The organism is Cupriavidus sp. 05L310, from assembly GCF_056398185.1.
Window position 1 is genome coordinate 57,458 of sequence record NZ_JBFTOX010000020.1, and the last position, 57,671, is coordinate 115,128.

A 57,671-nucleotide genomic window follows, 5' to 3' on the forward strand; every position below is an offset into this window, starting at 1 on the left:
AAATCGCGTTGATACGGATGTTATCGCGCCCAAGACCGTCCGCCAGCGACCGGATCAGTGACAACATGCCGCCTTTCGCTGCGCTGTAGATGGGGTTGATATGATTGCCCAGGGTAGCGTTGATTGACGCAATGCCGACCACCGCAGAGCCCGGATTGGCGCGGAGATCCGGCAACAGCGCCTGCACCAGGAGTGCGAATGAGCGGAGGTGGACATTGATGCCAGCATCCCATTTTTCCGGAGTGATGCCCTCGAGCGACTCGGTATCGACCGTACCCGCAGCATGGAGCAAGCCACCAATTCTGGGCAATGCCGCGCGGGTTGCGCTCAGCGCAGTCCGCAGCGCGCCGGGATCGCACAGGTCGACGCCAACGCCGAGTGCCGCAACGCCAAATTCCTTGGCAATCTCCGCTGCCCGGCTTTGCGCCTTCTCAGCCTGGATGTCCCACAGCGCGACATCGCGACCTACGGCGGCTAGTGCGCGCGCCGAGGCAAGCCCGAGCCCGGAAGCCCCACCAGTGACGATCACGGCTGTATTGGGCGACGCGAGTAACGATTTCATTTGAGGTCTCCTGTCAAGATGGTTTGAGTGATCGAATGAACCTGGCAACGAGGACGCCTGTGCGCAAGGCTACGACAGGCTCCGGGCAGCGTGCAACCGATAGCGGTCGCCGGTGAAATATTGTCTTGACGACGATCCATGGCGCTTGCTACATTCCATTCGAACATTTGATTCAATCGAATGCTTAGACATTCTGGCACACGCCCACGCGAAAGCGCAATAAGCATCGGTCAGAACGAAAACAACAGGAGACGCGAGAGACCATCATGAACAGACTACGCAAGCGTTTGGCCACGGCGTTGTGCCTGGCCCTGAGTTGCGCCGCGACCGGCTTCGGCTGGGCCGCCAGCAACGAGGTGCAGCCTGGCGATACACCGCCGGTAGTGCAGCTGCTGCGCGCGCCGGTCGGTGCGCCAAATGTGGTAGTGGTCTTGCTGGACGATGTAGGTTTCGGTGCGGCCGGCACCTTCGGCGGACCGGTCACGACACCTGCGATGGATGGCCTGGCCAGTGCGGGCTTGCGGTATAACCGGTTTCATACCACTGCAGTGTGTTCGCCGACACGCGCCTCGCTACTCACAGGCCGCAATCCACACGCAGCAGGTGTCGGCGCAGTGCTGAACTCGCCAAGCAGTTATCCGGGTTACCGGGGGATGCTGCAAAAGGACTCCGCCACAATTGCCGAACTGTTGCGTCAACAGGGCTATAGCACTGCGGCCTTTGGCAAGTGGCATCTGACACCGGATTGGGAAGCGTCGCAGATCGGTCCTTTTGACCGCTGGCCGACCGGCCAGGGCTTTGAAAAATTCTATGGGTTTATCGGCGCCGAAACCGATCAGTTCAATCCTTCGCTATACGATGGCACCACGCCAGTGCTAAAGACGGCCTCGAAGGACTACACCCTGAACGAAGATCTGTCGACACGCGCCGTCAACTGGATGCGCGCGCAACACTCGATCGCACCTGACAAGCCGTTCTTCGTGTACTTCGCCCCGGGCGGCACCCACGCTCCGCTCCAGGCACCCAAGGCATGGATCGAGAAGTACCGTGGCAGGTTTGACAAGGGCTGGGACGATATGCGGCTAGAAATCCTGGCCCGACAAAAATCCCTTGGCGTCGTGCCTCAGGATACAAAGCTGACACCGCGGCCGGATGAACTCCCCGCCTGGGACAGCCTTAGTACAGACCAGAAACGGGTTGCCGCACGGTTAATGGAAATCTACGCGGGGTTCCTCGCGCATACCGACGCGCAAATTGGCCGCCTGGTGCAATCATTGAAGGAGAGCGGCCAATTTGACAACACACTGTTTATCTACGTGATGGGCGACAACGGGGGCAGCCTTGAAGGCGGCATCCACGGCGCGGATAGCTACATGGGCAATTTGCAAGGCATGCCTGAGACACCGGCTGCCGATCTGGTGAAACGCCTGGACAGCCTGGGCGGCCCGAACAGCTATGTGCAGTATCCAGCCGGCTGGGCCTGGGCCATGAGTTCTCCCCTGCCATGGGCCAAGACGGTTGCTTCGCACCTGGGCGGAATTCGCAACGGCATGGTGGTTTCCTGGCCTGCACGAATCCGGGATCATGGTGGTCTGCGCAGGCAGTTCTCTCATGTGAACGATCTGGCGCCAACCATCCTAGAGGCGGCGGGACTGAAAGCCCCCGCAGATGTCAACGGCGTAAAGCAACGTCCGATGGACGGGACAAGCCTGATCTATAGCTTCGCTGACAAGGACGCACCGGAGAAGCACACCACGCAGTACTTCGAAGTTTTCGGCAACCGTTCGATCTATCACGAAGGCTGGTTGGCCTCGGCCCGGCACAAGGACCGAGACCCCTGGGCAAGCATATGCCAGGGAAAACGGCTCGCCGACGACACCTGGGCCCTCTTCAACCTGAATGAGGATTTCAGCCAGTCCACCGATCTGGCAGCCAAATTGCCGGAGAAACTCAAGGAGATGCAGGCGCTGTTCCTGGCGGAGGCGGCAAAGAATCAAGTATTGCCAATGCAGGACACGGCCTGCTCCCGCACGCCTCTCCCCAACCTGACTGGCAAGCGCACAGAGTTCAGCTACTTCGCGGGAGCGGTGGCCATCCCCGAGGCTGAAGCGCCAGCGATCAAGAACCGCTCGTACAGCATCGTGGCTACGGTGGATATTCCCAAGGGCGGCGCCCATGGTGTCATTGCCACCATGGGTGGCACTACCGCGGGCTGGTCCCTTTACCTTGACGATGAGGGCAAGCCGGTCTACGTGCAGAAAGTGTTCAATGCGGCGCGCATGGAGATTACGGGCAGCAAGCCGCTACAACCGGGCAGGAACGTGTTGCAGTTTGACTTCGCCTACGAGGGAACAGGTTATGCCAAGGGCGGCACCGGCACGCTTCAGGTGAACGGCAAGGCGATAGGCAGTGGCCATCTGCCGGTCACCACGCCAGGCTTCTTCTCCGCTGACGAGACCTTTGACGTTGGCATGGATACCGGCTCACCGGCCGGACATTACACCGCGGGTTATCCGTTTAGCGGCGTCATCGAGCGAGTGGATATCCGTCTGCGCTGAGCATCCCCGCCACCCCGGTCTCGCCGACCCCGTCATGGGTAAGGCGAGGCCCGCCACCGTTCCGTGGACGCATGCGAAGACGCCTGCCCTCCTGGACGGGCAATGGCGGAGGCGAACCACGCAACGACGCGCAAGCCATTGTCGAGGCAGCGTCTTGCGCCCCACGAGCGTCCGCATTGCCCCACCCGCTATACCAGTAGTTATTCTCCTTTCTTCCTAATGCCTCGACGGCAGGAGAGTTGCCCATGCGATCCCCACTACAGATACCATTCATTATCCGCGGTGAACTGATTGACAACTGCACACTGGAATTTGGCGGGCGCGGCGGAAATATCGCATTCTCCACGCCGAATCTAAAGAATTATCTGGACAGGCTCACACTAAACGCGCCATCGAAGATGGCGGACCTCTATGCGTTGACCTTCGACGATATCGTGGACTTCCTGGCGCAAGTGGGAAAGAAACTGGTCCTTTCGGAAAACCCTCACCTGCAGGCCGCCTACGATCTCTCCTGCCAGACATCGGGAATTTCCGATTCCATTCTGCGGCATCTCTATGAAGCAATACCGGAGATGTTCTCGCCCGCCGTTGTGCGCGAAACGGCGGAACGCCTGGTAGGCATTGACTATCTTGAAAAATGGGTCGAGCAGCCCTCCCGTGTGCATACGGGAAAACCCAGCCGCATTCGCGCCTTCGGTGCTCGCTGCGTCCATGTCATTGCAGGAAATGTGCCGATGGTGGGCGTTGGTACGGTTATCCGCAACGCCTTTACACGCTCGGATGCCATCATCAAGACGCCCTCGAATGACCCGCTTACCGCTACAGCCATCGCCCGCACCATGCTCGAACTGGACCCTGACCACCCTCTGACAAGGCACCTGAGCGTGGTGTATTGGAAAGGTGGCGACGAGTCCATCGAAAGACATATCTATGACCCGCGCCTGGTGGAAAAGGTCGTCGCCTGGGGTGGCTTCGCCAGCATCCGGCACATCACCCAATACTTGCAGCCAGGCTTGGATCTGATCACCCTTGACCCGAAACACAGCACCACCATCATTGGCCCGGAAGCCTTTGCAGATGCAGATACCATGCGCTCGGTCGCACGCAGGCTCGCACTCGACATCGGCGTGATGAACCAGGAAGGCTGCGTAAACGCGAGGGTTGTCTATGTGGCGTGCGGCACTGACGAGGCCGGTCTTGAACATGCCAATCAATTGGGCAAGCTGACCTTCGATGCCTTGCAGAAGCTGCCGACCACATTGAGTACACCTCACAAATCCTTCAGTCGCGAGCTCAAGGATGAAATCGACGGGCTGCGGCTTGCCGGTGACGAATACCGGGTGTACGGGGGTAGATCCAATGAGGGCGCAATCCTTGTTTCGCAAAACGACACCCCTGTGGATTTCGCCCGGCAGCTCGCCTGCCGGGTCGCCAATATCGTGCCGATCGATTCCATGGATACCGCAGTGATGTCCGTCAGCGCCTATACCCAGACGATCGGCCTCTACCCGGAATCGCTTAAGGATAGCCTGCGCGACCGGCTCGCGTACCAAGGTGGACAACGTCTCGTTTCGCTCGGCGCCGCGGCGCTTTTCGAGGATGCGGCAATTCCACAGGACGGCATCGAGCCGGTACGGCGGATGTGCAAGTGGATTGTGGAGCAAACCTCGGATGGCAACGCCCTGGAAGCGCTGGCCGCAGGCGCGTCGCATTGATCGTGATCTTCAAGGAGCAGTTCGATGTCCCGTATCCATGAACAGTTACTCGATGACGCATCGAGCTATGTCAACGCTCGCTACGACGAAGGATTTCGCCTGTCGCGAGAACAACTCGAACAGGTTCACCTGCGTGGCGTGCAGCGGAGGTTTGACACCATGCGCGATGAGATACCAGTGCTCAGAAGGCTGGCGGACGAACAGGGCATAGAGAAGATCGAACGGTTGAATGATGTAGTGCCCCTGCTCTTTCCCCACACAACCTACAAATCCTACCCGCTGTCGCTACTGGAGCGGGGTCAGTTCGATCGCCTGACGCGTTGGCTGAACGGATTGACAAGACAGGATCTCAGCAAACTGGATACCCAAGACATCAATACCATTGATGCATGGGTGAAACGGCTTGATGACGCCAGCGAATTGCGGATACTGCATACGTTTGGCACGAGCGGCAAGCTATCGTTCATGCCGCGCACTGCGAGAGAGTGGGCAATATCGAATACGCTCACCGCGCACTGCGTGCGTGACTGGCACGGCGCCGGCAGCGGGCCAGACCTGCTGCGCGCACGAATGCCAATGGTGCAACCGGGCTACCGCTTCGGCGCCGGCGCAACGTACCGGGGCGTGGAAGAGATGGTCAGGCGGTGGGCTGGAGGCGATGAGAATGCGCTGTTTCTCTATCCGGATGATTATTTCAGTGCTGATATCGCCTCCCTGGCAGGTCGCTTGCGTGCCGCCGAAGCGCGGGGCGAACAGGGTACGCTGGAGATATCGCCAGCGCTGCTGTCCCGCCGTGAGGAGTTCGCCGCACGGGAACGGCAGCGCCCGGAACAGATGAAGCGGTTCCTGGAAACGGCAGTCCAGCGATTCGGGAAGCAGGATATTTGCCTGTTCGCGGTATGGCCAATCCTGTACGAATGGGCCGAGGAAGCTCTGGCCAATGGTACGCGCAACGCCTTTGGCGCCGGCAGCGTGCTGATGAGTGGCGGCGGCAACAAAGGGCGCGCGCTGGCGGACAACTATCGCGAGAGAATATTCGAATTTCTGGGCTTCGACCGGGTATTCGAGTTCTACGGCATGAGCGAGCTGATGGTAAGCCTTCCTCGCTGCAGCCAAGGGCACTTTCATGTGCCACCGGTGTTGGTACCTTTTGTCCTCGACCCCGAGAACGGCCATCCGTTTCCGCGAGAAGGTACTCACACGGGCCGATTCGCCTTTGTGGATCTGCTGCCCGATTCCTACTGGGGAGGCTTGATCACCGGCGACGAAGTTACCTTGAGCGGCTGGGATGCCCCTTGCGAATGCGGGCGCAGCGGGCCCTACCTGCACGCTACCATTCAGCGCTACAGTGAAAAGCAAGGCGGGGATGACAAGATAAATTGTGCCGGCGCGCCGGAGGCCCATGACAAGGCGGTGGAATTTTTGTTGTCTGCAGTGCGATGATTGACTTCGGCTTGCCGAGTGCGCCGTCATCACGCCGCGGATAAGCTGTGCCACCCGCCAACTCGACTGACTTTTCCGAAATCCGGCCGGGCCGCCCCCCACAATTTGGATGCCGGCCCGGCGCGACCGTGCGGATCAGAACGCCAGCGGCCTTTGCGCAGCGTCGACGCCACCGTCGATGAACACGACATTGCCGTGCAGATATGCTGCCTCGGGGCGGCACAGGAACGCGATCAGCGCGGCTACCTCATCGGGCTGCGCGCGCCGCCCAAGGGGAGGCAGAAAGTCGCGGATGGCATCGCCATAGCGCGGATCCCGCAGGCCAGCCTGCAGCATAGGCGTTTCCACCGCGCCGGGCGCCACCACATTCAGGCGCACCCCGGCCCGCCCCCAGCTGGCGGCACGTTGCCGTGCCGCTGCCGCGACGGCGTTCTTCGCGCTCGCATACGCCAGATAGCCCGCCTGGGCGGCCTGCTCACCACCCGCCTCCTGCGCCGCGCGCACCAGGGCGTGCACGCCGTCCTCATCGCCCGCCAGGTAGGCGTCGCGCAGCGGGCTGCCTGCCCAGGACTGCAGCGTGGCCGAATTGGACGACACCACCACGGCGCACGGCGCCTTGCCTTGCCGCAATGCCTCGAACAAGCCGTCCAGCAGGGTTACCACGCCGAAGTAGTTGACCGAAGCAACCAGCGTCGCAGGATCGACATGCGGGCCCAAACCAGCGCAACAGATCAGCTTGTCGATCCTGCCGCCGGACTGCGACAGCGCGCCATCGATAGCGGCCTCCCGGCCGTGCCGGGTGGAGAGGTCGGCGTGGATCTCGGCATCGCGCAGGTCGATGCCGATGACCCTTTCGCCGTCGGCCAGCAGGCGCCGGCGTACGGCCGCGCCCATGCCGGAGGCCGAGCCGGTGATGATAGTAGTAGTCATGGTGTTCGTTCTGTGTGTGAAAAGAGGAAAAAGAAGAAGCGCTTCGGACGTTCGCGTGGGTACTGCATGTGGGTGCGAGTGGCCAGAAGTAAAACGCTGGGTTGCTCCCCTCTCCCATGAAATGGGAGAGCAAGCCCGGGGAGATGGCGAGCGCTCGCTCAACGCGATGCGCCTCACTCTTGCGCAGGCCTGCCCACTCCCCCAACCTCACCCGCCATGCGCGGGTGAGGGGGAGCTACGGCAGTGCTGGAATTAGCCCAGCAATGAATCGACCCACACGAAAGTCGGATGAACCAAAGAAAAAGGCGAAGGCGGAAAGGAGAGAATCGAGACAAACCAGACGGCGTCAGCGTAACGGCCGCTGGCTGAGCTCCATCAGCACCGCCGCGCCGCGGCTACGCAGGCAATCATCGTCGCAGACAGGCCACTCTCGCGCCGCGTTGGCGGAAACGACGATGCCGGTGCCGGCATCGTCGTCGCCACCGTGGCCGGCAAGCGCGGTGGCGGCGCCCGTTGCCAGGGTCAGCAACACTCCGGCCACCACACCCGCGGCGACCAGTCCCGTCGCCCACAACCACCGAGTCCGCTTCATCGCTGTCTCCCGACCGTTTTTTTGGCTTCTGACTGGATGTTAGTCACCGGTCCGGCAAGCCGCTTCGTCTGAGCGGACTAAGGGGAATCCCGCGAATGGCGATATTCATGATGGACCTCCGTGCGGGAGGGTGGTAAGCCCCTCAGCGTCGCCGACCGGTGGGTGCGTCGGGTCCGTCTCGGTAAATCAGCATCCAGCATTCAAGGGCGGCAACGCCGGCGACCGGCCGATCCACTGGCTGGTCGCCGGGAAACCGCGCCCGGCCGGGGCACCTCCCTGAGGCGGGGAGTCATATTTGCGAGATTTCCTTCGCCGCTCTCGCCGCACCGCGCATAGCACCTTCGATATAGCCGATGCCGGTGCAATCGCCAACTTCATGGACCTTAAAGCCTTCGGTCTCCAACTGCCTGGCAAGCGTCAAGTCACCTGCCGCACCTTTGGCCACGATGACGCTATTCGCATCGACCGCCTGCGCATTGCCTGCCTGGTCGGTGAAGCAAACCCTGTCAGGTTCGATCCGGATGTCCGAGGCCCCCGGAAAGAGACCAAGGCCGTGCTCCTTAAGCTCCGCAAGCAGCCGCATCCGGCGGACTATCGTCAGTCCCGCGCCGAACCGCGGCGCCTCATCGACGACTGTCACCAATCGTCCGCGCTCGGACAGGAACTCGGCCAGTTCGAGACCGACCAGTTCGCCACCGATGATCACGACGTGCTTGCCCAACGGCATCCATTGCCGGGTCGCCTGGCGAACGAAATCGAGATTCGAGGTCAGGCCGCTCGCCGCACCGATTTTTGATGCCATGCGTGTCGCCCACCCGACCTTGCGCGCCAGTTCCTGTGAGCCTTCACCGAGCATCAGGCGGCGCATGTCGTCCCCGCTCATGACGTGCGGCAGGTCGTTTCCTGGTATCGGCGGCAATCCGCGCACCGCGCCGGTTGCAACGACAACGACGTCCGGGGATAGCGTGCGCAGCAGCTCGGGCGTCGCTCGTGTGCGCAGGCGCACGTCGATTTGTGACGATTCAACCTGGTGCCTGAGCCAGTCGAGCAGTGGCTCGTTGGCCTCATAGGCGAGCGCGGCAATGCGCAGCGTGCCGCCCAGTTGGTTGGCCTGCTCCAGCAACGTTACTTGATGCCCGTCCGCCCGTAGCCGGCGCGCCGACTCCATGCCACCGGGGCCTCCGCCGATAACCACGACTCGCTTGCCACTCTTCGGTAATTGACGATGCAAATACTCGAAACCGATTTCGGGGTTGACCGCGCAGCGCAGCGGCTTGCCAACGTAGATTGCGCTAATGCATGTGTAGCAATAGATGCAGGGCAGCACGTCATTGGGCCGCCCTTCGGTGAGCTTTCGCGGCAGATACGGGTCGGCTAGCAACTTCCTCCCCATTGAGACGAAATCGATCGAGCCATCGGCAATCCTTTCGTCGCCCAGCGCGGGCTCGATCCGGCCCGATGCGATGATCGGAATGCTGACCGCGGCCTTGATCCGCGCCGCAAACGGAAGATTGAGCCCGGGCTCATGCGGGGTATGCGATGCCGAATGCAACTTTGGCTTGCCCGCGTCATGATAGGCGCTCACGGTGATCGCGTTGGCCCCCTCCTCCTCGACGATCTGCGCGGTGCGCACCGCCTCGTCAATCGTGATGCCGCCCGGAATGCCTTCCTCGCGCGAGTCGAGTTTGCACCACACAGGAAAATCGGGACCAACCGCCGTACGCGCGGCCCGAATCACCTCGACCAGGAGACGGACGCGATTTTCCAGCGGGCCTCCATATTCATCGGTACGCCGGTTCGTCGTGGGCGAGATGAACGACGACAGGAGATAGCCGTGCCCGCCATGGATCTCGACGCCGTCAAAGCCGGCCCGCCGCGCCCGGCTCGCAGCCGCGGCAAATTGCGCGATCAGCGTGTCGATGTCGGCCTTCGTCATGACCTGAATCGTCACGCCGGTGATGCGGCCGAACGGCGCCTCGGCCAACTCTTCGAGCAAGAACGCCTCAGTGAAATCGCCAGTGGGAGGTTCAGGCAGGGAGGGCGCCCACACCGGCCGCCCCGCAAGCATATCCTCCACGCCGACCAATCCTCCATGGTGAAGTTGCGCGGCGATCTTTGCGCCGTGCGCGTGGACGGCTTCGGTCAGCGCGGTCAGGCCGGGAAGAAAGCGATCGTCCGAAATGGCGATCTGGTTCACCTGATTGGCACCGGTCGGCCAAGCCACGCCGGCAACGCCGGTGATGATCAGGCCCGCCCCCCCTTTGGCCTGCGATTCGTGATAGCGGACGATGCGCTCACCGCATTGGCCATCTGGCTCCGCAAGGCTCGCACCCATCGCGGTGACGACGATGCGGTTGCGTAGTGTCATCGTGCCGATTCGGCCGGGTGCAAGCAGGTGGCGATACGATGTGCGGCTCATTGACTGGCTCCTGTGATTGCCTCTTGATAGAAATGCCGGCGGCACGGCGGCGCAAGGCGTGTCATTTGTCTCTCCGCATCGATCATCCGATTTTGGGGAGTGTCATTCGTTCATATGCGGATCTGTCATGCGCGGCGGAATGCCACGCAAGATCACGCAGACGTGCCATGCCGGACGCCGCGGAGAATCCGCATCTGCCGGCGAATCGCACCCTCGTCCGCAGGAACCAGGCTATAGGCAAGCCCGATGCGGCTAGCCAGCGCAATGATGTCGTCCAGCGAAGCGGGCGTCGCGCCTGACTTCTCTACGTAATCGCGGTAGCGGTCAGCCAGCACCTTGTGCCACATGGGCTTGATGTTCTCGAGGATGTAGGGAAACACCTCCGCCGTAACGCTTCTGGCCAGGTAGTCCTGACGAAGCCCGGCGAGGCGTTGCCGGTACTTCACGGCGAAACACACGCACTCTTCGAGATACCCCTCGAAATCCCCCTCGTAGCCCGACAAGCTACGCTGCATCTCCTCGAAAAAGACGCCGTTTTCCGCGTCAATCGCGGCTTGGATCAGATCATTCCGGGTGCTGTAGTAGCGGTAAAGGGTTCTGCGTGAAATGTTGGCGCGCTTGGCCACATCATCCACGGTGAAACCCTCGATACCCATCTCGGCCATGCAGTCGAGCGTGGACCTCAGAATCAGGACGCGCCCTTGCTCGGGACTGTCTATTCGGCTGGCGTCTCCCCAGCGAAGTTGTCTATTCATTCGGAACCTTGCCTCTTGCGGAGTGATGCGCTCTTGATCGCAGTGTGATCCCGGCATTGCCGTGGCGCCTTCACCCAGTATTGCACAAAGAATATTTTTTGTGCCATTGTTTTGACTCATTTCTGTATTTATGTGCCATAGTGGCCGCACCCGATGCGCTTTGCCGCGCTCGGAAACGGGCAACTTGTTGACCTCTGAACCGGCGTACTTCGGCCCGCCTAACCACTGACTGGTACAGGTCGCCTGGAAAACACTTAACGTTGGAGGCAAGCCAATGAACAACAGCAATCCGGCCGTGAATTGGAATACATCGTACGACGTGGTCGTCGTCGGTTCCGGGGCAGGCGCGATGACGGCCGCGCTGCGCGCATACGATCTCGGCTTGACCGTGCTCCTCGTCGAGAAAAGCCCGCACTATGGGGGCACGACGGCTATTTCCGGCGGCGGAATCTGGATCCCTTGCAATGGTCAGATCCAATCTCTAGGCGGCAACGACTCCTATGAGGAAGCGGTGGCGTATCTCCGGGATGTCATAGGGGAAGATTTCGATCTGAACAGAATCAATGCCTATCTCAAAAACGGGCCGGAGATGGTCCAATATCTCGCCACGCAGGCGCAGACGCATTTCCACGCGGTGCCCCGCTATCCCGACTACTATCCGGACCGCACGGGAGGAAAACCGGGTTACCGCACCATGGAGCCAGCGGCATTCGACGCGCGCCGGCTCGGCGATGCATTTGACGAACTCCGCGCCCCATCGCCCGCCACCCTGGTCGGCGGGCGCATTTCGCTGACGCAGATCGAAGCCCACACCATCGTAGCGAAGGAGTCCGGCTGGCTCGGCCTGTTGGCACGCCTCGCGTTCCGGTACGCAACGGATTTGCGCTGGCGCTGTCGAACGCACCGGGACCGCCGGCTCACGCTTGGCAACGCCCTGGTCGCGAGCCTGCGCGCGGCACTCGCGCATCGGTCCATACCGCTGTGGCTCGACACCCCGATGCGCACGCTCCACGCGCACGATGCCCGCGTGACCGGCGTGGCGGTGGAGCGACAGGGACGCGAGTACAACGTACGCGCGCGATGCGCGGTGGTGCTCGCCTGCGGAGGCTTCGAATCCAGCCAGGAAATGCGCGACCAATACCTGCCGAAGCCCACGCAAGCCGAATGGACAGCCGCCCCGCCCATCAATACCGGAGATGGAATTCGGGCTGGTCTCAAGCTCGGCGCGAACGTTTCGCTGATGGGATACACATGGGGTGTGCCGACGGTACGGGTTCCCGGGGAGGAAAAACAACGCGGGCTTTTCGTGGAGCGCTCATTGCCGCGATGCGTGCTGGTCAATCGGCTCGGTCGACGCTTCGTCAACGAAGCAGCGCCGTACCCGGACATCATCCACGCCATGTATGCCGACCACGCGCAAACAAATGCGAATGTGCCGGCATGGCTCGTGTTCGATGCAGAGTATAGAAAACGCTATCCGTGCGGCGTGCTGCTTCCCGGCAGCATACAGCCTGACTCCAGGATTCCGCATGGCTGGCTGGACCATGTCATCTATCGCGCCGGAACGCTGGCCGAACTGGCCACAAAAATCGGCGTCGATCCACGCGGCCTTGCCACGACTGTCGCGCAAATGAACGCCTATGCGTCAGATGGTACCGACCTCGAATTCGGCAAGGGAAGCAATATCTTCGACCGCTACTATGGCGACATCTCCTCCAAGCCGAACCCGTGCCTGGGCCCAATCGACCGCGCCCCTTTCTACGCGCTGCGGATCGATCCCGGCGAGATCGGCACCAAGGGCGGATTGAGCACTGACGCCTGCGCCCGCGTCCTCCGTCCCGATGGCAGCGTAATCGAGGGATGCTATGCGATCGGGAATACCTCGGCCGCGGTCATGGGAAAAACCTATCCCGGACCAGGTTCGACTATCGGGCCGGCGATGACCTTTGGCTACATCGCCGCGAATCAGATCGCGGCAGAGAAAATCGGCGGAGGCAATCCCCGCCCATAAGCAGATTGAGACGGGCTGGAAACCGTGAAGTCCGACGTTGCCCAGAGCTTAACGACCAGAGGGAAGCTGGAACGTTTACCCCCGCGGGATCTATACGCAATCCGGGCTAACCCTCCTCTTGCTGCCACAAAAAAACACTTCCGAGCCGCGGTTGGCTGAACGGCTTTGCAGAGCCTCCTCAAAGCCACCTATGACGCACATATGTGTGTAGTCCGATTGGACGATGCTGACGCCAGATTCCACAAATATGCTTCGATCAAGAGACCGGCCCTAACGGTACAACAGGAATCGGCATCTGCCCGTGGTGGGCAGTAGCAAGAGGAGACAGCGATGAGAGCATGGTTGCGGGCGGGTAGTCTGTTTGGGGCCGGTGCGGCCGTGGCCCTGGGTCTTGCGTTTGCTGAGGGCCTGCCGTCTGCCCGGCCTGGCTTTGATCCGGAGAGCGCGATCAGACACGACGGACACCTGGCCGGCACAGAAACCAATGGCGCGGCTATCATGCAGGCGTCTTGCGACGACACCTGCCGGCAGAGCATTGGGGTTGCCGCGGTTGCCCTCCTGAATCGCCGCAGCGTCCCATAGTGTACGTTCCATGCCGACGGGCCTGGTCAGATCCGTGCCGCAATGCCGGCAAGATGCTGCGCCCAGATGTCCCCGCCACCTTCACATTAGCGTTGTTGGCCACAGCAAGCCGCCGGGCGGCACGCCCGCGTGAGCGCATCGTGCATTCCGCCGATTGAATGGCTCCGCCGAACAACCTCAATTCGTCAGCCTCACCTCACAATCACAGCCATACTTATCCACGGAGTTACCCAATGAGAGCATTGCTCTTCGCGTCGACCGCGGTCGCGCTTGCGACAGCAAGCCTTACGTGCGCGCAAGCCGCCCAGCAAGAGAACGCCACCTTCCCGGGCCGCAACCCCTGGCTGACCGACAGCGTCTATCCCATTTCGCACGACAATCCGGCCGCGACCGATTCCGTCCCGCATGCCGGCCCAACCAAGGGCCGCAGGCTGTCGACAGATGATGTGAAGTCCGTTCCAACCGTCTTTACCTCGAATCCCACAGTGAAGAAGATCGGCGACAAGACGATCATCTTCGCTGCCGGCGTCGAGGGCATCAGCAAGATCGACGCGACCGGTGAGGCCTATGACCTGGTCTCACTCCTGCCCTACCCTGGAATGGAGAAACTGGCCACGAATGCCAATCGCGAGAAGATCCGGGCGGCACTGGAGGAAGTCGATGCCGCTCGGCGCGCGAATGATGACGCCAAGCTGCTGGCACTGTCGGGGAAGATGGAGGAACTGGGCTTCAAGCGCCAGTCGCTGGCCAACGGCGCCTACAACATGATTGACAAGGATGGCGTTCACTATGCGGCCTTTGGTGGCCTGAAGATCCTCAAGTCCACCGACGACAATGATCCGAAGAAGCCACTGCGCGTCGTCAAATTCCGGGACTTCTCGGAGGCATTGCCTGAGGACATGCGCAAATCTGCCATCATCGGCATGGGCATGACCTATGCTGGCGATGTCGTTGCCGCGGCGCATGGCGCAGTGCTCCTGCTGGACCGCGACCTCAATCTCAAAAGCACGCTGCTGCTGCCGGGCGAGGCGATCGAAAACAGCATCTGCATTGACGAGAATAGCGGCATCTATGTGGTCACATCCAAGCGCATGCTGAAGATCGTCTGGACTGGCAACAAGCTCTCCTATGATGAAGCCGATGGTGGCTGGCAGTCCGACTACAACACCATGAGCAGGGCGCAGGCCATCGCTGCCGGCGCTCTGACGACTTCTGGCGGATCCGGCACCACGCCGACGCTGATGGGCTTCGGCAACGACCCCGACAAGCTGGTTGTGATTGCCGACGGTGATGAAAAGGGAGCCAACCTCGTGGCCTTCTGGCGCGACCGGATTCCGCCCGGATTCAAGCAGAAGCCGGGCACCAGGTCCGCACGCATCGCTGATCAGATTCCACTGGAAATATCCAAGGCCACGGTCGAGCCGTCGCCGGAGGTGCTGGGCTATGGCGTCGCCCTGCTGAATAACTCCTACCCGAAGCCCGCGCCAGATATATGGGGCAACGCGATAACGCCCGGCCTGACCCGGCCCGCCCCGCGTGGGGTAGCCAAGTTCAACTGGAACACTCGGACGAAGTCATTCGAGAAGGCCTGGGTCAACAAGGAGATCGACAACACGGATGTGATGGTCCCTGTCATTTCCGCCAAGAGCAACATGATCTACCTCGCCAACAAGGAAAACGGCAACTACGAGTATGTAGGCCTTGACTGGGATACCGGCGCCATCAAGGCCCGCTGGCCGTTCCCGGACGACAGCCGCAAATGGAACGCCTGGGGCGGTATTACCGCATTGCTCGAGGATGGGGATCTGCTGATCGGCGGCATCTTCTCCACGAAGCGGGTGAACGTCGGAGACGGGAAGTAGCGGCAACGTGAGCGCGGCGCCAAAGACTCTGCATAGAGTCGTGCGCCGCTCCACACCAGTCGCTGCAAAGGAGAATCCCGAGAGAGGCCTTCATAGGCTCGCAGCGACTGTAATGCTGACCTGCCTGCGCTCGGATGTCGCCTGCGGCCGATGCGCCGCAGCGTGACAGTACCTTCTGAAAGGTTAGAAACGGCATCTTAAGTCATCGGCGTACGCAACATGCCTCTGTGCGACGCCCGGCGTCAAGAACTCTGCTGCCGCCTCCGGACCGGAGGCGGCAGCGCCCCCTTCTTCCTACCCCTCAAATACATGATGCAGTTTTGGCGCATCAATTCCCGCTATGTTCATCTCGATCACCTTGCGCCCGACACTGGCTGGCCGTACCTCCTCCGCGTCTACATAGAACTGGCTATACCAGTCCCGCATCTGGTAGATGGGCCCATCTCCCTCGCATAAAAGCGGATTGTCGGTGCGGATCTTGGAATCCCAGATCACCACATCCTCGTAGAAGGCATTGCGCGCCTGTTCCACATAGGCTTGCGCAATCGCCTCATTCTGCTCGTCGGAAAGGCCGGGAACCTTCTTTACCAATACGCCATAGCGCAGTTCGAAACTGTTCATGTCGATGGGCACATGGCAGTTGAGCAGAATCGAATGGATCGGCTGACCGTCCATCTGGCCACGCATTTCCGTAATGTGGTACGCCGGGCCGAAATAGGTGGATAGCGCGGTCAGGCAATCTCCGGCGGAGAGTCGGGCGCTGCGGCCGACCAGCACTTGCGTGGCCTTGTGGCCCTCGAACAGATTGGCGAAGTAGTCGATCGGCGCACCGTGCACGGTATCGAAGTGAGCCATATCGGAGATGTTGTCGACCAATTCCCGGCAATTCGTTTGAATCACCATCTTGTCGATTGCCCACGCGGACCATTGCTCCGAGTAGCATGCCTCGATGCGCGGGATCGCCACCTCGGGTGGAGGTGCGTTGCCCTGGGGATCGTGCCAGATGAAGAGCAGATTGTTCTGCTCGCATGTATCCCAGCTGCCGATGCGCGCCTTCGGCGGCACTCGCTTGCAGTAAGGGATCGACTTGCAAGCGCCATCGCCACCCCACTGCCAACCATGGAAGGGGCACACCAACTGGTCGCCTTGCACGGTACCGGTACTAAGGTCCGCGCCCATATGCGGACAATAGCTATCAATGATGCGAATGGTGCCGGCGGAATCGGCAAAGGCGGCAAGGCGGCGGCCGAAGATGTTCAGTGTGTGCGGCTTCCCGTCGCGGTAATCCGCGGCCGGCCCGAGGCAATGCCAGCCGCGCGCATACCGCGATTCCAGCGGCCGGGATTCAATTTTGTAGCCAGTTGCAGGCATGTCCCCTCCTTTTGATTTAGCACGTTCCACAGTACATAGCCCAGGGCCGTGCCTCATCGTCTCTTCAGACTAGACAGCGAAAGACGCACGCGGTGGGCGTAGCCGATCAAAGCGGGCCCGGAGATGGCACACATAAATGCTTCGGTAGTCCGGGAAGACGATGCCAGGCAGTTGTATCATCGCGATCATCGGATAATCGGCGGCTCCTCCTCTATCGCCCAACGTGGACGACATCGATGAGCCAGTCCAGGAATCAACCCAGTAAATTCATCGCACGCCCAGACAGACCGCGGGACGCTGCGACAAAAAAGGATTAGGAAATACCATGAAACGCCGAGCGCTTATCTCGGGATTACTGGCAACCGGAGTTGCCGGCGCGGCTGGACTGCTGAGCGCGAAATACCTCAGGGGTTCTTCCAAGACAGGCCAGTTCAAGGAGCCCGTGATCGGCGATGGGGTGACAGGTCCCAAAGGCATGGTCTGGGTCCCTGGGGGGACATTCTTGATGGGCAGTTCATCCAAGCGGGCCCTTCCCAGCGAAGGACCGGCCCACCGCGTGCAAGTCAGCGGGTTCTGGATGGACAGTTTCGATGTGACAAACGCCGATTTCAGACGCTTCACCGAAGCCACTCGGTACGTCACGACAGCTGAGCAGAAACCAAAGTGGGAAGACATACGCCCGCAACTGCCGCCCGGCACGCCAGAGCCCGATCCCGGGACGCTTGTCCCCGGCAGCATGGTATTTGTCGGCACGAGCGAACCCGTCGACCTGGGCGATTGGTCGCGCTGGTGGAGGTATGTGCCTGGGGCGAATTGGCAGCATCCGCTCGGCCCCCATAGCAATCTGGCCGATAGGGAGAATCATCCTGTGGTGCAGGTGTCGTACGTTGACGCGCTGAACTACGCCCGTTGGGCTGGAAAGCGCCTGCCGACCGAAGTGCAGTGGGAATTCGCCGCGCGCGGCGGCCTCGAACAAGCGGACTACGCCTGGGGAGACGAACTCACTCCCAACGGCAAGAAGATGGCCAATACGTGGGACGACCGGGCGCGTCAATTTCCGGTCGTCAGCCGCAACGAAAAGATCCAGGTCGGCACATTGCCGGTTGGCAATTTCGCGCCGAACGGCTATGGCATCTACGATATGGCCGGCAATGTCTGGCAATGGACGGCTGACTGGTATCGCTCCGACGCGTTCGCCATCGCGGCCCGCAAAGGACAGGCCTCCGACCCCCAAGGCCCCGTCGACTCATATGACCCCGACGACGCAGGGGCACCCGTCGACGCCCCCAAGCGAGTCATACGGGGCGGCTCTTTTTTGTGCAGCGAGACTTATTGCACCAGCTACCGGGTCAGCGCAAGGAGAGGGTCGGACCCGTTCAGTGCCATGTCGCATCTGGGCTTCCGCACGATCATGACCCAACAGGACTGGCTTGCCAGGAAATCAAGTACCGACTGACAGCGCGTCGGTCCGGGCATGGCGTCGAGAAGCCGGGCGAAATCTGCCCGGCATCGGTGGGCAGAAGTCCCGCAAGTCTCAATCCGCCTGCCCGGCCGCCAGTATCGTGGTCAGCCTGGGATCGGCCGGTGGCCCGTAAACGCAGCAAACGCCGGCGGGATCATAGATTTTTGCAACGCAAGCATTACAGCTGTCGCATGCCGAACGTGTCACCGCGCCGGTTCGCCAGTGATCGGCCAGGGCCGGATCATGGATCAGCGCGCGCGCCAGGGCAACGCAGTCGAAGCCCTCGCCCAACAGTTGCCGCGCATTGTCCAGCGACTTCACGCCGCCGATATAGGCCAGCGGCATCCGCACCGCCTGGCGGATCACCCGGGAAGCGTCAAGGAAATACAGTTCACGGAACTTCAGCTCGCGCGGGGTACGCTTCTCCAGAATCGAGATACCGAGCCTGGCCAGCGCGTGCGGCGCCGTGGCTTTCATCTGGGCCGTCGGCATCGCACTGCCAAACAACACCCACGGGCTTTCGACATTACGTCCGCCACTCAGCGTCAGCAGGTCGGCCCCCTCCCTTTCCAGGATGCGCGCCGTGATGGCGGAATCCGCCGCCACGTTGCCGCCGGGCACACCGTCAACCACACTCAGTTTGCAGCACACCGCCAGCTCCGCCCCGACGGCGTCCTTGACGTGGCGCAGCACCATCGCCGGGAAGCGCGTGCGGTTTTCCACTTCACCGCCAAAACGGTCGCGCCGCCGGTTGCTGAGCGGAGACAGGAACTGATTGAGCAGGTAGCCGTGCCCCATATGGATCTCGACCGCGTCAAAGCCCGCCTCCCGCGCGAGGCGCGCGGCATCGGCGAATTGCATGGCAACCCGGAACATGTCGCTCTCGCGCATGGCGCGCTGGAAATACACGCCATACATCATGCCGAAAGCATTCAGGCCAGCCGATGCGGTCAGCGGCGCGCGGCTCCCGCCATGCCGCATCATCGTAAACGAGCCGGCATGCGTAATCTGCAGGCAAGCCGCGGCGCCCTCACGATGCACCGCGTCGGTCAGCACCCGCAGATGCGGTATGGCCTCGCGGGTCAGGACGAGCTGATGCGAGAAGGTCAGCCCCTCCTGTGCGACGGCAGCATACGCGACCACCGTCATGCCGATACCGCCGGCTGCGATATCCCGGTGATGCTTGACCAGCGCCTGTGTCGGCAATCCTTGCGGTGTCATGCCCTCGTTCGCACCGGCCTTGATCAGGCGGTTGCGCAACGCAAGGGGGCCGATCCGGATCGTTGAGAACGGCGATCCATCAGTGGGGGCCTGTTGCGACATCTTATTCTCCTTCCTGCGCGATTCTATGTCGCGCCTGGCACGCCACGCCCTGCCTCATGCAGCAGGGCCGCCGGCTACTATCGTTTGATGACTGCCCCACGGCCCGGCCCGGCCATCCGCGGGACGCTATGTCGAATCGCGAGGAATGCACTCACGATGTCCAGATCGAGATGTCAATTGTAAGCGTCCGCCCCCTTCGAATTGCAGCAGATTCTTCAAATGATGACGGGCCGGCCGCGCGAAGGCCCGGCGGTTCAGGCCGCGTCGGACTTGAGCGGGCGCCCTTCGCTACCGGCCATCCTGCCCACGCGTGCCTCCGCGCCGCGGGCTTTGTTGCCGGCCGCCCGGCGTTCCTCCTCTTCCACGCCCAGCCAGCTCGCCAGCGCCGGCAACAGGAAGACGGCGCCGAACAGGTTGACCATAAACATGAAGGCCAGCAGGATGCCCATGTCCGCCTGGAACTTGAGCGCCGCGAAGGCCCACGTACCCACCCCGATGCACATCGTCATGGCGGTGAACAAGGCGGCGTTGCCACGCTGGCGCATGGCCTCGGCGAACGCCTGCGGCAGGTTCTGCCCTTCATGGCGCAACTGGTGCTGCATGCGCTCATAGAGATAGATGCCGTAGTCCACGCCAACCCCTACGCCCAGCGTGATCACCGGCAGCGTCGAGACCTTCAGGCCGATCCCCAGCCGCGCCATCAGCGCGCTGCAAAGGACGGACACCAGCGTCAGCGGCACGATGATGCACAGCACGGCCCGCCAGGAACGGAAGGTCAGCAGGCACAGCAGCGTGATGGCGCCGAAGATCGCCAGCAGCATGGTTACCTCGGCTTCGTCCACCGCTTCGTTGGTGGCTGCCATCACGCCGATATTGCCGCCGGCGAGGCGGAACGCCACGTTCGGCGTCTTGTCTGCGGCGATAAGGTGCTGGATCTCCTTGACGATATGGGCAATGGTGGCGCCTTCGTGATTGGCTGTGTAGATCAGCACCTGGATGGCCTGGCAGTTCGCGGTGTTCATGCCGTTCTCCGGATCGAAGGCTTTGGCGCCCTGGGTCAGGCCATCGCTATTGCGCGGCAGCGCCTCCCAGCGTGGATTGCCTTCGTTGAAGGCGCCGATCATCACCTTGGCGAGCGACGGCACGCTCACCACCGATTGCACGCCCGCCACACCGCGCAGGTTCATCTCGAAGCGCTCCACCGCGCCCATCACCGGATAGTGCAGGCAGGCGTCGTCAAAGCCTTTGGGTTCCACCACCACCGTGAGCACGTCCACGCCGATGTTGTACTGGCCGACGATCTGCGCGTTATCGCGGTTATAGCGCGAGTCGGCGCGCAGTTCCGGAGCACCGTTGCCGATATCGCCGACCCTTAGTCCCCGTGACTGCACCGCACCGAACGCCAACAGCGCCAGCGACACGCCGAACACCACCAGTGCCGGCCCCGGGCGGGCAAAGTGGCCGAACCGGTTCCAGAAGGTGCCATGCCGCCCGGCACGCGCCCTGGCGGCCGCCACCACGCGCGGCTCCAGGCGCGTGTATGACAGCAGCAGCGGCAGGAACACCTTGTTGGTGACGATCATCAGCAATACGCCGAGGCATGCGGTAATGCCCAGCTCACGCACGATCTCGATCTCGATGCGCATGATGACCATGAAACCCAGTGCGTTGGTCAGCAAGGCTACCGTGCCGGGGATGAACAGCTTGCAGAAGGCCGCGCGCGCGCTCTCGACCGGGTCATTGTCCTGCACCACTTCCTGTTTCCAGGCATTGGTCATCTGCACCGCGTGCGAGACGCCGATGGAAAAGATCAGGAACGGCACCAGGATGGACATTGGGTCGATGCCGTAGCCCAGCAGCGGCAGCAGGCCTAGCAGCCACCCCACCGGCAGCAGCGCCACCACCAGCGCCAGCAGGGTAATGCGCAGCGAACGCGTGTAGAAGAACAGCATCAGCGCCGTCACCGCAAAGGCCAGCGCGAAGAACACCATCACCCCGGCAATGCCGTCTTCCACATCGCCGACAAGCTTGGCAAAGCCGATAATGCTCACTTCCACATCCGTGCCGCCCAGGCCGGTGCGGATTTGCTCCAACTGGCGTGCCACCTTGCCGTAGTCGAGCGCCTTGCCCGTAGCGGGATCCACATCGCTCAGATCGGCGCGGATCAGCGCGGACTTCAGGTCATTGCTTACCAGCCGGCCGATCTGGCCTGAGCGCGCCGCGTTGCGGCGTACCTGGTCGAGCTGCTCCGGGGTACCAGAGTATCGGCCGGGTACCACCACATCCCCCCGGAATCCCACCTCGGTCACCTCGGTGTAGCGCACATTCGGCGTAAACAGCGAGAACACATGTGAACGGCGCACGCCTGGAATGAAGAACACATCGTCGGTAGCACGACGCAGCTTGTCCATGAAGGCCGGGTTGTAGATATCGCCTTCGCCCTTCCAGCGCAGGCTGATCAGCACGGTATTGGCCCCGGAGAACGTGCCGGCGTACTTGGTGAACACCTGCATATAGGGATGCTGCAGCGGGATCATCTTGTTGAAGCCCGGATCGAGCCGCAGGCGCGTGGCGGACAAGCCCATCGCCACGGTCATCGCCAGGCACAGCACCAGCAACAGGCGGCGGCGCCGGATCAACAGGTCCGCGCAATGCGCGACGAAGCGGCTCAGGCGGGTGGTGGTGGCCCGGGGGCCGGAGATTTCGGGGCGGGTCATGGCGTTCTCGCTTCTATGCAATGCGGTGTGGCGCTGAGAGTTGCGGCAGGAGGAAGATCAGGGCGCGGCATGCGGGGCCAGGGTGAAGCGGGCAATCCCCGCGTTGCCGGCCAGCGTCAGGGCATTCCCCCCCGCGGCCGGGATGAGCGCCGCCAGGGTCTGCGCGCTACCGCCCGCCACCGGCTTGAAATGGCGCCCGCCGTCCGCCGAGACAGCCAGCATGCCGCCCTGGCCGGCCACGGCGATGCGGCCGTCCGCCAGTTGCGCGCCACCGAAGAACGAGGTCTTGAGCCCCACCTCGGCGGCCTCCCAGCTCGCGCCGAAGTCGGCGCTGCGCAGCACGTTGCCGCGCATGCCATAGACCAGCCAGGCGCCGTCGCGCAGCGGCAGCACGCCGTAGAGCGAGCCCTCGTAGGGCATCTTGACCGCTTCCCAGGTGCCGCCGCCATCGGCGGAGCGCAGCACCAGGCCGCTCTCGCCCACCAGCATCAGGCGGCCCTGATGATCACCGGCAATGCCGTTCAAGTGCTTGTCCTGCATCAGCGGCGTGGCTGCTGAATGCCAGTGCCCGCCCTGGTCGTGCGACACCAGGAAGCGCCCGAAGCTGCCGACGGCGAACCACGGGCCCGCCGCCTGGCCCCAGACGCCCAGCAGGGGGTCCGACTGCGCCGTATCGAAGGCCACCTGCTGCCAATGCTCACCGCCGTCGGTGGTGCGCAGGATCCAGCCGCTGTGTCCCACCGCCACGCCGACCCTATCGTCCTTGCCACCGGCAAAGACAAGCTGCGTGAGCGCGGCGCCGTGCTCCGGCGTCACGCTGGCGAGCCGCCAGTGTGCGCCTTCGTCGTCGCTGAGCAAGATCGTGCCGCGCTCGCCGACCGCCACCATGCGGTCGCCGGACCGGGCGATGCCATTGAGCTGCAGCCGATCCGCCCGCAGCGCGGTGGCTGCGAAGGCAGGCAGGGGCCGCGGCGAGAAGGACCATGCCGCGGCAGCCAATACCGTCAGCGATACGCCGATGCCAATCACTTTTTTCATTGTCGTCTCCTCCGCGCCGGGGGCATGGCCCGCCTTGGGCTGGCCGTTCGCACTGCCACCGGCAATGACCGCTACAGCACGTCGAACAACGCGGCGGCGCCCATGCCGCCGCCGACGCACATTGTCACCACCGCATGCGCGGCGCCGCGCCGGCGTGCTTCGAGCAAGGCGTGCGCGGTCATGCGCGCGCCCGACATGCCGAAGGGATGGCCGATCGCGATGGCGCCGCCATTGACGTTCAGCCGCGCGTCCGGAATGCCGAGCATGTCCCGGCAGTACAGCACCTGGCAGGCAAAGGCTTCGTTCAGTTCCCACAAGCCAACGTCCTTGACCGTCAGGCCGTGGCGCGCCAGCAGCCTGGGCACGGCGAACACCGGGCCGATGCCCATCTCGTCCGCCGCGCAGCCGGCCACGGCCATGCCGCGATAGCGGCCCAGCGGGCGCAAGCCGCGGCGCTCGGCCTGCTCGCGGCTCATCAGCAGCACGGCGGCGGCACCGTCCGACAGTTGCGAGGCATTGCCGGCGGTGATGTGGAGCCCTTGCGGCACCGCGCGCCCGCCGCTCCATACCGGCTTGAGCGCGGCCAGGCTGTCGGCGCTGGTATCTGGCCGGTTGCACTCGTCCTGCGCGAGGCGCACGGTCTCGTGCCCGGTGAGCGCGCCCGCCTTGTCGTACAGCGCGCGGCGCGTCTCCAGCGTCACGATCTCGTCGTCGAACAGGCCCTGGCGCTGCGCCTCGGCGGTGCGCTGCTGGCTGCGCAGCGCATACTCGTCCTGCGCCGCCCGGGCTATGCCATAGCGTTGCGCCACCACTTCAGCGGTCTCGATCATAGCCATATACGCGTCCGGCTGCCGGGCCAGCACCGCCTCGGATTGCGCGCGGTAGGCGTTCTTGTGCTTGTTCTGCGTCAGCGAGATCGACTCGGCGCCACCGGCCACCACGATGTCGGCCTCGCCGCAGATGATGCTTTTCGCGGCCGTGGCGATGGTCATCAGCCCCGACGAACACATGCGGTCCATGGTCATGCCCGGCACGCTGTCGGGCAGGCCCGCCGCCACCGCGCACAGCCGGCCCAGGTTGTAGCCCTGCGTGCCCTGTTGCGCGGCGGCGCCGATCAGTACATCGTCGACCTCGGCCGGGTCGATCCCCGCCCGCTCCACCACGGCGCGCACCACGTGCCCGCCCAGCGCCGGCGCCTCGGTATCGTTGAAGGCGCCGCGGAATGCCTTGCCGATGGGCGTACGCGCCACGGCGACAATGACTGCTTCTCTCATGCTGCTTTCCTTGGAAGTATCAAAAGTAATAGCGGCTGATGGTGTCGGCCACGCAAGCGGGCTTATCCTCGCCCTCGATTTCCACGCTGATGCGCACCACCGACTGCACGCCGCCGGGCAGCGCCTCGGCGCGCACCAGTTCGCCCACGCCACGCAGGCGCGAGCCAACCCGCACCGGGGCCGGGAAGCGCACCTTGTCGCAGCCGTAGTTGACGCCCCAGCGCAGGTTTTCGACCGTCAGGATCTCCGGCAGGAACTGGTTGACCAGCGACAGGGTGAGATAACCGTGCGCAATGCAAGCGCCAAAGGGACCTTGCGCCGCGCGCTCGGGATCCACGTGCAGCCATTGGTGGTCGCCCGTGGCCTCGGCAAAGCCGTCGATGCGCGCCTGCGTGATGACGGTCCAGGCGCTGTGGCCCAGTTGCTCGCCCACGGCGCTCATCAGCGCCTCGGCGGAATTGAATACTCGTGTCATGCCTCTCCTTGCCTCGCTGCTTCCCTCGCTTCTTCCCTGTTCTGGGGTTCCTGCTCCGCGCGGGCCATTAGCCGCTACGCCCGCTGACTGCTGACAGGCAACACTTCGCCCGTCATATACGACGCATAGTCGCTAGCCAGGAACACCATCACATTCGCCACCTCCCACACCTCGGCCGCCCGCCCGAACGCCTCGCGCGAGGCCAGCTCCCGCAGCAGTTCCGCCGGCGCCGACTTCCGCAGGAAATCGTGCAGTGCGATACTCGGCGCCACCGCATTGATGCGCACGCCGAACTCCGCAGCCTCTACCGCGCTGCAGCGTGTCAGCGCCATCACACCGGCCTTGGCGGCGGCGTAATGGGCCTGCTCCTTCTGCGCCCGCCAGCCCAGCACCGAGGCATTGTTGACGATGGCCCCGCGCCGGCGCGCCTGCATATGCGGCAGCATGGCCCGCGTCATCCGGAAGGTGCCGGTAAGCGTAATGTCGAGCACCCGCGACCATTCGGCATCGTCCATCTCGACTATGCGGCGCGAGCCGCCCAGCCCGGCGTTGTTGATCAGCACATCGGTGCCGCCCAGGGCCTCCTCGGCCGCCGCCACCAGGGACCGCACCTGGGCCTGGTCGGAGACGTCGCAAAGCTGGCCATGGATCGCCTGCAGGCCGGTTTCGGCGCGCAGGGTTGCCACAGCCTCGCTGAGCCGCTTCTCGTGGATGTCGGAGATCATCAGCGCGCGGCATCCCTCCTCCGCGCAGCGGCGGGCGGCGGCAAAGCCGATGCCCGCGCCGGCGGCGGCGGTGATCAGCACGCTCTTGCCGGCCAGCAGCTGGTGGCCGGCCACATAGGCCGGCGGGGGGAGCGGGGTGCCGGCCGCGGCCGGTTGCTTGTCTGCCATTTCAGTCATGACTGTCCTCTGGCCTCGCGGGGCATGCCCAGCCCGCGCTCGGCGATGATGTTGAGCTGGATTTCGTTGGTACCGGCGTAAATGGTGTCGGCGCGCGAGAACAGCGCCATCTGCTGCAGGCGCGTGCGGCGCACGTCCGCTTCGTCGATCCGGTTGGCGTCCGGGCCGAGCACGTCGAGCGCGAGCTGGCCCAGGTCGCGGTGCCAGTTCGACCAGTAGTACTTGTAGATAAGGGTTTCGCGCTGCAGCGCCGCGCTGGCATCGCCGGCACCGCCCTCGGCGCCTTCCAGCATGCGCAGCGCGTTGTAGCGCATCACCCGCAGGCCGGCCCAGGCGCGCGCCATGCGCTGGCGCAGCGCCGCGTCCTGCCAGGCGCCGTTGGCGCGCGCGGCCTCGGCGACCCAGCCAAGCTCGTGGGTGAACTGCATCTGCTGGCCCAGGGTGGAGATGCCGCGCTCGAAGCCCAGCAGCGCCATGGCGATGCGCCAGCCGTCGCCCGGCGCGCCCACCACATCGCCGGCGGCGGCGCGCGCGCCATCGAAGAACACCTCGTTGAACTCCACGCCGCCACCCATCTGGCGGATCGGGCGGATTTCCACGCCCGGCTGCGCCAGCGGCATCAGCAGGAAGACCAGGCCCTTGTTCCCGCGCGACGCCGGATCGCAACGCGCCAGCACGAAGATCCAGTCCGACTCGTGGGCCAGCGAGGTCCACACCTTCTGCCCGCTCACGCGCCAGTCCCCGGTGGCGGGATCGCGCTCGGCGCGGGTGCGCACATTGGCGAGATCCGAGCCGGCGCCCGGCTCCGAGTAGCCCTGGCACCAGAACTCGGTGCCGTTGCGAATGCCCGGCAGGAAGCGGGCCTTCTGCGCCTCGCTGCCGAAGGCGATCAGCGTGGGACCGATCAGCCCTTCGCCGATATGGCCCATGCGGCCGGGGCCGCCGGCACGCGCGTACTCCTCCTGGAAGATCACCTGCGACATCACCGGCAACCCGCGCCCGCCGTGCGCCTGCGGCCAGCCCACGCAGGTCCAGCCGCCGTCGGCCAGGCGGCGCTCCCAGGCCTTGCGCAGCCCGGGATGCGCTTCTTCGTCGCCCGGGCCGCCGCGATGCTTCAGGCAGGCGAATTCGCCGCTCAGGCTGGCGGACATCCAGGCCGCCACCTCCGCGCGCAGTTGCGCTTCCCCGGCGGAGGCATTTTGGTTTTCCATCGAATCCATGCTTGTCCTTGCGCTGCTGATATGGCTCATGCGGCCAACAGGCCGTCGGCGATCCGGGCGAGCGCGGCGGCGGCCCCCCCCAGCCAGCCGCCGGCGGCCTGCGCGCGCTTGAAATAGAGCTGCGGGTCGTACTCCCAGGTAAAGCCCACGCCGCCGTGCAACTGGATGGCCTCCTGGGCGCAGAAGCCGAAGGCATCGCCGGCGGCAAGGCGCGCCGCGGCAACATCGAGCCTGGCTGCGTCCTTCGCGCCGCCTGCCGCGCCCGCCTGCCAGGCCCGCGCGGCGCCGTGCACCGCGGAGCGCGCGGCTTCCACCGCCACCATCATCTGCGCGCAGCGGTGCTTGACGGCCTGGAAGGCGGCGATCGGCCGGCCGAACTGGATGCGCTCGGCGGCGTAGGCCACGGTGAGGTCGAGGCATTGCTGGGCGCCGCCGAGCTGCTCGGCGGCGAGCATCAGGCTGCCGTGCCACATGGCGGCGCCCATGCCCGCCGCCACCCCGGCGCCTTGCGCCAGGCAGGCTTTCGCCTCCACGCGCAGTCCGTCGAAGACGAGGTCGGCCAGCGGGCGGGTACGGTCCAGCACCGCCAGCCGGCGCAGCCCGAAGCCTGGCTGGCCCGCCAGCGCCGCCGTTTGCAGCAGGAACAGCGCCGGCTGCCCTGCCGCGCCGCCGGAAAGGCGCGCGGGCACCAGCAGCCAGTCCGCGCCGGCGGCGTCGAACACCTGCGCCACCTGCCCGTCCAGCACGAAGCCATCCCCGGCCGCGGCGGCAGTGACGGTCAGCGCATCGGCATTCAGCGAGCCATCCGCGCCGGGCGCCATCCAGGCAGGCAAGACCAGCGCGGCACGCGCCTCGCCCTGCGCCAGCCGCGCCAGCCACGGCGCGGCGGCCTCGGGCGCGAGGCTGCCCGCCAGCGCCGGCGCCGCCAGGCAGATGGCCGACCAGTACGGCACGCAGGCCAGCCGCTGGCCCATCTGCTCCATCAGCAGCGCCAGCTCGACGGCGCCCAGCCCGGCGCCGCCCGCCGTTTCCGGCAAGGCAATGCCGCACCAGCCCAGTTCGCCGGCCATTTCCCGCCACAGGGCGGTGTCATGGCCGTCCTGCGCCGTGCCAGCAACCGCGTCCACCACCCGCCGGACCGCCGCCGAATCGCTGCGCACGGCCAGGAAATCGCGCGCGGTGTCGCGGATCATTTGTTGTTCCAGGGAGAGCGTGAAGCGCATCGTCCGTCCCCGCCTCAGGCGCCGTAGACGCGTTGCGCCGGCTCGGCGCGGGCGAGCAGCGCGTCGATCGCGCCCCCCAGCTCGGCCGCTTGCCAGCGCGCGCCCTTGTCGGTGCTCGCGCCGGTGCGCCAGCCGTCCGCCACCGCCACCATGCCGCCCGCCGCCTCGAACACGCGGCCGGTGACATGGCGCGAAGCCGCGCTGCCAAGCCAGACCACCAGCGGCGCGATATTGGCCGGGTCGTAGTAGTCGAAGCCTTCGGCCGGCGCCTTCATCATCTCCGCAAACACGCCTTCGGTCATGCCGGTGCGGGCCGCCGGCGCGAGCGCATTGGCGGTGATGCCGTAGCGCGCCAGTTCCGCCGCCTGCACCAGCGTCAGCGCGGCAATACCGGCCTTGGCGGCGGCGTAGTTGGACTGGCCCACCGAGCCTTGCAGCCCCGCGCCGGAGCTGGTGTTGACGATGCGCGCATCGACCGGCCGCCCGGCCTTGGCCGCGTCGCGCCAGCGCCGGGCCAGCAGGTTGGCCAGGCAGAAGTGGCCGCGCAGGTGCACGCGCATCACATCGTCCCAGTCGGCTTCGCTCAGGCTGACGAACATGCGGTCGCGGCAGATGCCGGCGTTGTTGACCAGCACGTGCACCTCGCCGAACGCCGCCAGCGCGGCATCGACGATGCCCTGGGCCGTGGCCAGTTGCGTGATGTCGTCATCGCTGGCGAGCGCCCGCCCGCCTTGCGCGCGGATCTCCGCGCATACCGCCTCGGCCGCCTCGCGGCGAATATCGTTGACCACCACGCTGGCGCCTTCCGCTGCGAAGGCCAGCGCATAGGCGCGCCCCAGGCCGCCGCCGGCGCCGGTGATGATGACGGTCCGTCCGTCGCAGATTCCCATGTCGCTACTCCCCTTGTCCGTTGCTTGCGCCAGTGCCCCGGGAACCCGGCTCACAGGCGCTCGATGATTGTGACGTTGGCCAGGCCGCCGCCCTCGCACATGGTCTGCAGGCCGTAGCGGCCGCCCGTGCGCTCCAGCTCGTGCAACAGCGTGGTCATCAGCCGCGCGCCGGTGGCGCCGAGCGGATGCCCCAGCGCAATGGCGCCGCCGTTCGGGTTGGTGCGCTCGGCCGGGTAGCCGGTCTCGGCCAGCCAGGCCATCGCCACCGAAGCGAACGCCTCGTTGATCTCCACCACGTCGATGTCTTCCCAGCGCAGGCCGCTGCGCACCAGCGCGCGTTTCGTGGCGGGAATGGGCGCGGTCAGCATCCACAGCGGGTCGTCACCCATCACGCTCATATGGGCGATACGCGCGCGCGGCGTCAGCCCGTAGCGCTTGAGCGCGTCTTCGGAGACCACCAGCAATGCCGCCGCCGCGTCCGCGGTCTGGCTGGAAACGGCGGCGGTCAGTGCACTGCCGGGCATCAGTGGTTCGAGCGATGCCATCTTGGCGAGCGTGGTATCGGGCCGCGGCGTTTCGTCATGGACTACGCCTGCGCAAGGCACGATCTCGCGCTGGAAGCGGCCGCCCTCGATGGCCATGGCCGCGCGCTGGTGACTTTGCAGCGCGTAGGCTTCCATTGCCTCGCGGGACAGATTCCAGTGCCCGGCGATGCGCTGCGCGGCGTCGAACTGCGACACCGGCTGGTCGCCGAAGCGCGCCTGCCAGCCCTTGCTGCCGGAGAACGGATCGGAGAAGCCAAGCGCCTGCCCGGCCAGCATGGCCGACGAGATCGGGATCTGCGTCATGGTCTGCACGCCGCCGGCGACGACCACGTCCTGGTTGCCGCTCATCACCGCTTGCGCGGCGAAGTGCACGGCCTGCTGCGACGAGCCGCACTGGCGATCCACGGTCACGCCGGGCACGGTGAGCGGCAGCCCGGCGGCCAGCCAGGCGCTGCGGGCGATATTGCCGGCCAGCGGCCCGATGGTGTCGACGCAGCCAAACACCACGTCGTCATACTCCGCGGCCGGGATGGCATTGCGGCCCACCAGCTCGGCCAGCACGAAGCCGCCAAGGTCGGCGCCGTGCATGTGTGCCAGGCCGCCCTTGCGGCGTCCGGTCGGGGTGCGCAGCGCGTCGACGATATATGCGTCTCTCATGGTCATTCCGCCTGTCAAAGTGTTGATGCCAAGTTGGCTGTGGTGGCAAAGGTGGCGCCGGCGCCGATCGGCACGGCCCCCCCGAGGATGTGCGCGTCCACGCGCGCCTGGTGGAAGGCCCGGTCGCCCCAGCTGTCGGCCAGGGCCCACGCGCGCTTCATGAAGATCTGCAGGTCCAGCTCCCACGTGTAGCCCATGGCGCCGTGCACCTGCATGGTGTGGCGTGCCGCGAGCAGCGCGGCGCGCGTGGCGGCCAGCAGCGCGTGCGACACGTGCAGCCCGGCGGTGCCATGGCCTTGCGCCAGCGTGCAGGCCGCGCGGTACACCACCGGCTTGGCGAATTCGTGCTGGATGGCGACATCCGCCAGCAGGTGCTTGAGCGCCTGGTTGGCGCCGATGGCCTTGCCGAACTGCTTGCGCTGGATGCTGTAGTCGATGGCGATATCCAGCATGCGCTGCGTCAGGCCGAGCATCTGCGCGGCGACGCCGAGCGCCCCGCGGTTGAGCGCGGCTTCCCACACGGGCTTCGCGGCCGTCGCGGGCAGCAGCAGGCTGCCGTCGTCCGGCGCCCATCTGAGCGCGAAGAGCCGGCGTGAGGGATCAAGGCTCGCGTGCGCGGCGAGCGTGGCCTGCGCCGGCGGCACCAGGTGCAGCGCGCCGCCGTGCTCGCAGAGGATGGCGTCGGCGACATGGGCGTCGGCCACCATGGCTTGTCCCGGATGCGCCACCGCCACGCGCACGCTGCCGTCCGCGATGCGGCCCAGCCAGCTTTCGCAGCGTTCGCGGGTGCTTGTGTCCTGCGTGGCGGCGTGGCAGTCCGACAGCATGCCGGCCGCCACCAGCGCGGTGTCCAGCAGCGGTTCGGCAAGGGCAAAGTAGCCACACTCCTGCGCCAGCGGCGCCCACTCGGTTTCGGACAGGCCCAGGCCGCCGCAAGCCTCCGGCACCAGCACGGCCGTCAGGCCCTGCCCGGCCAGCCGCTGCCAAAGCGCGTCGGAGCGGCCGCTTGCGCTGCTCCATTGTTCCCGCGCCAGTTCCGGCGTCATTTCGATCATCAGGAAGCGCCTGATCGAATCGACGAACTGTTGCTGCTCTTCGTTAAATGCGAATTCCATGGTGGTTCACGGTTGAGTCGAGGACGAAGCCGGACTGTCAGCCGCCGCGCGCTCAGGCGCGCGGCATTCCCAGCATGCGTTCGGCGATGATGTTGCGCTGGATCTCATTGGTGCCCGCGTAGATCGGCCCGGCCTGCGCGAACAGGAAGCCGTCGAGCCAGGCACCGAGCGTGCCTTGCGTCGCGTCTTGCGCGGGCACCAGCTCGCCCCGCTGGCCGAGGATCGCCAGCGCGGTTTCGTGCATGCGGATATCCAACTCGGACCAGAACACCTTGTTGGTGCTGGACTCCGCGCCGATCTGTCCGCCCTTGACCAGCCTGCTCGCGGTGGCGTAGGTGGATAGCGCATAGGCCTCGGCATCCATCCAGGCGCGCGTGACCGCTTCGCGCAGCGAGGGATCGCGGTCGGCCTGCTCCCGATGCTCGAGATAGAGGTGCACCAGCGCCCGTGCTGTCTCCTGGAAGCGCGCCGGAGAGCGCAGCATCAGGCCGCGCTCGAAACCGGCTGTAGCCATCGCCACTTGCCAGCCCGCGCCCTCCGCCGCCAGGCGGTTCTCCGCCGGCACCCGCACATCGTCGAAAAATATCTCGGCAAAGCCGGTCAGGCCGTTCAGCTGGCGGATGGGCCGCACCGTGATGCCCGGCGTATCCAGCGGCATCAGCAGGAAGGTCAGGCCGTGGTGGCGCGACGAGCCGGGATCGGTGCGGAACAGGCCGAACAGCCAGTCGGCCCAGACCGCGCGGGTCGACCAGATCTTCTGCCCGTTGAGCACGTACTCGTCGCCCTGCCGGATGGCGGTGCAGCGGATCGCGGCCATGTCGGAGCCCGCGTTCGGCTCCGACCAGCCCTGTGCCCATACGTGCTCGCCGGCGGCCATGCGCGGCAGGAAACGCGCCTTCTGCTCCGGCGTGCCGAACTCCATCAAGGTCGGCCCGAGCAGGAAGATGCCGTTCTGGTTGACGCGCATCGGCGCGCCGGCCCGCCAGTACTCTTCCTCGAAAATCAGCCATTCGATCAGGTCGCAGCCGCGTCCGCCCAGCTCTTTCGGCCAGGTGACCATGCTCCAGCGCCCCTCGTACAGGGTGCGCTCCCAGGCGCGATGCTGCGCAAAGCCTTCGGCGGTGTCGAAGCTGGCCAGCGGCGCGCGCGGCACGCGCTCGGCCAGCCAGGCGCGGATCTCGGCCCGGAAGGCCTGCTGGCGTTCGGTGTATTCAAGATGCATCTGGCCACCTCACGCGTTGACGGTGGGAGCCTGCGCCGCGAAGCGCGCCTCGCGCCCTTCCACGAAGGCGGCGCGCGCCTCGTCGGAATCCGCGCTCATATAGGCTTGCAGCGTGAAGCCCTGCTCCCAGCGGTACTTGTCCTCGAGATTGCCGTCCTCCACGCCGTTGAGCGCCTCCTTGGCCAGGCGCACCATGGCCGGGCTTTTTTGCGCGATACGCCGCGCTATCTCCAGTGCGGTATCGCGCAGTGCCGTGCGCGGCACCACCCGCTCCACCGCGCCCAGGCGGTAGGCCTCGGCGGCGTCGATCATGTCGCCGGTGAAATACATCGCCCGCACCTTCTGCACGCCAAACATGCGCTGCAGGTGGGCACCGCCACCCATGGCGCCACGGTCGATCTCCGGCACGCCGAAGCGCGCGCACTCGGCGGCGATCAGGATGTCGGCCGCGCCGCAGATGCCGATGCCGCCGCCGAGCACGAAGCCGTGCACCGCCGCGATAACAGGCTTTGGATTGCGGTGGACCGCGCGGAAGGTGGCGTAGTTGCCGGCGTTGACCGCCACGATGCGCTGCGGGTGCGCCGCCAGTTCCTTGATGTCGACCCCGGCGCAAAAGCCGCGCCCCTCGCCGCGCAGCACGATCACGCGCACGGCGTCATCCCTGCCAAGCCGCTCGATGGCCGCCGCCAGCGCATGCCAGCCCGCGCTGTCCAGCGCGTTGACCGGCGGATGGGCGATCGCCAGCTCCGCCACGCCGTCCCGCACCTCGATGTGGAAGGGCTCGGTACCGTCCTGTGCTACAGGCTCGCTTGATCTCGTCGTTGTCATGAACGTCTGCCTTCAATGGATGGCTTGGATGGGGTTGCTGCGTTCCGGCCTGGCGCTGGCTGGCCCCGCCAGGGCGGCCAGGCGCGCCTGGGCCTGCGCGGCGATGCGGGCAACGATCTGCTCACAGGATTCAATGGCACCGATGGCCGCCGCGGCCTGTCCGCTCGGCAGCACGCCTTCGTCGGGATGGCCCTCTACCATGGCGCGCTGGATCAGCACGGGCGCGTTGGCCGCCATCAGCGTCTGCGCCGCGGTGTAGTCGTGCTGGCGCAGCGCGCGCCAGCCAACCGCCAGCATCTGCGCGAGCCCCATGCCGCTGTGCCGGCGCCACTGGCGGGCGGTGGCCAGCGCCATCAGCGTGCGGCGCAGCGGCCCGGCCTGCTCCAGCGCCAGCAGCAGGCGGTTGTCGATCATCCGCTGCGGCAAGCCGTCGATGGCGAGCGATACACGGATCTGCGCCGCATCCCGGACCGCCACGTAGCGCGCCAGCGTTTGCGCCGGCACCGGCGACTCGCTAGACATCAGGAAGCGCGTGCCCATGGCGATGCCCGCCGCGCCGTAGGCCAGCGCCGCCGCCAGCCCGCGGCCGTCGAAGAAGCCGCCCGCGGCCACCACCGGCACCGCCACCTTGTCCAGCACTTGCGGCAGCAGCAGCGTGGTGGGCGTGCCGCCCGTATGCCCGCCGCCCTCGCCGCCCTGCACGGTCACCACGTCAGCGCCCAGTTCCACGGCCTTGGCGGCGTGCTTGGCTGCGCCCACGGTGGGCATGCACACCACGCCCGCGGCCTTGAGCCGGCCGATCATCGCGGCGTCCGGCCCGCGCCCGTAGCTGACCGCGCGCAGCCGGTGGCGGATGGCCATCTCGACTACCTCGTCCGCGTTGGGCTGGAACATATGGAAGTTGATGCCGAAGGGCTGGCCCGTGAGCGCCTTCACCCGCAGGATCTCTTGCTCGACTTCGCCCGGCTCGATGGTGGCGCCTGCCAGGAAGCCGAAGGCCCCGGCATTGCTGGTGGCGGCCACCAGGCGGGCATCGGCCACCCAGCCCATCGCGGTCTGCACGATCGGGTAGCGGCAACCCAGCAAGTCGCACAGCACGGTATGCAGGGGCGCGCCGCTCATGCCGATTTCTCCTCGCCGGTGCGTTGCGATGCCGCCATGGTGCGTGCGTCGAAGCCGCCCAGCTTGTCGCCGCTGACCAGCTCGTTGTGGGCGTGGGCGAAGTGGTGCCAGGCAAAGGCGGCATCCATGGCGGCGCGCTTGCCCTGCAGTTCTTCCACGTGATTGATGGCTTGCTTGGTGAGGCTCAAGCCCAGCCGTGGCATCTGCGCGATCTTGGCCGCCATGCCCTGCGCGGTGGCCTCCAGCGCCTCGCGCTGCACCACGCGGTTGACCATGCCCATCTGGCAGGCGCGCTGGGCATCCATGCGCTCGCCCATGAAGAGGAATTCCTTGGCGATGCGCGGGTTGAGCTCGTAGGCGTGCGCGAAATACTCGACGCCCGGAATGCCCATGCGCACCACCGGATCGGCGAAGAAGGCATCGTCCGACGCGACGATCAGGTCGCACACCCAGGCCAGCATCAGGCCGCCGGCAATGCAGGCACCGTGCACCATGGCGATGGTCGGCTTGGGCAGGTCGCGCCAGCGCCGGCACATGCCGAGGTAGACCTCCTGCTCGCGGGTGTAAAGCATCTCGCCGCCGGGCTTGCCCACATGGTCGGGCCAAAGCGAGACGCGCTCGAACGACTCGCCAATGTCGCGCCCCGGCGTGCCGATATCGTGCCCGGCCGAGAAGTGCTTGCCGGCGCCGCGCAGGATCACGACCTTGACCGCGTCGTCCGCGGCCGCGCGCCGGAACGCCTCGTCCAGCGCGTAGGTCATCTTGGAATTCTGCGCGTTGTGGTACTGCGGCCGGTTCATGGTGACGGTGGCCACGCCGTCGGCCGCTGCGTAGAGCACCTCGGCGTTGGGGCCCAGCCCGAGGGATTCGGTGGCTTGCGATGACATGGTGTTCCTCACGCCGTGCGGACGGCCGGGTTGTCGCGCACGATGGTGGCGCGCAGGTTGTGCGGATCGAGCCTGACGATGACGGCCAGCTCCTCCGCAGTGGGCGCGGCCGTTTCCGGCAGTATTTCTCCGGATGCATTGGCCAGTGCGAAGCCTGTGGCCACCCGCACCTGCTCCAGGCTGACGCCGGGATGCAGCGAACGCACGCGGATGGCGTGATCGGGACCGGTGAAATCCATCACGCACAGGTCGGTCACGATGACCCGCAGGTCGACAAAGCTGCGCATGCCTTCGATCCGGCGCGCCGGGTTATAGCCCACGCTGCACACCATATCGACCTCGCCGGCGACAAAGGCGCGCGGGCTATGCGCCGGCACAAAGAAGGAGTTGGCGTGGTGGATGCTGTTGCCGGGAAAGCCGCGTGCGCCGAGCAGCTGCTTCTTTGGCTGCGCATGGGTGCCGCCGAGCATGGAGATATTGGCCTGGCCGAAGCGGTCGATCTGGGTGGGCATCACCAGCGCATGCCGGCGCCCGCCCCACAGGCAGTCGAACACGCGCGCATAGCCCATCCAGCCGCTGGCGCGCACCTTGAAGCCCGCCTCGCGGCGCCCCAGCGGCACCGGCTCTTCCACCAGGTAGGCTTCGCCGTCGGTCAGCATCAGGCCGGGGTTGTGCAGCAACCGCGCCAGCCCGGCCGCGATGCGCGGGCCGGTGCCGATGCCGGTGGCCATGACCTCGCCGTCGTCGCGCCAGGCGCGGGCGGCGGCGGCGATCATCAGTTCGGCGAGAGTGAATTGTTGAGTGGCGCTCACGATGGCTCCTTCTCCTTGTGACGGGTTCAAAGGACCGGCAACGGCAGGTCCAGCACGTGGCCCATGCCACCGATCTTGTCCAGGTAGCCGGCTTCGGTGTCGCCGATCACGTCCTTGCGGTAGGTGGCGAAGCCCGCCGCTTGCTCGGCGCTGGCGCAGTAGGCCTTCAACTGCGGCAGGTCAAAGCCATAGGCAGGCCCGCAGGAAGTGGGATGCGCGCCGCCCGGCGCGTGCACCACGCCACTGACGAGCGCGCGCTCGAAGGGGTTGTTGCGCGCCCGCGCCAGGTCTTCGTCCTCCAGGCGGCCGTGCAGGACCTCGCAGCTCACATAGCACTGGCCTGCCGCCCGCGCGAACCATTCATCGAAGAAGGGATCCGGGCCGTCGATGCGGGTATTGCCCAGCACATCGCTCTCGTTGACGTGCAGCAGCGCGGCGTCCAGCGGGATGGCCGGCATCGCCAGCAGGACTTCGCCATCGGCGTAGGGCGAGCGGACGGTCTTGAGCTGGGGGTTGTGGGCCAGCACGTCGGTCCCGAGCCCGGCGCGCGTCGGCAGGAACGGCAGGCGCGCGGCGGCGGCGCGCAGGCCGAGCTGCAACATGCCTTCGTCGAGCTCCCAGACGTCGATTTCCCCGCGCTCGCGTGCCCCGCGAAAATGCGGCTCCAGCGGGATCACGTCGAGCGAAACGAAGCCGAACACCACTTTGCGCACCTTGCCCGCTGCGCACAGCATGCCGACTTCCGGGCCGCCGTAGGCCACCACGGTGAGATCCTTCAGCGGCGAGCGCAGGATTTCCCGCACCAGCGCCATCGGCTTGCGGCGGGGGCCCCAGCCGCCGATGCCGATGGTCATGCCATCGGCGAGGCGGGCGACCACGTCGCCCGCGGTCATGGTCTTGTCCAATGTCTTGAGCATAGTTCTAGCGATATCCGATGCTGAAATCGTGGCCCCACAGGCTGACCCGGGTGGCCTCGTAGGCGGCGTGCTGGCTCCAGTCGACCACCAGCCCGCCGTAGCCGTACTCGAGGTCGAAGCCGCCGGGCGTCTTCATGTAGAAGGAAACAACGCGATCGTTGCAGTGCTGGCCCAGCGTGGCCGAGAGCGCCACGCCCTGCTGCTGCGCGCGGTCGAGCGCGCGGCCCACCTCCGTCATGTCCTGCACCTCGGCCATCACATGGATGCAGCCGCTGGGCGCGGGCGCCTCGAAGATGGCCAGGCTGTGGTGCCGCCCGTTGCCGCAATGCAGGAAGTGGATGCGCTTCTCCGGCTCGGCCGGATCCGTGGTGAAGCGCGCGCGGAAGATATCCGACAGGCCGAAGCCCATCACATCGCGCAGGAATGCATAGGTTTCGTCGAAGGCGGGCGCCGGCAGCACGGAATGCCCCGCGCCCAGCGGATCGGTGACGAAGCGCGACACGCCGATGGGCGAGACAAAGCGCAGGAAGTCCGAACGCATGCCCCAGAAGATCTCGTGCCGGTTGCCGGAAGGATCGGTGAACCAGGCCATGGCCTGGGTGCGCCGCTGGATGCGCTCGGTCTCGCTGGCATGCGTGACTTCCACGTTTGCCGCGCGCAACGTGGCGAGCGCGTGGCTGAAGGCCGCCTCGCCGGCCAGCTCCCAGCCCGATGCCAGGTAGCGGTCCTGCTTGCCGGGTACGATCAGGTAGCGGTAGTCGCGCTCGTCCATCTTGAGGTAGAGCGCGCCATGGGGGGCGTTGGTGCACGCCATGCCGAGCACTTGCTCGCCGTAGTGGCGCCAGCGTTCGGTGTCGGTGGACTCGACCACGATATAGCCGAGCGCTCGGATGTCCATCATGCTGCCTCCTCGCTGTTCTTGGATTTCATTGGCTGCCGTGGTGGGTGCGGCAGGTTGGTGAAGCCATTGTTCAGCGGAAGTGGGATGTGTACATCGTCTGTTGGGACTAGCCTTGTGGGATTGGTTTGCTGTTTCTTGCCTCGCTGGTGGGGGTTTTGGCGTTTTTTTTGGTGGGGTTTTTCGGCTTCTGGGTGCTGGTGCAGAGTGGCGTGGGTGGGTGGGGTTTTAGCGCTTCTAGCTGCTGGCGCGGCTGTACGGGGTTGGCCGTTTTCGCACACGGAGGTGTCACTTTTCTTTACTCGTAAAGAAAAGTAACCAAAAGAAAGCGATCCTTGCAGGAGGCTGGCGTGTCGGGGTTGCGTAGCCCAATGGTTTCGTCGTCAGGCCCCGGGTTCTAACAGACTCGTGCCGTTACCGGTTCAGAGCACCACGACCCGGCCAATGCCCAGGGATTCGTGGTGGTGCCCCCGGTAGCGGAATTCCTGCCCATTCGCCCATCTGCCGGTACCGGCGCGAATCGTCACGACACATCACGTCGTGATGGTTTCGTGGTGGGGTGGGCGCGGTGGTGAGGTCATCGGCTTATCAATTCGGTGCCACCGCGCCCACGACGAAGCTTGAGACGCCTGCAACTTCGTTGCCGTATCCTCTGCGAGCGCCACGAAGTTGCAGGCGCCCCGTTTTCGTCGTGGGTGCGGTGGCACGGGATTGCTAGGACGAAGAACTCCTTCACCGCGCCCACCCCACCACGAAACCATCACGGCGTGATAGATCGTGATGCTCCGCGCCGGTACCGGCAGATGGGCGAATGGGCAGGGAGCCGCTACCGGGGGCCTCACTACGAAACCAGCGCCATTGGCAGGATCGTGGCGCTCCGAACCGCTAACGGCATGAGGCCATTAGAACCCCGGGCCTGACGACGAAACCATTGGGCTACGCAACCCCGACACGCCAGCCTCCTGCAAGGATCGCTTTCTTTTGGTTACTTTTCTTTACGAGTAAAGAAAAGTGACACCTCCGTGTGCGTAAACGGCCAACCCCGCACAGCCGCGACAGCAGCTAGAAGCGCTAAAACCCCGCCCACTCACGCCACTCTGCACCAGCAGCCAGAAGCCCAAATCCAACCTCCCATCACCCCTCCCTCAACCGATACTTAAGAATCTTCCCAGCCGCACTAGTCGGCAGCATCTGCACAAACACCACCTCCCGCGGCACCTTATAGTTGGCCATATGCCGCCGCGCCCAATCAATCAGCTCATCGGCACCAACCTTGCTGCCATGCCGCAGCACCACAAAAGCCTTCCCCGCCTCGCCGAGGCGCTCGTGCGGGACGCCTACCACCGCCACCTGCGCAATCGCCGGATGCGACACCAGCAGCTTCTCGATCTCGGCCGGATAGCAATTGAAGCCCCCGACGATAAACATGTCCTTGATACGGTCGGTGATCCGCAGGTTGCCACGCACGTCCAGCGTGCCGACATCGCCCGTGCGCAGCCAGCCGCCCGCATCGATCGCTTCCGCGGTGGCTTCCGGCAGCTGGAAGTAGCCCCGCATCACGTTGTAGCCGCGCACCGCCACCTCCCCGGGTTCGCCTGCCGGCACCGGCTGGCCGTCGCTATCCAGGCAGCGCAGTTCGACACCGGGCATGGCGCGGCCCGACGTCAGCGCCACGAGATCGGCATCGTCTCCGGCGCGGGTCAGCGTGGCGAACCCACACGATTCCGTCAGGCCATAGCCGGTGAAGATTTCGCGAAAGCCCAGTTCGCGCTGCATGCGCTGGATCAGCACGGGCGGGATCGCCGACGCGCCGGTCACCGCGACGCGCAGCGAGGACAGGTCGAATTCCCGCAAGCGCGGATTGTTCAGCAGTGTCTGGTAAAGCGTCGGCGGGCCGGGCAGCACCGTGATGCGCTCGTTCTCGATGCGGGTCATCACCGCCTCGGCATCGAACACCAGGTGCGGCAGGATGGTGGCGCCGCTGACCAGCGCCGCCAGCCACCCGGCCTTGTAGCCGAAGGTGTGGAAGAAGGGATTGACGATCAGGTAGCGGTCGCCGGCCTCCACGCCGGTGATCGAGGCCCAGCCATGGATGGCCTGCAGGTTCTGCGCATGCGCGGTCATCACGCCTTTTGGGCGGCCGGTGGTGCCCGAGGTGAACATGATGTCCATCAGGCAGTCGCCGGTCACGGCACGCTCGCAAGCTTGGAACTCCGCCTCGCTGGTCCGCGGCGCCAGGGCCAGCAAGTCTGCCCATGCAAGCTCATCCGGCGCCATCTGCCGCCCCACGCGCCCGCGCAGCACCACCACGCGCTCCAGCGTGGCGGGCCGGTGCGGCGCCAGCATTTCCGGATAGCTCTCGCCGAGGAAGTCGTCGATGCAGAACAGCACCCGCGCGCCGCTGTCGGCCAGGATCGCGCCGGCCTCCATGCCCTTCATGCGGGTATTGATCGGCACCAGCGCCGCACCGATGCTGTGCGTGGCCAGGGCGGCGACGATCCATTCCGACAGGTTGGGCGCCCACACGGCGACCCGGTCGCCAGGCACCACGCCGAGCGCGAGCAGCGCCCGTCCCGCCTCCGCGCGCAGCGCGTCCAGCGCCGTGAAGCTGAGCCGCAACCCATCCTCCTGGATGGCGATGCGCGCGCCGTGGCGCGCGGCGGCCGTGCGTACCAGCTCCGGGATGGTGGCGGGAACGGCCTGCCCCGCCCTGGCGGCGTCGGCCAACCCCCGGGCGGTTTCGATGGTGTCAGTTGTCATCATGTCAGTCGGGAAATTTCAGGTGCAGTTCGCTGCCGGCCGCGCGGGCCTGGCAGGCCAGGGTCCAGCCGGCCTCGCGGTCGGCGGTGTCAAGCACATGGTTCTCGCCCAGCGTTGCCTCGCCGTGCGTCACCTGGCACATGCAGGCGCCGCACAGGCCGGAGCGGCAGGAGTTCGGAGCCGCGATGCCAGCGCGCAGCATGGCGTCGAGCACGGTTTCGCCCGCCTGCGCGTCGAGCCGGTGGCGTACGCCATCCAGCTCCACCTCCAGCGCAGCCGCAGCGGAAACCGGCGGGGCCACTTCTTCGGCCTGCCCTGCGGCGGGCGGCGGCGCGCCGAAGCGCTCCACGTGAATCCGCTCGCGTGCCACGCCAAGGGCCTGCAAGGCGGCCTGGGCACCGTCCATGAACGGCCCCGGCCCGCAGATAAAGCAGTCGGCGTGGCCCCACGGCGAGGCCAGCGCTTCGAGCTGGGCCTGCGAGGGCGGCCCTTGCACGCTGTCCAGCCAGTGGATCACGCGCAGCCTGTCCGCGTGGCGCGCGGCCAGGTCGCGCAGCGCATCGCGGAAGATCACGCTGCGTTCATCGCGGTTGGCGTAGATCAGCGTGACGTTGCCGCCATCATGGCGCAGCGCCGCCTTGGCGATCGACAGCACCGGCGTGATGCCGCTGCCGCCGGCGAACAGCAGCAGGTCGCCATCCAGGCTGCGGGGCGTGAACACGCCCGCGGGCGGCATGACGTCAACCGTGTCGCCAGCCCCGAGCCGGTCGCAGATCCAGTTGGATACGCGACCACCGCGCACGCGCTTGATGGTCACCCGCAGCGCATTGTCGACCTGGGGGCTGCTGGACAGCGAGTAGCAGCGCTGCTGCGCGGCGCCCTCCAGCGGCACCTTGAGCGTCAGGAACTGGCCTGGCCGGTAGGCGAAGGTATCGCGCAGTCCTTCGGGCAGTTCGAACACCAGCGAGCTTGCCTCGTCGGTTTCGGCCACCACCTGGGCGATGCGCAGCGGGTGGAATTGCGCTTGCACCATGATGTCCGCGATCAGGCGATGCCCATGATGGTCTGCGCATTGTCGATGCGCAGCTCGGCGCCGTTGACGTAGCGCGACTCATCGGAGGCCAGGAACAGCACCAGGTTTGCCACGTCGCCGGGCAGGCACATGCGTTGCATCGGATCGCCGCCCGCCTGCTCATGGGTGGCCGGGGCATCGGCCGCGCCCTGCATCAGGGCAGCCGTCATCGGCGTCAGGATGCCGTCCGGATGCACGGAGTTGCAGCGGATCTTGTAGCCGCGCTGCTTGCAGTAAGCCGCCACGCTGCGGGTGAGCGCGGTGACAGCACCCTTGCTGGCGCTGTAGGCGCAGAACATGCTCATGCCGCCCAGCGCCGCCACCGAAGACATGTTCACGATGACCCCGCCGTTTTGCTTCATCGCGCCCACGCCATACTTGCAGCCCAGGAAATAGCCGTCGGCATTGATGCGCATGATGCCCTGCCATTGCTCCAGCGTGGTGTCCTCCACCGAGCCCAGCGCCAGCACCGCGGCGTTATTGACCAGCACGTCCGGCGTGCCGAAATGCTCCTGGGTGCGCTGCATGACCTGCTGCCAGCCGGCTTCGCTGGCGATATCGTGGGGCACGAAGATGGCGGTGTCGCCAATCTCGCGCGCCACGGCGTGGCCGGCCGCCTCGTTCAGGTCGGTCAGCACCACGCGCGCGCCTTCGCGCGCCAGCAGCAAGGCGTCTTCCTTGCCGACGCCGCTGGCGGCGCCGGTGACGATGGCGATCTTTCCTTCAACTCGGTTGCTCATGGCTTGTCTCCTTGGTGTGTTCGTCGATGTGTTCATTGCGGCCCGGCTGGTCCGCCAGGGCTGCCAGGGCAACGAGATGGCGCCCGGCATTGCGCCCCGACCAGATACAGTCGGCGAGCGAAAGGCCGCTCACGTAGTGATTCGATGCGATGCCGACCGCGGTGCGGCCAACCGCGTACAGGCCCGGGATCGGCGCCGCCTGGCCGCCGGCTCCTTCCGCCAGCACCTGGCCGCACGTCTCGTCCACGCGCAGGCCGCCGAGGGTGATGGCGGGACAGGGAAAAGCGCGGCTATGCGCGGAGATATCGATGGCCAGGTAGGGCCCGCGTTCCAGCGATGCGCACATCGCCGCGGATTTCCCTGCGGGGTCGGGCAGCTCGCCGCGCGCCGCCGCGTTATAGGCAGCCAGCGTCGCCAGCAATGCCGCGCGCGGCATGCCCAGCTTGTCGGCCAGCAACGCGATACCCGGCGCACGCGTGGCGCCGAACAGCATCAGCATGATGGCGGGCACGCGCTGGAAGGCCCAAAGGCGTCCGGTGACGCAATCGCGCAGGGCCGCGCGCGCCAGCCCGGCGTTCAGGATCAGCCAGGCGCGGCCGCCGTGCTCCTCGCAGATGGCGTGGCCCAGCCGCGCGCCGTAGACTTCCTCGTTGCCGATGCGCGCGCCTTGCGCGTCGACCACGCAGCCACGTGCCCAGTCGAACGGCGGATTGATGAAGCGCCACGCGGAAACGCGCTCCAGGTGGCGCGCCGCCGCCCCGACCGACAGGCCGAGGCGGATCCCGCTGCCATCGCAGCCGGTGGTGCCCAGGCGCCAGTTGCGGCGGTACTTGGGCGCATGCGCGGCCACCATGGCCGGGTTGAAGATGAAGCCGCCGGTGGCCAGCACAACGGCGCCGGCACGCACTGCACAGGGCTGCGCGAAATCGTCTTCCAGCTGCGTCACGCGCCGGCGCAAGGCATCGGCCAGCGCCGGGGAAAGGTTGTGCAGGCGCTCGGCCCAGCGCGCCAGGCGGGCATGCCGGCGTTGCAGGCGGCCCGGCGGCAGGCGCCGGAGTTCCACGCCAATGACGGTGCCCCGTCCATCGACAATCAGGCGGCGCGCCGCCGCGTGGCGTATCACGTCCACCCCGGCCTGCGCCTGCACCGCGCGCCGCAGCACGCCGTACAGCACGTGACCGGACATGCCGCTGCCCTTGCAGCGATGGCCGCGCGGCGCCGGCTCTGCGTGGCGCGCGTACTCCGCCACGGCCTCGTTGCCCGAGTAGTAGAGGTAGTAGTCCTGCGCGGGATACGAGGTCTTGCGTGGCGGCACGGTGGCGGCAAAGCGCGCGCCCAGCTGCTCCAGCCAGGCGATCATGCCGGTGCTGCGCTCGCAGAATGCCTGCAGCGTGCCATTGCCGACCGCGTCGCCAACCTCCTGCCGCAGGTAAGCCGCCATGGCCTCTGGCGTGTCACGGTAGCCGGCGGCCCGCTGGTATGGCGTGCCACCGCCGGCATACACCACGCCGCCGCTCCTGGCGCTGGCGCCGCCGCCTTCGAAGCGCTCGGCCACGATCACGTCGAGCCCGCCCCGTGCGGCTTCGAGCGCCGCGCAGGCGCCGGCCGCGCCGAAGCCGATCACCGCCACGTCGCAGCGGGCATCCCAACGGTAGGCGCCCGGGTCGGCGACGACCAGCGGCGGCAATACCGCGTTGACCCCGCCGCAGGCGGGATCAGAAACGGGATCGGATGCGGGATCGGGAACGAAGGCGTTGGCGGTCATCGCGCAGGCTCCGGCACTGGGTTCACGTCACGCCGCCCGCAGGCTGGCCAGCGGCGCCGAGGTGGAGTAGGCGCCGTCCACATAGACCAGCGGCGCCACGTCGCCGGCCAGCCGGACTTCGCGCAGGCGGCCGATAAAGACGGCGTGGGTGCCGTAGTCGAAACGGCCGTCCTGCTCGCAGATCAGGTTTGCCTGAGCATCCCGCAGGAAAGGCACGCCCAGCGGGTCGGCCTCCCACTGGCCCGTGGTAAAGCGGTCCTCGCCCTTGAGCCGGCCACTGCAATCGACAGCAATGTCGCGATGATCGGCCGCCAGCAGGTTGACGCAGAAATCCACCCCGGCATTGAGGGCCGGGTAGATCGAGGCATTGCGATGGATGCAGATCAGCAGCGAAGGCGGGTCCGCGGACAGCGAATCGACCGCGGTGACCGACATCGAATAGCGGCGCTCGCCCTCGCGGCAACTGACCACCGCAACCGAGCGCGCCATGCGGCGCATTGCCATCAGCATATCGTCGCGCAGCGACGGGGAAATAGTCTGGTTCATCATGCCTCCTGCCTGTGTGATGGTATTAGTCCGCTTGGCCCTGCCCGGCCGCCCCGCCCGCCAGCACATCGGCGGCGATCAGGCCGAAGGTCATGGCCGGCCCGATGGTGGAGCCCGCGCCCGGATAGCTGGCGCCCATCATCGAGGCGCTGGTATTGCCGATGGCGAACAGCCCGTCGATGGGCGAGCCGTCCTCGCGCAGCACGCGGGCGCTGGCATCGGTCGCCAGCCCGCCCTTGGTGCCAATATCGCCAGCGTCGATGCGCACCGCGTAGAACGGCGCGCGGCCGATCGGCGCCAGGCACGGATTGGGACGGACCTGGGTGTCGCCGTAGTAGGTATCGAAGACGTTGTCGCCCTTGCCGAAGTCCTCATCCACGCCTCTCGCCGCAAAGCCGTTCATGCGCTCGACGGTGTGCGCCAGGCCGCCCGGATCGATGCCGGCGAGCCGCGCCAGCGCGTCGAGCGAATCGGCGCGCAGCAGGACGTCCGCGAAGGGGGCCGGGATGCGGCGGTCCGGCATGACCGAGCCGGGCAGGATCGGCCCGCAGGGATACTTGCGGCGGAAGGTGGCATCGAACACCAGCCACGCCGGCACGCTGCAGCCCGTCCGCTCGTGGTCGCGGTACATCGCGGGCACGAACTCGGAGTACGGCGCGGCCTCGTTGACGAAGCGCCTGCCCTGCCCGTTGACGACGATGCAGCCGGGCAAGGCGCGCTCGACAAAGATCGCGCGCTGCTTTTCCTCGCCGCCGACCTTCACCGTTGGCGCGCCCCATACATGCGACATCAGCTCCAGCGCCGCGCCCGCGCGCTGCGCGGCCTGGATCCCGTCGCCGGTGTTGTGCGGCGGCGTGGCGCTCCACTCTGCCCGGCTGGGATGCGGCAGGTATTGCTCGCGCATGGCCTGGTTCCGCTCGAAGCCGCCCGCGGCCAGGATCACGCCGCGCCGGGCTTCGATGCGTACCTGCGCGCCATTGCGCCGCGCCAGCACGCCGGTGACGCGCGCCGCGCCACCGTGCTCCTCCACCAGCAGGTCTTCCAGCGCGGTATCGAGCCACAGCGGAATGCCGCGCTTCATCATGGCGTGGCGCAAGCCGCCCACCAGGCTGTTGCCGAGCGTGAGCCGGCGGTCGCGCGCGGTGCGGCGGCGCCAGCCGAGATCCAGCCAATAGCGCCCAAACTGCCGGGCCGCCACGCCCAGCCAGCCCCGGCTCTTGCTCAGCATGGCGTGGGCCTCGGCGGAGGTCACCGCCACCCGGCCCGCCACCAGCGTCCCCGGCGAAGGCGGCCGCAGCCGCGCGAACTCCTCGCCCAGCTGCGCGCCGTCGAACGGCATCGGATCCAGCGCGCGATATCCGGGCAGCGCGCCCGGCAAGCGCTGGAAGTAGTCGGCGTAGCGCGGCAGCGAGTAGTAACGCACCGCGGTGCGCTGCTCCAGGTAGCTAAGCATGCGCGGACCGTGCTCGAGGTACGCGCGCAGCTTGGCGGGCGTGGAGCGGCCTTCGGTGCACGCTTCGAGATAGGTAAGCGCGGCGTTGTAGCTGTCGCTGCCACCCGCTTCTTCGATATGGTGGTTGAGCGGGATCCAGATCCCGCCGCCCGAGACCGCCGAGGTGCCACCATACAGGCCGCTCTTCTCCAGCACCACCACGGACAGGCCGCGATCCGCCGCGCGGCAGGCGGCCAGCATGCCGCCCGCTCCTGAGCCGACCACCACTACATCAAACACCGCGGTGCCGCCTGCCTGCCCTGTGCCCTGGTTCATGTTCCGCTCCACGCCGGCCTCAGATAAAGAAATCGGTGTTGGCGCGGCCCATCATCACGCCGCCCAGGTTCTGGCCGAAGCGATCCAGGTTGTTGGCGTAGTGGGCACGCGCCGCATGCAGGTCGAGGAAGCGGCGTACCAGCGGATTGGTGACGTAGATACCGTTGCCGCCGGCGTAGCGCAGCAGGCTGTCGGCGAGTTGCGCGCACCGCTGGGCGACCTGTGACGACTGGTAGCGGAAATGCAGGCGGCGCGCCGTATCGAGCTGCTCGCCCCGGTGCGCCGTGGCCATCAGCTCGTCGAAATTGCGGCGCAGGATGGTACGCATCTCATCGATGCCGGCCGCCGCGTTGGCGCAGGCGAGTTGCGCGCCGCCGTCCTCGGCCGTCCTGCCGCCGCTGTTGGCGCTGACCCGGCCATCGGCATAGGCGATGAAATCGTCGAGCCCGCCTTCCAGCGCGCCGATGCAGGCCGTGCAGACGGCACGCACGAAGATCTGGGCGAACGGCAACTGGTACAGCGGCGCCTGGTTGAGGGACAGGCCCGGGCTGGTGCCCATGGCGCCGTCGACGGCGCTGTGGGTGCGGTATGCCGGCACGAACACGTCGTCCACCACGATGTCGTGGCTGCCGGTGGCGCGCAGGCCCAGCACATCCCAGTTGCGCACGATGGTGTAGTCGCTGCGCGGCAGCAGGAAAGTGCGGTACTCGGGCGCCGCGCCGGCCTGCTGCGGCGGCACCAGGCCGCCAAGGAAGATCCAGTCGCACAGCTCGCTGCCGCTGGAGAACTTCCAGTGCCCGGAGAAGCGGAAGCCGCCGTCCACCGGCACCACCTTGCCCACCGGCATATAGGTCGAAGCGATCAGGGTGGCGTTGTCCGCGCCCCAGACGTCCTGCTGGGCCTTGCCGTCGAACAAGGCGAGCTGCCAGTTGTGCACGCCCACCACGCCATAGACCCAGGCGGTGGACATGCAGCCCTTGGCCAGGGCCATCTGGATGTCGAAGAAGGTCTGCGGGTCCAGCTCATGCCCGCCATAGCGGCGCGGCTGCAGAACCTTGAAGAAGCCCGCGGCCTGCATGTCGGCCACGGTTTCGGCCGGGATGCGCGATTGCGCCTCGGCCTGGCCGGCGCGCTGCGCCAGCACCGGGATCATTTCGTGCGCGCGGCCGATCAGTTCGGCCGCCAGTCCTTCGGGGTAGTTGTCTCGATGCACCGCCATCTCCTCTTGCCGGCCACCGGGCCGGTCTTGTCGTGCCTTCATGCTGGCATCGCCGCTGCCCCGCGCCATCGTCCGAGGAGACTAGTCGCGCAGCAGCGATGGTCCGATGGCTCGCTCAGGCGAGCGCGCGCAGCTTGCGGCCCTGGGCGCGGAAGTGCGGGATCACGTGCTCGCCGATATTGCGGATGGTTTCGAGCTGGGCCCATTGCGGCACCGTGCCCATCTGGCAGATGAACAGGATCTCGTCGGCCCCGGCGTCGATCAGGCGCTGCACATAGCCGATGCAGTCCTCCACCGTGCCGTAGGCATGGTTGGGGTTGAGCATCATCATCGACGGATCGCTGAAATCCACCGTGACCTTCTCCGAGGCGAAGCTGGTCTTGATCACGGCCTTGCCTTGCGCGTCCTGCTCGGTGATGTTCTCCACATCCCAGCCTTCGGGATTGGGGCGCTCGCCGCCGGCATACCAGTACCCCAGCGACTCCATGAAGTAACGCTGTCCCTTGATGCCGATCTTGCGCGCCGCCACGCCGTCTTCCAGCACGATGGTCGGACACAGGGCGGCAAGATGCTGGTGAGGACGGAAACCAACCTGGTCCTTCGCCTGGCGCGTCTCGTAGGCTTCGCGATAGATAGCATTCTTCTTCGCCACGTCTTCCGGGCCGCCAAAGCCGAGCACCAGCGCACCCATGCCGCGCGCGCCGGCACGCTTGAGCGTATCGGCGTTGGTGCAGGCCAGATACATCAGCGGGTGCGGGTCCTGGCGTGGCTTGGGATGGATGGGGCGGCGCGGAATCTTGATGAATTCGCCATCGTGCTCGATCTCGTCCTGGGTAAGGATCTTCGGGATCAGGTACATCGCCTCGTCGATCATCGGGTGCAGGGTTTCGAGGTCGTAGCCAAAGGTGCCCGCCTCCTGCTGCGTACCGCCCTTACCCACGCCAAAATGCACGCGCCCGCCGGAGAGAATGTCGAGCGTGGCCACGCGCTCGGCTACCTTGACCGGATGGTTCATCGCCGGCGGCAGGCAGACCACGCCGTGGCCGATGCCGATGCGGCGCGTGCGCCCGGCCACGAAGGCCAGGAAGGTCTCCGGCGCGCTCATGTGCGCGTAGTTGGTCAGCGCCGTGTGCTCCACCGCCCAGACGACATCGAAACCCATGTCCTCGGCGAGTTCCACCTGCTCCATGATTTCGTCGAACACCTTGTGGTCGCCGGCGCGCGACGCGTCGACAGTCTGCGCTTCGTAGATCAGCGAGAATCGCATTGCAGTCCCCTTCCTTTACATTTGGTTTTCAGGCCATCGGCCGGGAGCGCCGCCGCGTTGTCGTGGCGGGCGGCGCCATCGCCGGCACCGTCATTGCTGGCCTGCGTGACTGCAGTGTGTGCGGCCGGGGAAAGTGCGGCATCGTCTGATTGGATTATGCGCGGCGGCACCGTGTCCCTATCATGTCCAGGACCACTCACCACCTGCACATGGATACGCCGTCATGAAGATTCCTCCGCCGACTCCTCCGCGTCGCCAGACGCTGCTGGCCGCCCTGCCGACAGGCACCGCCGCACCCGCCCGCGCGCTCGACATCCTGCTGTCCGACGACGACGGTGATCAATCGCTCAATATCTGTGCCGTGTGCCGCCAGGCGGCGTCCGCCCGCTGACAAGGAGCGACAGCATGCAATCCAACCTCTTGCTTTACCCGGTGGACGATATCGATGCCGCCCTGCCGTTCTTCGAGCAGGGCCTGGGCCTGGCGGTGAAGTTTCGCGATGGCGGGCGCTATTGCGCGCTGGACGCCGGCCCCATCACGGTAGCGCTGGTGGCCGGCGAGGAGCGGATGGTCTCCCAGCCCGCACTGGCATTCCGGCTGGAAGCCGGCGAGGATATCGCGGCGGCGATCGAGCGCCTGCTGGCGGGCGGCGCGCGGATCGCGCAGCCGCTCGCCAGCGGCCCGCACGAGTTGCGCGCGGTACTGACCACGCCGCAGGGATTCCCGCTGGTGGTCAGCGCCAAGCCCGCCAGGCCGGCGAGCTAGCGCGCTCAGCCGAGCGCCACCACGCTGCTGAGCAGCATGCGCACCAGCGTGGCCTGCCGGGTCACGCCGGTCTTGGAGAAGATGGCGCGCAGGTGGGCGCGCGCCGTGTTCTTGCTGATGCCGAGCTCCTCGGCCGCTTCTTCCAGCGCGAGGCCGTTGGCCAGCTGCAGCGCAAGCTGGGTTTCCGCCGGCGTGAAATCGAACAGCTTGCGCACCACCTCGTGCGAAGCCTGCGACTTGCGCTCCGGGTCGCGAATGAAAATCACGCACGAAGGCCGGCGCTTATTGTCTTCCGACCACTCGCTCAGCGGAATCGTGCGGATCAGCACGCCCAGCTTCGCGTTGCCCGAAGGCCGCGTGATCGACATCGCCTCCATCACCGCCGGCGCGGTGCCGATATGGCCCATGATGGCCTGGCGCAGCAGGCGCTGGAACTGGCGGTTCTCCTGCGCGTACTCGACATCCAGCGAGCCCCTGGCAATACGGATGCCGTCCTTGTCGGCAAGGATCTCGTCCGCGGCCGAATTGGTCCGCATGATGGCACCGGTCTCATCGAGTATCGCCATGCCGACCAGCATGCGGTCGATGGCGCTGGCGTACAGGGTGCGCTCCGACTCCACCACATCCATGCGCGAGTGCAGATCGACCGCGCGCCGCAGGTGCGGCAGCAGCACCGTGCATATGGCTTTGTCCGCTTCCGAGAAGTCCGGCGCGTCGACGTTGCGGCAGACACGGAGGCGGCATTCCACGCCATCGTCGGTGCGGATGTCCGCGCCCATCATATAGCGGACGCCTAGCGGCTTTAGGAACTCCCGGTACAGGTCGCTGTTGCACCACGCGACGGTGCCAATCTGCTCGTCGATCGTCACCACCCGGTCGGCGGGCAGGTCGACGAAGGGATCCATCGCGTAGTAGTAGTTGTTGTACATCGTCTCGCCGGGCAAGGTGTTGCCGCCTTCCTCGCTGGCGTGCACCATCAGGCCCGCCCGGTCGCTTGCCGGCGAGCGCAGGATCAGCGTGACGTAGTTCGCATGCAGGTGGGTGCGGATGAGTTCCAGCGCCTTGCTCCATGGCACCTGCTCCATGGCCCCCTGGTAGATCTTGCCAAGCAGCGTGCTGAGATCCGCCAGCGAGAGCGCCACCGGCGCGTAGCAAAGCGCCGCTTCCTGGCTGTGGCTTGCCTCCATCAACATACCTCTTGTCTCCGTTATCCACGCCTGGCTCTGCGGCCGGCGTTTGCCATGACAAGGGCGGTGCGCCCCCCGGCGGTTCCCGATTATATGGATTGCCACGGCACCGGTGGCAGGATTGCGCATCATGGTTTGCACCTATCGGCGCGCCGTATGAGGCCGCTGTCGGCGAGGCAGGTGCTTGCTTTCGCACCCGCTTCGCCGCTGCGGATAGGCCAGACCTTACCCTCCTGCCGGGCGCTCACATACCGCAAACGGACTAGGCAACTCCCCTCTCGGGGCAATCCCTGAGCCTCGCTGGCGCCTGACACCTCACTCAAACAGACGATGCGAGGGCCACGCCCGGCAGGTAGAAATGGGCGGACGCAATCCCGCGCGCCATCCATTCCAACCACTTCGCCAGGAGACCCGCCATGGCGGCAAACGAGACCGGAAAGACCGCAGTGATCACAGGCGCCGGCGGCGGCATAGGCCGGGCCCTGGCCCACGCGCTCGCCGCGCAGGGTGTGGCGCTGGTGCTGGCGGACAAGGATGACGACGCGCTGCTGCGCGTGCACGGCGAACTGACGCACCACCGGCAAACGATAGCGATACTGCCAACCGATGTGGCACAGGCTGCCCAGGTCGAGCAGCTCTGCGCGCGCAGCTTCGAACTGCTGGGCCGGGTCGACCTGCTCTTCAACAATGCCGGCGTGCTGGCGACCGGCGCCTGCTGGGAGCTGGATGCCGCCGTGTTCGAGCGTGTGCTGAACGTCAACCTGTGGAGCGTAATCCACAGCTTGCGCGTCTTTGTGCCTCGCATGGCGGTGCAAGGCAGCGGGCATATCGTCAACATCGCCTCGATGGCAGGTCTTGCCGTGGGCCCCTGGCTTGCGCCCTATACCGTGTCCAAGCAGGGCGTGGTGGCGTTGAGCGAAGGGCTGGCGATGGAACTGCAGGCGGCGGGCATGCCGCTCAAGGTGTCGGTGGCATGCCCGGGGCCGGTGGCCACCGGCATCGCGCTCGACCTGCCGGCCGGCGCGCAGAGCGGCGTCGGCGGCATGAACCAGGCGCTACAGGCGAGCATCGCGCAGGGCATGCCAGCGGCAACCATGGCCCGGCACATCCTCGACGGCGTGGCCGCCGGAGATTTCTGGATCCTGCCGCACGCCGAAGCCGCCGCCGCCGCGCAAGCGCGCGCGAACGGCATCGCCAGCGGCAAGGCGCCGGCCTTCGCTTTCTGAGCCTCGCCTGCCTTTGCCGCACCCTCTCCCCCCCTGCACTTCCTTCAGCATAAGGAAAAACCAATGCAATTCGACCCGCAAGTCCGCGCCCTGCTCGACGCCATGGCGCAGTTCCCGCCACTCGACTTCACCACCATCACGCCAGACGCCTACCGCGCCGTGCTGGCCGCGCACCCCGCGTTCGCGCCGGGGGATGCGGTCGCGGAAGAACGCGAACTGAGCGTGGCCGGCGCCGCCGGCCCCTTGCCTGCCCGCCTCTACCGCCCGCCTGGCAATGGCCCCTGGCCGCTCACGGTGTTCTTCCACGGTGGCGGCTTCGTCACCTGCGGGATCGAAACGCACCACAATATCTGCCGCTCGCTGGCGAATCGCGCGCAGACCCTGGTGCTGTCGGTCGGCTACCGGCTGGCGCCGGAGGCACGCTTTCCCGCGGCTGCCGACGATGCGTGCGCGGCGCTGCGCTGGAGCGCGGCACACACCGCCGAACTGGGCGCACTGCCGGACAGGATGGCTGTCGCCGGCGACAGCGCCGGCGGCAACCTGGCCGCGGTTGCATGCCAGCAACTGCGTGGCAGTGTGGCGCTGCGCCACCAGTTGCTGCTGTACCCTTACCTGGATTGCGCGGACGAATCCGGCAGCTGGCGCACCTTCGCGCAAGGCTGCTTCCTGACCGGGGACATGCTGCGCTGGTATGCCCGCCACTATCTCCCCGACCCGCGCCATGCCGCCGATGTGCGGGCCAGCCCGCTGCGCCAGCGCGAACTGGCGGGCGTGGCGCCGGCCACCATCATCACGGCCGAATTCGACCCCCTGCGCGATCAGGGCGAGGCCTACGCCGCCGCCATGCAACGCGCCGGCGTGGACAGCGCCCTGCACTGCTGGCCCGGGCAGATTCATGGCTTCATGAGCATGCAGGGCTTGCTGGACGCGGCCGACGCGGCGCTCGACCTGGCGGCGTCCGCCTTGTGCGCCGCCTTTGCCGATGCGCGGGAGGCGGCATGAGGCCCGCACCGATCGGCGACGTGCTGCGCGCCATCGCCACCGGCCAGCGGGTCGTGGTCATGGAGGACGACACCGCTGAAGCCAGCGGCTGCGTGCTGGTCGCGGCGGACAAGATCAGCGAGGCCGACGTCAACTTCATGGCGGCGCACGCGCGCGGCCTGGTCTGCCTGGCCATCACCGAATCCAGGCGGCGGCAGTTGAGCTTGCCGATGATGGCGGTCGGCGGCAGGCAGCGCGAGCCGTTCACCGTATCGATCGAAGCGGTGGATGGCGTCTCCACCGGCATCTCCGCCGCCGACCGCGCGCTGACGATGCGCGTGGCCAGCGCCGCGCATGCCAGGACAGGCCACCTGGTCCAGCCGGGCCACGTCTTTCCCATCGTGGCGCAGCCTGACGGCGTGCTGCGCCGCGCCGGCTTCGCCGAAGCCTGCTCGGATTTGCCGAGACTGGCCGGGCGCGAGGCCGCGGGCGCCTACACGATGTTGCTGGACGACGCCGGCGAGTTGCTGCGCGGCACCGCCTTGCCGGACTTCGCCAGTGCGCACGGCCTGATGATCTGCGCCATCAGCGACCTGATCCATCACCGCCTGCTGGTGGAGGGTGCGCTGCGCCGCAGCCAGAGCGGCCGGCTGGCCACGCCCTACGGCGAGTTCGCGGTGCATGCGTACTACGACGAGCCCATCGACGCCGTGCACCTGGCGCTGGTGCTGGGCCGGCCGGAGCCGGGCAAGCCGGTGCTGACGCGCGTGCAGACCGTGGAGACCTTGCGCGATGTGCTCGCGTTCGAACCGGCGCAAACTCAGGCGGCGCCCGCGCCGGGCTGGAACCTGGCACGTTCGCTGGCGCGCATCGGCACGGAGGGCTGCGGCATCCTGGTCTTGCTGGCCGAGCGCGAGCCGCCTCACCAGCTACTCCAAGAGGTCTCGCGCCTGGGCCAAGCCAGGGGACGGCCCGCGCCGCCATCGTTCGCGCAGCGTGCGCTTGGCGTGGGGGCGCAGATCCTGCGAGACCAGGGTGCGCGCAAGCTGCGGCTGCTGAGCCAGCCGGTGCCCTATCGCAATATCGCGGGATTCGAGCTGGAGGTCACCGAGTTCGTGCCGCCGGCCTGAGCCAGTGCGGCAATCTCCTGCGCCAGCCGTTTCGCCGCGTCGCGCAGCACATCGTCCTGCGCCGCGGCGTAACCGATCACCAGCGCCGGCGGCATTGCCCGCTCCCGGCAAAACTCGCCCAGGCTCTGCAGCGTCAGGTTCGCGCCGGCGCGGGCTTGCACCACATCGTGCTCGCTGATGCCGTCCGGCAGCCACAGCACGAAGTGAAACCCGGCGTGTTCCCCGCTGACGCGCAGGCGCTCGCCCAGAGCCGCCCGCAGCTCCGCCAGCACGATGTCGCGGCGGCGCAGGTACACGTTCCGTGAGACGCGCAGGTGGCGCAGGGCCGGCCGCAGCGCGTCGGGCATCACCATATAGCCGATCCGCAGCGAGGCATAGAGGCTCTTGTTGAAACTGCCGCAATGAATCACGCGGCCGCCGCCATCCAGCGCCTTGAGCGCGGGCAGCGGCGCTGCGGCACTGGCTAGGTCGCTTGTGCCGTTACTGAAAGCCCGGTGCATACGGTGTCGGCGTTCCAATTTATGTTGGCGGCCATGGGTATCGAGTTGGATGTGGTGGTTATTGGGCAGGAGAGGTTGTAGGGCTTTTTGCGGTTTGTTTGGGCGGCGATGGTTGTTGCACCCAAGTGCGTACGACATCCCCCTGCGGGGGATGTCGTACGCACTTGGGTGCAAGATGCCAACGCCGCTCAAAAAGACACCGAGCACCCCAACAGTGGGACTGTCGTACGGCTATTGGGTGCAAAAACCATCACCGCCCAAACAAAGCCGCAAACAGCCCTCACCGCTTACGAACCCTTCAAAGCCTCCGCATCCACCGCGGCAAACACCTCCTCTGCCATATGAAAGGCCGAGTTAGCCGCCGGCACCCCGCAATAAATAGCAGTCTGCAGCAGCACCTCCTTGATCTCGTCGCGGCTGACATCGTTGTTCGCCGCGGCGCGCAGATGCAACTTGAGTTCTTCATTGCGGTTAAGCGCCACCATCATCGCAATGGTGATCAGACTCCGCGTATGCCGCGGCAACCCTTCACGCGTCCAGATCTCACCCCATGCATAACGCGTAATCAGATTCTGAAACTCATCGTTAAGCGAGTTCAGCCGGGCCAGCGAACGATCCACATGCGCACTGCCCAACACCTCCCGCCGCACGGCCAGGCCAGCCTGATAGCGCTCGCCATCGTTGGCCGGACGGTTCGCGGCCTGCTGCGCATCGTCACCCAGGAAGTCCAGCAACGCCTCGGTAAAACGCTCCGGCTGCTCGCGGTTGGACAGATGCGCCGCCTCCAGTTCGAGATAGCGTGCACCCGGAATGGCATCGGCCAGCGCGCGCCCTTCCGCCGCCGTGGTAGACGGATCGGAACTACCGGCAATCACCAGCACCGGCACCGGAATGGTCCTGACCGCTTCGCGCAGATCGGCGTCGCGCACCGCCGCGCAGTTGGCGGCATACCCACGTGCATCCAGGCCGGTCAGCACCCTGCGCAGGTCATCCAGCCGATTGCCGGCGGCGCTGACGAAGGAAGGCGTGAACCAGCGTTGCAGCGAGCCCTCCACCAGCGGCGCCATGCCGTCGCGCAACACGCCTTCAATGCGCGTGTTCCACGCCTCGGGGGTGCCGATCTTTGGCGCGGTGTTGGCCAGCACAATGCGGGAGAAGCGCTGCGGCGCGTTCACGCCCAGCCACATGCCGGTCAGGCCACCCATCGACAAGCCGCAGAAGGCTGCCTTCCGGATCTGCAAGGCGTCCATCAGCGCGATGACATCGCTGCCCAGTTCCGCCACGCTGCTCGGGCCCGGCGGCAATGCGGACTGACCGTGGCCGCGGGTGTCGTAGCGCAGGATGCGGAACTGCTGGCTCAGTGCTTCGGCCTGCGGCGCCCACATCGTGTGGTCAGTACCTAGCGAGTTGGAGAAGATCAGGACGGGCGCGGATGCTGGGCCTTCCAGCGTGTAGAAGAGGCGATTGCCGGCGTGGGTGATGAAGGGCAAGGTGGTCTCCAGAGAATTCGGTTCGGTGTTCAGGTACGTGTATTCATTCAGCGTCTGCGGCTGGCTTCCGGGGGATCTCAGTGCTCTCCTGCCGCCAGGCCGCCAGGACCGCATCGACGAATCCCCCCGCCTGCCCGGCGTAATTGGCCGGATCGCAAACCCGGTCCAGCGCCGCCGCATCCATCAGCCCGGCATGCGCGGCATCTCCGGCCAGGGTCGCTCCCAGCGCCTCCCGCAATGTGGTGCCTTCGGCAACGGCCCGCCGGCAGGCGCCTTCGACCAGATGATGCGCCGGTAGCCGGCCAATCTTTCCACCCAGTTCCAGCATGGCGGCTTCCGCCAGGATCAGCCCGTGCGTCAGGCCCAGGTTGGCACGCATGCGCGCGGCGTCCACCTGCAGTCCGTTTACCACTTCCAGCATCTGCCGCAGCGCGCCCGCGGCCAGCGTGACGATCTGCGGCAAGGTATCCCATTCCGCCTGCCAGCCGCCCAGCGCGCGTTCGTGCTCCTGCACCATGCCGGCCAGCATGGTAGCCACCAGCGGCGGCACGCGCACGGCGGCGGTGAGCACGGCGGCGCAGCCTACCGGGTTGCGCTTGTGCGGCATGGTGCTGGAGCCGCCGCGCCCGGGGCCGGAGGGCTCGGCCACCTCCGCGACCTCGGTCTGCATCATGAGCGAGACGTCGCGCGCGATCTTGCCGAGCGTGCCGGTCAGCATGCCGAGCGTGGTGGCTACCTCGACCATGCGGTCACGGTATGCGTGCCACGGTGTGGCCGGGACTGCCAGCGAGAGTTCGCGCCCAAGCTCGGCGGCCACCGCCGGAGCGGCGTCGCCGAGGCTGGCCAGGGTGCCGGCGGCACCGCCGAACTGCAACGCGGCGGCCCGCGCGCGCGTGGCGCCGAGGCGGTGCAAGTCGCGCCGCAGCGC

Annotated in this window: 47 protein-coding genes (2 of these 47 running past the window's edge); 11 read left to right on the plus strand and 36 right to left on the minus strand. The window is 66.3% G+C overall.

Going from position 1 to position 57,671, the window contains the following annotated elements:
- Positions 1–562, minus strand: partial view of an SDR family NAD(P)-dependent oxidoreductase gene (locus AC1DS6_RS16415; RefSeq protein ID WP_441629498.1) — the 5' portion only. The gene continues 209 nt to the left of window position 1, outside the view; 562 of the gene's 771 nt are visible here — the first part of the coding sequence; it begins with the start codon at positions 560–562; its stop codon lies beyond the left edge, outside the window.
- Positions 563–828: 266 nt separating this feature from the next.
- Between AC1DS6_RS16415 and AC1DS6_RS16420 the strand changes: the two genes are divergently transcribed.
- The 3 genes from AC1DS6_RS16420 (at position 829) to AC1DS6_RS16430 (ending at position 6,278) form a co-directional block, all read left to right on the plus strand.
- On the plus strand, positions 829–3,120 hold the full coding sequence (locus AC1DS6_RS16420; RefSeq protein WP_477102741.1) for an arylsulfatase: 2,292 nt from the start codon (positions 829–831) through the stop codon (positions 3,118–3,120).
- A gap of 245 nt (positions 3,121–3,365) precedes the next feature.
- Complete coding sequence (locus AC1DS6_RS16425; protein ID WP_477102742.1) at positions 3,366–4,835, plus strand: acyl-CoA reductase; 1,470 nt, start codon at positions 3,366–3,368, stop codon at positions 4,833–4,835.
- Between the two features lie 24 nt (positions 4,836–4,859).
- The gene (locus AC1DS6_RS16430; protein ID WP_441629501.1) at positions 4,860–6,278 is read left to right on the plus strand and encodes a long-chain-fatty-acid--protein ligase; all 1,419 of its coding nucleotides are present in this window, start codon (positions 4,860–4,862) and stop codon (positions 6,276–6,278) included.
- A 135-nt stretch (positions 6,279–6,413) separates the two neighbouring features.
- Here AC1DS6_RS16430 and AC1DS6_RS16435 read toward each other — a convergent pair whose 3' ends face one another.
- From AC1DS6_RS16435 to AC1DS6_RS16450, 4 genes are all read right to left on the minus strand, one after another.
- A complete protein-coding gene (locus AC1DS6_RS16435; protein WP_441629502.1) occupies positions 6,414–7,208 on the minus strand; it encodes an SDR family oxidoreductase in 795 nt (264 codons plus the stop codon).
- Positions 7,209–7,554: 346 nt separating this feature from the next.
- Positions 7,555–7,800, minus strand: coding sequence for a hypothetical protein (locus tag AC1DS6_RS16440; RefSeq protein WP_441629503.1), 246 nt, complete (start codon positions 7,798–7,800; stop codon positions 7,555–7,557).
- A gap of 289 nt (positions 7,801–8,089) precedes the next feature.
- Positions 8,090–10,219 (minus strand): oxidoreductase, encoded by a 2,130-nt coding sequence (locus tag AC1DS6_RS16445; RefSeq protein WP_477102743.1) that lies wholly within the window; start codon positions 10,217–10,219, stop codon positions 8,090–8,092.
- Positions 10,220–10,371: 152 nt separating this feature from the next.
- On the minus strand, positions 10,372–10,974 hold the full coding sequence (locus tag AC1DS6_RS16450) for a TetR/AcrR family transcriptional regulator (RefSeq protein ID WP_441629505.1): 603 nt from the start codon (positions 10,972–10,974) through the stop codon (positions 10,372–10,374).
- Positions 10,975–11,248: 274 nt separating this feature from the next.
- Here AC1DS6_RS16450 and AC1DS6_RS16455 point away from each other — a divergent pair, with 274 nt between their 5' ends.
- Together AC1DS6_RS16455 and AC1DS6_RS16460 are read left to right on the plus strand one after the other, a co-directional pair.
- The gene (locus tag AC1DS6_RS16455; protein WP_477102744.1) at positions 11,249–12,985 is read left to right on the plus strand and encodes an FAD-binding protein; all 1,737 of its coding nucleotides are present in this window, start codon (positions 11,249–11,251) and stop codon (positions 12,983–12,985) included.
- Positions 12,986–13,800: 815 nt separating this feature from the next.
- Entirely contained in the window at positions 13,801–15,429 is a 1,629-nt protein-coding gene (locus AC1DS6_RS16460) for a hypothetical protein (RefSeq protein WP_477102745.1), read from the plus strand.
- A 294-nt stretch (positions 15,430–15,723) separates the two neighbouring features.
- Here AC1DS6_RS16460 and AC1DS6_RS16465 read toward each other — a convergent pair whose 3' ends face one another.
- Positions 15,724–16,800, minus strand: a complete 1,077-nt coding sequence (locus AC1DS6_RS16465; protein ID WP_441629508.1) for a 3-ketosteroid-9-alpha-monooxygenase, oxygenase component — start codon at positions 16,798–16,800, stop codon at positions 15,724–15,726.
- 325 nt (positions 16,801–17,125) lie between these two features.
- Here AC1DS6_RS16465 and AC1DS6_RS16470 point away from each other — a divergent pair, with 325 nt between their 5' ends.
- Positions 17,126–18,256: a formylglycine-generating enzyme family protein gene (locus tag AC1DS6_RS16470; protein ID WP_441629509.1), complete on the plus strand. Its 1,131-nt coding sequence runs from the start codon at positions 17,126–17,128 to the stop codon at positions 18,254–18,256.
- A gap of 78 nt (positions 18,257–18,334) precedes the next feature.
- Here the strand turns inward: AC1DS6_RS16470 and AC1DS6_RS16475 are convergent, their stop codons facing one another.
- The 26 genes from AC1DS6_RS16475 to AC1DS6_RS16600 form a co-directional block, all read right to left on the minus strand.
- Complete coding sequence (locus AC1DS6_RS16475; protein ID WP_477102746.1) at positions 18,335–19,585, minus strand: NADH:flavin oxidoreductase; 1,251 nt, start codon at positions 19,583–19,585, stop codon at positions 18,335–18,337.
- 254 nt (positions 19,586–19,839) lie between these two features.
- Positions 19,840–22,302: an efflux RND transporter permease subunit gene (locus tag AC1DS6_RS16480; RefSeq protein ID WP_477102747.1), complete on the minus strand. Its 2,463-nt coding sequence runs from the start codon at positions 22,300–22,302 to the stop codon at positions 19,840–19,842.
- Positions 22,303–22,359: 57 nt separating this feature from the next.
- Positions 22,360–23,340, minus strand: coding sequence for a WD40/YVTN/BNR-like repeat-containing protein (locus AC1DS6_RS16485; protein WP_477102748.1), 981 nt, complete (start codon positions 23,338–23,340; stop codon positions 22,360–22,362).
- 71 nt (positions 23,341–23,411) lie between these two features.
- Positions 23,412–24,614, minus strand: a complete 1,203-nt coding sequence (locus AC1DS6_RS16490) for an acetyl-CoA C-acyltransferase (RefSeq protein ID WP_477102749.1) — start codon at positions 24,612–24,614, stop codon at positions 23,412–23,414.
- A 19-nt stretch (positions 24,615–24,633) separates the two neighbouring features.
- Positions 24,634–25,089 (minus strand): MaoC family dehydratase, encoded by a 456-nt coding sequence (locus AC1DS6_RS16495; protein WP_441629514.1) that lies wholly within the window; start codon positions 25,087–25,089, stop codon positions 24,634–24,636.
- A gap of 74 nt (positions 25,090–25,163) precedes the next feature.
- Positions 25,164–25,982, minus strand: a complete 819-nt coding sequence (locus AC1DS6_RS16500) for an SDR family oxidoreductase (RefSeq protein WP_441629517.1) — start codon at positions 25,980–25,982, stop codon at positions 25,164–25,166.
- A gap of 5 nt (positions 25,983–25,987) precedes the next feature.
- Entirely contained in the window at positions 25,988–27,202 is a 1,215-nt protein-coding gene (locus AC1DS6_RS16505) for an acyl-CoA dehydrogenase family protein (RefSeq protein ID WP_477102750.1), read from the minus strand.
- 35 nt (positions 27,203–27,237) lie between these two features.
- The gene (locus tag AC1DS6_RS16510; protein ID WP_477102751.1) at positions 27,238–28,404 is read right to left on the minus strand and encodes an acyl-CoA dehydrogenase family protein; all 1,167 of its coding nucleotides are present in this window, start codon (positions 28,402–28,404) and stop codon (positions 27,238–27,240) included.
- Between the two features lie 44 nt (positions 28,405–28,448).
- Complete coding sequence (locus AC1DS6_RS16515) at positions 28,449–29,324, minus strand: SDR family oxidoreductase (protein WP_477102752.1); 876 nt, start codon at positions 29,322–29,324, stop codon at positions 28,449–28,451.
- 50 nt (positions 29,325–29,374) lie between these two features.
- Positions 29,375–30,526: an acetyl-CoA C-acetyltransferase gene (locus tag AC1DS6_RS16520; RefSeq protein ID WP_477102753.1), complete on the minus strand. Its 1,152-nt coding sequence runs from the start codon at positions 30,524–30,526 to the stop codon at positions 29,375–29,377.
- 14 nt (positions 30,527–30,540) lie between these two features.
- Positions 30,541–31,641, minus strand: coding sequence for an acyl-CoA dehydrogenase family protein (locus AC1DS6_RS16525; protein ID WP_441637050.1), 1,101 nt, complete (start codon positions 31,639–31,641; stop codon positions 30,541–30,543).
- Positions 31,642–31,693: 52 nt separating this feature from the next.
- Positions 31,694–32,863 carry an acyl-CoA dehydrogenase family protein gene (locus AC1DS6_RS16530; protein WP_441637052.1) on the minus strand — a complete coding sequence of 390 codons (1,170 nt, stop codon included), beginning with the start codon at positions 32,861–32,863 and terminating at the stop codon, positions 31,694–31,696.
- A 9-nt stretch (positions 32,864–32,872) separates the two neighbouring features.
- Positions 32,873–33,691 (minus strand): enoyl-CoA hydratase family protein, encoded by an 819-nt coding sequence (locus AC1DS6_RS16535; RefSeq protein WP_441637054.1) that lies wholly within the window; start codon positions 33,689–33,691, stop codon positions 32,873–32,875.
- A gap of 12 nt (positions 33,692–33,703) precedes the next feature.
- Positions 33,704–34,813 (minus strand): NAD(P)H-dependent flavin oxidoreductase, encoded by a 1,110-nt coding sequence (locus AC1DS6_RS16540; protein WP_477102754.1) that lies wholly within the window; start codon positions 34,811–34,813, stop codon positions 33,704–33,706.
- The gene (locus AC1DS6_RS16545) at positions 34,810–35,700 is read right to left on the minus strand and encodes an enoyl-CoA hydratase (RefSeq protein ID WP_441637058.1); all 891 of its coding nucleotides are present in this window, start codon (positions 35,698–35,700) and stop codon (positions 34,810–34,812) included. The genes AC1DS6_RS16540 and AC1DS6_RS16545 overlap by 4 nt, the downstream gene beginning before the upstream one ends.
- Positions 35,701–35,708: 8 nt before the next feature.
- Positions 35,709–36,512 carry a CoA-transferase subunit beta gene (locus AC1DS6_RS16550; protein ID WP_477102755.1) on the minus strand — a complete coding sequence of 268 codons (804 nt, stop codon included), beginning with the start codon at positions 36,510–36,512 and terminating at the stop codon, positions 35,709–35,711.
- A gap of 26 nt (positions 36,513–36,538) precedes the next feature.
- On the minus strand, positions 36,539–37,429 hold the full coding sequence (locus AC1DS6_RS16555) for a CoA transferase subunit A (protein WP_477102756.1): 891 nt from the start codon (positions 37,427–37,429) through the stop codon (positions 36,539–36,541).
- 4 nt (positions 37,430–37,433) lie between these two features.
- Positions 37,434–38,330, minus strand: a complete 897-nt coding sequence (locus tag AC1DS6_RS16560; RefSeq protein WP_477102757.1) for a VOC family protein — start codon at positions 38,328–38,330, stop codon at positions 37,434–37,436.
- 1,131 nt (positions 38,331–39,461) lie between these two features.
- Positions 39,462–41,090, minus strand: coding sequence for a FadD3 family acyl-CoA ligase (locus AC1DS6_RS16565; RefSeq protein ID WP_441636204.1), 1,629 nt, complete (start codon positions 41,088–41,090; stop codon positions 39,462–39,464).
- A gap of 1 nt (position 41,091) precedes the next feature.
- Positions 41,092–42,120, minus strand: coding sequence for a 2Fe-2S iron-sulfur cluster-binding protein (locus tag AC1DS6_RS16570; RefSeq protein ID WP_441636202.1), 1,029 nt, complete (start codon positions 42,118–42,120; stop codon positions 41,092–41,094).
- A gap of 11 nt (positions 42,121–42,131) precedes the next feature.
- A complete protein-coding gene (locus AC1DS6_RS16575) occupies positions 42,132–42,899 on the minus strand; it encodes an SDR family oxidoreductase (protein ID WP_441636200.1) in 768 nt (255 codons plus the stop codon).
- Complete coding sequence (locus AC1DS6_RS16580) at positions 42,883–44,664, minus strand: FAD-binding protein (protein WP_477102758.1); 1,782 nt, start codon at positions 44,662–44,664, stop codon at positions 42,883–42,885. Before AC1DS6_RS16580 ends, AC1DS6_RS16575 begins: the two co-directional genes overlap by 17 nt.
- Positions 44,665–44,691: 27 nt before the next feature.
- Complete coding sequence (locus AC1DS6_RS16585; protein WP_441636208.1) at positions 44,692–45,210, minus strand: flavin reductase family protein; 519 nt, start codon at positions 45,208–45,210, stop codon at positions 44,692–44,694.
- 25 nt (positions 45,211–45,235) lie between these two features.
- On the minus strand, positions 45,236–46,978 hold the full coding sequence (locus AC1DS6_RS16590) for an FAD-dependent oxidoreductase (RefSeq protein WP_441636196.1): 1,743 nt from the start codon (positions 46,976–46,978) through the stop codon (positions 45,236–45,238).
- 19 nt (positions 46,979–46,997) lie between these two features.
- Positions 46,998–48,191 carry an acyl-CoA dehydrogenase family protein gene (locus AC1DS6_RS16595; RefSeq protein WP_441636206.1) on the minus strand — a complete coding sequence of 398 codons (1,194 nt, stop codon included), beginning with the start codon at positions 48,189–48,191 and terminating at the stop codon, positions 46,998–47,000.
- Positions 48,192–48,312: 121 nt separating this feature from the next.
- Positions 48,313–49,464 carry an LLM class flavin-dependent oxidoreductase gene (locus AC1DS6_RS16600; RefSeq protein ID WP_477102759.1) on the minus strand — a complete coding sequence of 384 codons (1,152 nt, stop codon included), beginning with the start codon at positions 49,462–49,464 and terminating at the stop codon, positions 48,313–48,315.
- A gap of 223 nt (positions 49,465–49,687) precedes the next feature.
- Here AC1DS6_RS16600 and AC1DS6_RS16605 point away from each other — a divergent pair, with 223 nt between their 5' ends.
- Positions 49,688–49,855, plus strand: coding sequence for a hypothetical protein (locus AC1DS6_RS16605; RefSeq protein ID WP_441636192.1), 168 nt, complete (start codon positions 49,688–49,690; stop codon positions 49,853–49,855).
- 14 nt (positions 49,856–49,869) lie between these two features.
- On the plus strand, positions 49,870–50,229 hold the full coding sequence (locus AC1DS6_RS16610; protein WP_441636190.1) for a VOC family protein: 360 nt from the start codon (positions 49,870–49,872) through the stop codon (positions 50,227–50,229).
- Positions 50,230–50,234: 5 nt separating this feature from the next.
- Here the strand turns inward: AC1DS6_RS16610 and AC1DS6_RS16615 are convergent, their stop codons facing one another.
- Complete coding sequence (locus AC1DS6_RS16615; RefSeq protein WP_477102760.1) at positions 50,235–51,422, minus strand: helix-turn-helix transcriptional regulator; 1,188 nt, start codon at positions 51,420–51,422, stop codon at positions 50,235–50,237.
- 410 nt (positions 51,423–51,832) lie between these two features.
- Here AC1DS6_RS16615 and AC1DS6_RS16620 point away from each other — a divergent pair, with 410 nt between their 5' ends.
- The 3 genes from AC1DS6_RS16620 to AC1DS6_RS16630 all read left to right on the plus strand — a co-directional run bounded on the left by AC1DS6_RS16620 (position 51,833) and on the right by AC1DS6_RS16630 (position 54,753).
- Entirely contained in the window at positions 51,833–52,642 is an 810-nt protein-coding gene (locus tag AC1DS6_RS16620) for an SDR family NAD(P)-dependent oxidoreductase (protein ID WP_477102761.1), read from the plus strand.
- A gap of 63 nt (positions 52,643–52,705) precedes the next feature.
- A complete protein-coding gene (locus AC1DS6_RS16625) occupies positions 52,706–53,644 on the plus strand; it encodes an alpha/beta hydrolase (protein ID WP_477102762.1) in 939 nt (312 codons plus the stop codon).
- Entirely contained in the window at positions 53,641–54,753 is a 1,113-nt protein-coding gene (locus tag AC1DS6_RS16630) for a 3,4-dihydroxy-2-butanone-4-phosphate synthase (RefSeq protein ID WP_477102763.1), read from the plus strand. Before AC1DS6_RS16625 ends, AC1DS6_RS16630 begins: the two co-directional genes overlap by 4 nt.
- On the opposite strand, the gene AC1DS6_RS16635 is transcribed toward AC1DS6_RS16630, so the two are convergent.
- The 3 genes from AC1DS6_RS16635 to AC1DS6_RS16645 form a co-directional block, all read right to left on the minus strand.
- A complete protein-coding gene (locus AC1DS6_RS16635) occupies positions 54,696–55,391 on the minus strand; it encodes a hypothetical protein (RefSeq protein WP_477102764.1) in 696 nt (231 codons plus the stop codon). The genes AC1DS6_RS16630 and AC1DS6_RS16635 overlap by 58 nt on opposite strands.
- Positions 55,392–55,540: 149 nt before the next feature.
- Positions 55,541–56,743: a bifunctional 3-oxoadipate enol-lactonase/4-carboxymuconolactone decarboxylase PcaDC gene (gene pcaDC, locus AC1DS6_RS16640; protein ID WP_477102765.1), complete on the minus strand. Its 1,203-nt coding sequence runs from the start codon at positions 56,741–56,743 to the stop codon at positions 55,541–55,543.
- 43 nt (positions 56,744–56,786) lie between these two features.
- On the minus strand, positions 56,787–57,671 hold the 3' portion of the coding sequence (locus AC1DS6_RS16645; protein ID WP_477102766.1) for a 3-carboxy-cis,cis-muconate cycloisomerase. Its footprint extends 519 nt past the window's final position; only the last 885 of its 1,404 coding nucleotides appear in the window; its start codon lies off the right edge, out of view; its stop codon occupies positions 56,787–56,789.

Excerpts from the sequence above, each read along its gene's own strand:
- AC1DS6_RS16465 (WP_441629508.1), bottom strand. The coding sequence starts at position 16,800 with ATGCCTGCAACTGGCTACAAAATTGAATCCCGGCCGCTGGAATCGCGG.
- AC1DS6_RS16455 (WP_477102744.1), top strand. The coding sequence starts at position 11,249 with ATGAACAACAGCAATCCGGCCGTGAATTGGAATACATCGTACGACGTG.
- AC1DS6_RS16445 (WP_477102743.1), bottom strand. The coding sequence starts at position 10,219 with ATGAGCCGCACATCGTATCGCCACCTGCTTGCACCCGGCCGAATCGGC.
- AC1DS6_RS16515 (WP_477102752.1), bottom strand. The coding sequence starts at position 29,324 with ATGGGAATCTGCGACGGACGGACCGTCATCATCACCGGCGCCGGCGGC.
- AC1DS6_RS16570 (WP_441636202.1), bottom strand. The coding sequence starts at position 42,120 with ATGGTGCAAGCGCAATTCCACCCGCTGCGCATCGCCCAGGTGGTGGCC.
- AC1DS6_RS16425 (WP_477102742.1), top strand. The coding sequence starts at position 3,366 with ATGCGATCCCCACTACAGATACCATTCATTATCCGCGGTGAACTGATT.
- AC1DS6_RS16510 (WP_477102751.1), bottom strand. The coding sequence starts at position 28,404 with ATGATCCGCGACACCGCGCGCGATTTCCTGGCCGTGCGCAGCGATTCG.
- AC1DS6_RS16630 (WP_477102763.1), top strand. The coding sequence starts at position 53,641 with ATGAGGCCCGCACCGATCGGCGACGTGCTGCGCGCCATCGCCACCGGC.
- AC1DS6_RS16430 (WP_441629501.1), top strand. The coding sequence starts at position 4,860 with ATGTCCCGTATCCATGAACAGTTACTCGATGACGCATCGAGCTATGTC.
- AC1DS6_RS16525 (WP_441637050.1), bottom strand. The coding sequence starts at position 31,641 with ATGGAATTCGCATTTAACGAAGAGCAGCAACAGTTCGTCGATTCGATC.
- AC1DS6_RS16565 (WP_441636204.1), bottom strand. The coding sequence starts at position 41,090 with ATGATGACAACTGACACCATCGAAACCGCCCGGGGGTTGGCCGACGCC.
- AC1DS6_RS16580 (WP_477102758.1), bottom strand. The coding sequence starts at position 44,664 with ATGACCGCCAACGCCTTCGTTCCCGATCCCGCATCCGATCCCGTTTCT.
- AC1DS6_RS16560 (WP_477102757.1), bottom strand. The coding sequence starts at position 38,330 with ATGATGGACATCCGAGCGCTCGGCTATATCGTGGTCGAGTCCACCGAC.
- AC1DS6_RS16520 (WP_477102753.1), bottom strand. The coding sequence starts at position 30,526 with ATGAGAGACGCATATATCGTCGACGCGCTGCGCACCCCGACCGGACGC.
- AC1DS6_RS16480 (WP_477102747.1), bottom strand. The coding sequence starts at position 22,302 with ATGACCCGCCCCGAAATCTCCGGCCCCCGGGCCACCACCACCCGCCTG.
- AC1DS6_RS16505 (WP_477102750.1), bottom strand. The coding sequence starts at position 27,202 with ATGGAAAACCAAAATGCCTCCGCCGGGGAAGCGCAACTGCGCGCGGAG.
- AC1DS6_RS16500 (WP_441629517.1), bottom strand. The coding sequence starts at position 25,982 with ATGGCAGACAAGCAACCGGCCGCGGCCGGCACCCCGCTCCCCCCGCCG.
- AC1DS6_RS16435 (WP_441629502.1), bottom strand. The coding sequence starts at position 7,208 with ATGACTACTACTATCATCACCGGCTCGGCCTCCGGCATGGGCGCGGCC.
- AC1DS6_RS16475 (WP_477102746.1), bottom strand. The coding sequence starts at position 19,585 with ATGTCGCAACAGGCCCCCACTGATGGATCGCCGTTCTCAACGATCCGG.
- AC1DS6_RS16575 (WP_441636200.1), bottom strand. The coding sequence starts at position 42,899 with ATGAGCAACCGAGTTGAAGGAAAGATCGCCATCGTCACCGGCGCCGCC.
- AC1DS6_RS16535 (WP_441637054.1), bottom strand. The coding sequence starts at position 33,691 with ATGACAACGACGAGATCAAGCGAGCCTGTAGCACAGGACGGTACCGAG.
- AC1DS6_RS16590 (WP_441636196.1), bottom strand. The coding sequence starts at position 46,978 with ATGAACCAGGGCACAGGGCAGGCAGGCGGCACCGCGGTGTTTGATGTA.
- AC1DS6_RS16470 (WP_441629509.1), top strand. The coding sequence starts at position 17,126 with ATGAAACGCCGAGCGCTTATCTCGGGATTACTGGCAACCGGAGTTGCC.
- AC1DS6_RS16490 (WP_477102749.1), bottom strand. The coding sequence starts at position 24,614 with ATGAGAGAAGCAGTCATTGTCGCCGTGGCGCGTACGCCCATCGGCAAG.
- AC1DS6_RS16625 (WP_477102762.1), top strand. The coding sequence starts at position 52,706 with ATGCAATTCGACCCGCAAGTCCGCGCCCTGCTCGACGCCATGGCGCAG.
- AC1DS6_RS16620 (WP_477102761.1), top strand. The coding sequence starts at position 51,833 with ATGGCGGCAAACGAGACCGGAAAGACCGCAGTGATCACAGGCGCCGGC.
- AC1DS6_RS16610 (WP_441636190.1), top strand. The coding sequence starts at position 49,870 with ATGCAATCCAACCTCTTGCTTTACCCGGTGGACGATATCGATGCCGCC.
- AC1DS6_RS16635 (WP_477102764.1), bottom strand. The coding sequence starts at position 55,391 with ATGTCGTACGCACTTGGGTGCAACAACCATCGCCGCCCAAACAAACCG.
- AC1DS6_RS16420 (WP_477102741.1), top strand. The coding sequence starts at position 829 with ATGAACAGACTACGCAAGCGTTTGGCCACGGCGTTGTGCCTGGCCCTG.
- AC1DS6_RS16495 (WP_441629514.1), bottom strand. The coding sequence starts at position 25,089 with ATGACACGAGTATTCAATTCCGCCGAGGCGCTGATGAGCGCCGTGGGC.
- AC1DS6_RS16460 (WP_477102745.1), top strand. The coding sequence starts at position 13,801 with ATGAGAGCATTGCTCTTCGCGTCGACCGCGGTCGCGCTTGCGACAGCA.
- AC1DS6_RS16600 (WP_477102759.1), bottom strand. The coding sequence starts at position 49,464 with ATGCGATTCTCGCTGATCTACGAAGCGCAGACTGTCGACGCGTCGCGC.
- AC1DS6_RS16545 (WP_441637058.1), bottom strand. The coding sequence starts at position 35,700 with ATGTCATCGCAAGCCACCGAATCCCTCGGGCTGGGCCCCAACGCCGAG.
- AC1DS6_RS16585 (WP_441636208.1), bottom strand. The coding sequence starts at position 45,210 with ATGAACCAGACTATTTCCCCGTCGCTGCGCGACGATATGCTGATGGCA.
- AC1DS6_RS16530 (WP_441637052.1), bottom strand. The coding sequence starts at position 32,863 with ATGCATCTTGAATACACCGAACGCCAGCAGGCCTTCCGGGCCGAGATC.
- AC1DS6_RS16540 (WP_477102754.1), bottom strand. The coding sequence starts at position 34,813 with ATGAGCGGCGCGCCCCTGCATACCGTGCTGTGCGACTTGCTGGGTTGC.
- AC1DS6_RS16485 (WP_477102748.1), bottom strand. The coding sequence starts at position 23,340 with ATGAAAAAAGTGATTGGCATCGGCGTATCGCTGACGGTATTGGCTGCC.
- AC1DS6_RS16615 (WP_477102760.1), bottom strand. The coding sequence starts at position 51,422 with ATGTTGATGGAGGCAAGCCACAGCCAGGAAGCGGCGCTTTGCTACGCG.
- AC1DS6_RS16605 (WP_441636192.1), top strand. The coding sequence starts at position 49,688 with ATGAAGATTCCTCCGCCGACTCCTCCGCGTCGCCAGACGCTGCTGGCC.
- AC1DS6_RS16450 (WP_441629505.1), bottom strand. The coding sequence starts at position 10,974 with ATGAATAGACAACTTCGCTGGGGAGACGCCAGCCGAATAGACAGTCCC.
- AC1DS6_RS16555 (WP_477102756.1), bottom strand. The coding sequence starts at position 37,429 with ATGCTCAAGACATTGGACAAGACCATGACCGCGGGCGACGTGGTCGCC.
- AC1DS6_RS16440 (WP_441629503.1), bottom strand. The coding sequence starts at position 7,800 with ATGAAGCGGACTCGGTGGTTGTGGGCGACGGGACTGGTCGCCGCGGGT.